This window comes from Streptomyces tanashiensis (assembly GCF_014648895.1).
Classification (GTDB): domain Bacteria; phylum Actinomycetota; class Actinomycetes; order Streptomycetales; family Streptomycetaceae; genus Streptomyces; species Streptomyces tanashiensis.
In genome coordinates this window covers 1-56289 of the sequence record NZ_BMRZ01000017.1, presented here as the reverse complement: position 1 = coordinate 56289, position 56289 = coordinate 1, and the positions used below count along the sequence as shown (strand labels likewise).

Below are 56289 nucleotides of genomic sequence, written 5' to 3'. Positions count from 1 at the left end.
CCCGGGACAGCAGGGAGCCGGTCCGGGGCGGGGCGGCCACGCCGTACGCCGTGCCGGGGGCGGTCGGGAGGGAGGTGTCGACGGCGACGTCGAGCTCCTCGGCCTCGTCCTCGACGGTCGCGCCGGCCGGGACGCCGGCGCGGAGCTGGCCCAAGTGGGCGCCCAGGTCGTCGAGTTGATGCACTGCGAGGTCGCACAGGGCGCGCTGCCACCGCTGCTGGGGGTCGTCCTCGTCGGCCGCGGCGTCCCGGCGTACGGCGTCCACCTCGCCGCGCAGGCGGCGGGTCTGTGTGATCAGCGCGTCCACCGCGCCCGGCTCCGGCGGCTGGGCGGGACGGTCCGCGAACAGAGGGGACGGCATGTCGTACTCCGATACAGGCGCGGCGCGGCCAGCTGTGGAAGGAGGCCGAAGACGACTGTTGCACAGCCCGGGACGGCCCGTAAGGGATTTGGCAACACTCGATCCGGTGGTGCTTATGGCATATGCCAAAGGCCCGGCGATTATCGGACAGGGCGCGACCCGTTACGGTGCTGGGGTGGTGAACGACGACGGAAACGGCACGGTGGGCGCGGGTGCGACGGTCACGGGCGGGGTGGTCGCGGGCGAGTCGGACGTGCGTACGGGTGGGGGCGCGGTGGCACCGGAGGTCCGTGCTCCCGGTGTTCCGGCGACGGGTGCGGGTGCGGGTGCGGCGGCCGTGCCCGCCGGCGCGGACAGGGCGCCCATGAGCGCGGTGGGCACCGCGGTCCTGCTCGCGGCGGCGCCCGCCGGCCGGGGCCGCGCGATGGACGCCGCCTCCGTGCTCCCGGCGCTCGCCGCCGTGCCGCCCGGCGTCCTCACCGGCACCCCGGCCGCCACGCTCGTCGAACTCGCCGATCCGCTCGACCCGCAGACCGTCCTCACCCGCCTCCGCGCGGCCGCCGCGAGCCCCGGCCCCCTGGTCGTCTGCCTCGCGGGCCAGCTCCACCTCGACCGCCGCCAGCAGCTGCCACACCTCGCGCTCGCCCGCACCACGCCGGCGACGCTCCGCTACACGGCGCTGCCCTGGCACTGGCTCGCCGGTGAACTCGCCGTACGGCAGCCCGGCACCACGACCGTCGTCGTGGACCTCGCGGCCGACCCGGACGTCTGGCAGCGCCTCACCGCCGCGCCGGGACTGCTGCACCTGGGTCCCGGCCCCCTCCTCCACGGGCGCGTGGTGCCCGCCCCGCGCAGGGGCGAGCCGACGACCCCGGAGTACCTGCGCGCGTGGGCCGAACTCCTGCGCTCCGGAGCCCGGTTGGCCCCGGCGGCGGCGCACGCGGAGGCCGCCGCACGGGCGATGACGGTGGCACCCGCGCCGCAACCGCTCTTCCTCGCACCCGTGCCCGTACCCTCACCGGCCACCGCGCCGACGCACGCCTCGGGACCCGTGCCCACTGCGACGCCGGTGCCCCCGCCGGTTCCGTCGCCGACGCCGGTGCCCGCGCCTCGTCCCACACCTGTGCCCGCCGTGACGCCCGCGTCGGCTGCGGGGGCCACGCCCACCACCGCGCCCGCGCCGAAGGCCGGGGCCGTGCCCGCGCCGGGATCCACGCCCGCTCCGGGAGCGGGGCCGGCCTCGGGACCCGTGACCGTGGCCCCTCCCGCGCCCTTGCCCCCGATGCCTCCCGCGTTCGTCCCCGCGACCCCTCCGGCACCCGCCCCCGCCGGTACGTCCGGGCCGGTGGCCGCCGAGGACCCGCACCCCACGATCCTCGCCGCCGCCAGGGCCGGACGGCACGGGGAAGCGGCGGCGGTGGCGGCGGCCTGGGAGCACGAGGCCCTGCGCCGCCACGGACACCGCTCGGCCGAGGCCGTGCACTGGACGGAGGTACGGGCGGACCTCGCCCGCCTCGCCGGCGAGCCGGCCCGCAGCTGCGAACTCTGGCTCGCCGCCGCCGAGGCCCGGCTCGGGCTGGGCCAGCGCCCGGACGACCCCGACGTCGAAGGGGCCGTCGACCGGGCCCACCACCAGTGGGAGCAGATCGGCGACACCGGCCGCGCCCGCACCCTCGGCCCCGTCCTGATCGCGCTGCGGCGGCGGGTCCCGGGACGCCGGCCCGGCGCACTGGCCGCGCTCACCCGCCGCATGGGCTGAAGGACCCGCGAAGGCGCGAGCGGCGGCCGACGGCCGCCCGCCGTCCGCGACCGTACGACCGTCCGGTGGACCGACCGCCCCGAGACCCCCGTCACCGAAAGGCCCGACACGTGACCTCGCTCGCCACCGCCCAGCGCTCGCTCGCCGATCCGTCCGTGCGGCACCCGCTGTGGCCGCCGCTCACCCGGGGTTGCCCCGTCACCTCCACCGAGGACGTCGCGTACCCCCTCGACATCGACTACGCCTACGAGCGGGTCCCCGCCGACCTGTTCGACCGCCCGGCCGCCCACGGCCTCGAACGGTGGGCCCCGTTGCTGCCGCCCCTCGCGGCGCCCGGCCTCGGCGAGGGCAACACGCCCCTGGTCGAACTCGCCGACGGAGTCTGGATCAAGGACGAGTCACGCAACCCCACCTGGAGCCACAAGGACCGGTTGAACCGGGTGGCCGTCAGCGCGGCCGTCGCCTCGGGGGCGCGGGGCATCGTCGTCTCCTCGTCCGGCAACCACGGCGCGGCGGCCGCCGCCTACGCGGCCCGTGCCGGGCTGCCGTGCGCCGTCTTCACCTCCCCGTTCGCCCCGCCCGCCGTCGCCTCCCACCTCCGGGCCTACGGGGCGACGGTGCTGACCGTCCCGTACGAGTCGGTACGACCCCTGATGCGCCGCATCGTCGACGAGCTCGGCTTCCAGAGCGTCAGCAGCGTGACGGACACCGCCCACACCGGGCACCCCTTCGGGCCCGAGGGCTACAAGACCCTGGCGTACGAGATCGCGCTCGGCCTCGGGCAGGCGCCGGCGGAGGTCCATCTGCCCACGGGATACGGCGAGTTGCTCTTCGGCGTGGCCAAGGGCTTCCAGGAGCTCGCACGGCTCGGCGTCACCGGGTCCGTCCCCCGTGTGTACGCGGCCGAGCCCGCCGCGGCCGGCGCCCTCACCGAGGCCCTCCGCACGGGCAAGCCGGTGGCCCGGGTCGCCGTCGGGCCGACGGCGGCGTACGCCATCGACTGCGAGATCAACAGCTACCGCGGCGTCCTCGCCGTCCGTACGACCGGGGGAGCCGCCCACGCGGTGACGGACAATCAGATGATGGCGGCACGGCAGGAGTTGGCCGCACAGGGCATCTGGTGCGAGACCTCGTCCGCCGCCGGGCTCGCCGGGCTCCGTGCCCGCGGGCCACGCGAGAGCGACGGTCCGGTGGTGTGCGTGGTCACCTCCAGCGGCTACAAGGACATCGCCACGGCGAAGGAGAGCTTCGCGCCGACGGCCCCGGACTGGGAGCCGATCAAGGCGACCCTGACGGCCCGCGAGTCCGAACGCCCCTGACGGCCCGCGAGTCCGAACGCCCCTGAGGTGACCGGACCCGGCGCCCGGCCGGCACCTCGGGCGTCGGGACAGGACCCGCTCCGAGGCGCAGGCGGAGGCCGACGGCCGCGGCTCAGCCGCCGGTCACGCCCTGGCCCGCCGCCGGGAGCACGACGCGGATGCCGAACTCGTACGTGCCCGTCGCCCGGGCGACGGCGACGAAGAGGTCGGCGAAGTGCTCCTGGCCCCGGGCCGTGGCGATGCCGCCGAGGTCGAGGACCGAGTCGTCGGGCCAGCCCAGGTCGGCGAGCAGACCGTGCACCACCTGCTTGGACTGCGCGTCCTCGCCGGAGAGGAACACGGTGCTCGGGCCCTCCAGGGAGTCCGGCGCGACCATCACGCCCCGGTCGATCGTGGAGAAGGTCTTCACGACGCGGGTCTCCGGGAACGCCTGCTGGATCTCCTCGCCGAGACTGACGACCGGGTGGGAGAGCGTCCCGTCCGCGAGGAAGCCGACGGCGACGTCGAGCAGGACCTTCCCGGCGAGCGCGGGGGCCCCGATCGTGCGGAGCAGGGCCACCGATGCCGTGCCCGGGGTGGCGTTCACCAGCACCTCGGCGTGTGCGGCGGCCGCCGCCGAGTCCTCGATCCGTGCACCCGCCGCGAGAAGCCCCTCCAGCTTCCCGAGCAGCTCCGGGTCCCCGGGCCGCCGCGACCCGATGACCACGTCGTGGCCGGCTCGCGCCCACGCCGACGCGAGTGCCTGTCCTACATGTCCTGTTCCGAGAATTCCGATCCGCATGCGGATCATCCTGGCCGGGCGGCAGCCGGGCCCGCGTCGGCCGCGGAGCCCAACCCTCGTCGGCCCATGGGCCTAGGACCCGACGACGACTGCCCCGCTTCTGAGACGATGGGGGTGTGACCGTCTCCCCGCACGCCGCCCCGACCCCGGTACTCCCCGCCGGCCCGCTCGTCACCGAGCGGCTCGTCCTGAGGCCCGTCCGGAGCGGTGACGTGCCGGCGGTGACGCGGCTGTGGACCGACCCGGAGGTACGGCGCCACCTCGGCGGTCCCGTGATCGAGTCGGTCGTCCGGATCCGGCAGCGGCGGATCGTCGGGGCCGCCGGTATCCACGCGGTGGTCCGCGCGGAGGACGGCGTGCTGCTCGGGCTGGTCACGGTGGAGGACGCCGGGCGGAACGGGGAGACGGAGGTCTCGTACCAGTTCCTGCCCGAGCACTGGGGCCGGGGATACGCGCGCGAGGCGGTGGGTGCGGCCGTGGCGCGGGCACTGGAGAGCGCGCCGAGCGTGGTCGCGGTCACCCAGGAGGCGAACCACCGGTCCCGTCGGCTCCTGGAGACCGTCGGCCTGGAGCACGCCGAGTCCTTCGTGGAGTGGGACGCCCACCAGGTGCTGTACCGCCGGCGTCGGTGACGGCGGCCCGTGTCAGGCCCGGCCGTCCCTCCCGCCGCCGGAGTCGATGAGGGCCCGTGTCAGGCCGGCCGGTCTCCCGCCGCCAGGGTCGCGACCGCCCGCTCCAGGCGGGCCGCGCGCGTCTTCGCGGTGCGCGCCTGCCAGAGGCTGAGGATCACCAGGTAGCGGTCGGTCCTGCCGAGGGCCTCGAAGGCCCGCGCCGCCGCGGGCTCCGCCGCCAGGGCCGCCGCCAGGTCGTCCGGCACGGTCGCGTCCTTCTGCGAGGGGTACGCGGCCTCCCACCGTCCGTCCGCCCGGGCCGCCCGCACCTCGGCGAGGCCCGGCTCCCGCATCCGTCCCGCCGCGGTCAGCGCCTCGACCTGGCGCACGTTGACCTGGGACCAGAGGCTGCGGGGCCGGCGCGGGGTGATCTTCTGGAGGTAGCTCCGCTCGTCGCGGGCCATGCGCTTGCCGGTGATCCAGCCGTACGCGAGGGTGCCGTCGAGGATCTCCTCCGCGCTGGGGGAGGCGAGGTCCGAGCCCTTGCGGCCAAGGAGCAGCCAGATGCCCGGGGTGTCCCCGTGGTGCTGTTCCAGCCAGGCCTCCAGCTCCTCCCCGCCGCTGAACGCCATGACCGCGAGCCCCTCGACCGTCTCCACCGCACACCTCTTCCCCGCCGCCGCGTGTCCAGCACTCCGTCCCCCGGGAACCTACCGTCGCCGACGGCCCGGACGGTTCCGCCCTCGTACGGCACGCCGCCACGTACGATCTGCGGATCGTCCGCCGGGACACCTACGCCAAGGAGCTCTGACCCATGTCCATCCTGGTGATCGGCGAGTGCGTCGCCGACATCGTGCGCGGTGCCGACGGCACCGAGCGGGTCCACCCGGGCGGCAGCCCCGCCAACGTCGCGTACGGCCTCGCCCGCCTCGGCCGGGACGTCACGCTGCTCACCCAGCTCGCCGACGACCCCACCGGGCGGCTGATCGCGGACCACCTGAAGGGCGCGGGCGTACGGGTCGAGGTCGGCGGCGTCCCCGACCGCACCCCGTCGGCGGTCGTCGGGCTCGACGCGCAGGGCCGGGCCGCGTACACCTTCGACATCGCCTGGACCCTGGAGGCCGGGGAGCCCCGGCCCGACCGGCCCGGCCATGTGCACATCGGCTCGATCGCCGCCGTCACCGCGCCCGGCGCGGCCACCGTCCTGGCCGAGGTGGAGCGGCTCCGGGACCGGGCCACGGTCAGCTACGACCCGAACGTGCGGCCAGGACTGATGGGGGAGCACGGCGAGGCCGTCGCCCGCGTCGAGCGCTGCGTCGCCCTGAGCGACCTTGTGAAGGCGAGCGACGAGGACCTGGCCTGGCTGTACCCCGGAGAGGAGCCGCAGGCGGTCGCGGCGCGCTGGCTGGCCCTCGGTCCGGCCGTCGTCCTGGTCACCCGGGGCGCGGCCGGCTCGCTCGCCTTCACCGGGCGGGTGACGGCCTTCGCGGAGGCGCCGGCGGTCACGGTCGTCGACACGGTCGGCGCGGGCGACTCCTTCATGTCCGCCGTCCTCGACCTCCTCGCCGGGCGGGGGCGGGAGACCCTCCCCGGGATCGGCGCCGAATACCTGGCACGGCTGCTGAGGAGGGCGGCCACGGCGGCGGCCGTCACCGTCTCCCGGGCCGGTGCCCAGCCGCCCGACCGGTCCGAACTGGACGCGGCCGAGGGGCGGTTCACCGTCAGGTGCGGGCGTGTGTCGTGATGTCCGAGGCGAACTGCTCGATCATCTCCGGCGTGACCGTCGGACGGCACTCGGCGATGGCCTCCAGGTAGTCCGCCGTGCTCGCGCCGGGCGCCGGGTCGTCCCCGCCGCGTCCGCCGACCGCGAGCAGGTCCCGCTCGAAGGAGGCCTGGGCGGCGATCCGGGCCGCGTGCTCGATGTCGGCGGGTGTGAACAGCTCGCTCGCGAGCACCAGTTCGTCGATGTCGACGTCCGGCCGCCCGTCGGTGTAGCGGGACCAGATCGCCGCCCGCGCCGCCTTGTCCGGCGTACCGATCGGGATGAGGTAGTCGAAGCGGCCGGGGCGCAGGAACGCCGGGTCGAGGGAGCGGATCGAGTTGGTCGCGCAGACGAGCAGCCGCTCGTCCCGCTCCCGGAAGCCCGGTATCAGCTTCAGGAGTTCGTTGGTCACCCCGTGCATGCCGCCCGGCTGGGCGGGCTCCGAGCGGACCGGGGCGATCTCCTCGACCTCGTCGATGAAGACGAGGACCCGCTCCAGCTCGGCGATCCGCGCGAACGCGGACCGCAGGGCGGCGGCGAGGTTCCCCTCGTCGGCGAGGCGGGAGGGCAGGATCTCCACGAAGGGCCAGCCGAGCCGGGAGGCGATGCCGCGCGCGAACGTGGTCTTGCCGGTGCCGGGCGGGCCGAACAGGCAGACCGCGCGCGGTGGCCGGACCCCGTGCCGGGTGGCCCGCTCGGGCTCGGCCAGGGGCAGGACCACCCGGCGCTCGATCAGGTCCTTCTCCCGCTCCATGCCGGCGACCTTGGCCCACAGGTCGCCCGGGAGCAGCCGGCCGCCCAGGTCGTCGAGGAGTCCGGCGGCGGGGCCGTGCAGCGGCTCGACCTTCTCGAAGTACGCGACGGCCGGCTGGCGCGTGTACCCGGCGTTCAGCAGGCCCTCGCCGACGAGCTCCTCCTCCGGCAGGACGTACGCGATGCGTCCGACGCGGGCGGCGACGAGCCGCCGCTCCAGCTCCACGAGCAGCGCGCTGGCGAGGCCGCGGCCCCGCCACGCCGAGGAGATCGCGATGCGCATGACCCAGGCGCGCTCGCCGGAGACGCAGGCGAGCGCCGCGCCGATGGGGACGCCCTGGTGGACGGCGACCACGGCCGGCTGACGGGTGGTGAGGGCGCCGATGCACTCGGCCAGGGAGAAGACGGACTCCTGCCCGAGCTCGGCGGTGGTGTCGATCAGATGGACGACGGCGGCGAGATCGCTCTCGCGGTAGTCGTGGATGTGCCAGTTCACCGGTGGTACCGCCCCTCGTTCGTGCTGTTGCGGCGAGGCTAGGCGGGGGTGTCGGGGCCGGTCGTGCGCCAACCTGCACAAGGCGGCGCGGGGAAACGCGCCGAACCGGCACTGGGCAGGAACGGGAGCGGCCCCCGGAGCAGTGCTCCGGGGGCCGCGTGTGCGAGTGGGTGCTTCAGCAGGCGGGGGACCGTCAGTAGGCCGGGGCCAGCTTCGGGTTCGGGCCGTGCGCGTTCTGCTGCTGCTCGCCCTCCGAGGCGAAGAAGACGATCAGGATGATGAAGCCGACGAGCGGGACCAGGCCGATGAGGATCCACCAGCCGGAACGGCCGGTGTCGTGCAGACGGCGGATCGCGACGCCCAGGTACGGCAGGAAGACGCCGAGCGCGTAGATCGTGCTGAGCAGCTGGGTGCCGACTGCCTGGTCGACGATGCTCAGGACGGTCAGGAAGATGAAGTTGAACAGGAAGAACATCCAGAATTCCTTGCGGCGCGCCCGGCCGTTGAACACCGCGTACTTCTTGAGAACGTCGAGGTACCAGTTCACTTTGTCCCCCCAAGGACTGGGTATGCGAGCGGGAGCCTGTCCCTGTGGAGCAAGCTTTACGCAGAACTTAGGTGGCTGAAACCACATGGGTCAATTCGTTACCGGGAGGTTGCCGTTCACATGCGGGACGCGTGAACGGCGGCACCTCCGGTGAGTGGAGGTGCCGCCGTTCCGGGAGAGGATCAACGGTGGTTCGGGGGGATCGGAAGGTCACGTCCTTCGCTTGGTCATCAGCAGTCCGCCGGCCGTGAGGGAGAACAGGCAGACGCACGCACCGGTGATCACGTTGCTGAGGATCATGCCCGTGTCGGGGTTCCGCGTGACGACCCACGGCGCGACGATGAGCCACGCGCCCAGGAGCAGGACGATGAAGTTCAGGTCCTGCGACCGCTCGGGGACCATCGACATGCACAGGCCGAGCACGGCAAGGGAGATGCCGACGATCAGGTTGGTGATGGCGAGTTCCGGTCGGGCGGCGGCGAAGTGGACCGTCCACGCGGAGATCGCGGTCCACACGCCTGCGAGGATCACGAGTTCCTCGACAGCCGCGACACCTCTGGTCTGGAGCATACGGGCATATCGGTCCCGCATTTCCGACGCGTCGGGGTGTCCCGCGATATCACCGTGACGGTGAGAGACGTCGGCCATGTGACTCGCCTCCTTCTGGCGTCCTGCGTGTCTGGCCTCACTGCGGCAATCATGCCGCTGCTTCATTGTGCGCTTATCTGGCCTTTATGTGTAGGTCTGTCCGGTAAGGGATGCGCACAGAAATAAAGCGGCCGATGTGCAGGGATCCACCAAAAGGACATTTCCGTTCAACAAAAATTCAATGCAAGGCTGGACCACTCTTCGTATCGGTATGCGCGGCGCCGCGCTCGGGTGCCCCGGGCCACCCCGGCGTAGCCTGGAAGAGGACTCGGGGATCGGTCGTTTCCCACCGCCGGGAGAGCGCGATGGCCGGCATCGTACGGAAGAGCTTCGACTCAGCGGACGAAACTCGTCCCTTCAAGGATGAAAAGGGCAGGCTCGACCTGCTCATCGGCGACGGCGGCTCGGTGGGCCGCGCCGTCTTCGAACCGGGCTGGAAGTGGTCCGAGCACGTCGGGCCCATCGCCGGCACCCCCAGCTGTCAGGCCTCGCACGTCGGGTACGTGGTCAGCGGCCGGATGCACGTCGTCATGGACGACGGTGAGACGGCCGAGTTCGGCGCCGGCGACTACATGGAGGTCAAGCCCGGCCACGACGCCTGGGTCCTCGGCGACGAACCCTGCGTGGCCCTCGACTGGAACGGCTTCACGAACTACGCCCTGCCGCCGTCCTCCTGACGTCCCTCCCCGCCCACCGCCCCGGGCGCGCCGCGAGCACCCGGGGCGGCCCCGGGTCACACCGCCGCGGGCTCCGACGGCGACGCCTTCGAGTCGCCGGACGCGATGCCGAACGCCGGGTCCGGCACCGACTCCGGCGCGAGCAGCACCGAGGAACGGCCGTCCACGCCGATCGGCACGTCGCCGTCGATGGTCACCCGGCGCAGCTTGCGCTCGTGGTCGTCGGAGTCGTCGACGCCGTAGTGCTGGGTGGCGCGGTTGTCCCAGATGGCGACGTCGCCGACCTGCCACTGCCAGCGCACGGTGTTCTCCGGGCGCTCGATGTGTCCCTGGAAGAGGTCGAGCAGGGCGCGGGAGTCGGTGCCCGTCAGGCCGCTGATCCGCTGGACGAAGTTGCCCAGGAGGAGGGTCCGCTCGCCGGTCTCCGGGTGGACCCGCACGACCGGGTGCTCGGTGAGGAACTTCGTCGAGGCGAAGACCTCGCGGAAGCGCACGAGCTGCTCCGGCAGGGCGCCGGGGCGCAGGGCCGCGTAGTCGTAGTCGTTGGAGTGCACCGCGCGCAGCCCGTCGGCCAGGGCGCGCAGCGGCTCGGGCAGCTTCTCGTACGCCGTCGCCGTGTTGGCCCACAGGGTGTTGCCGCCGTACGGAGGGATGACGACCGCGCGCAGGATCGAGAAGGCGGGGTAGGCCGGCACGAAGGTCACGTCGCTGTGCCACTGGTTGGCCCGGCCGCCGTAGTCGGAGTCGATCGGGAACGAGTAGCGGCCGTCGGCCGACGGCACGGTGGGATGGGCGACGGGCGTCCCGAGGAGCCGGCCGAAGGCCTCGTGCGCCTCCTCGTCCAGGTGGTCCTGGCCCCGGAAGAAGACGACCTTGTGCGCCAGGAGCGCGGCCCGGATCTCGGCGACGGTCTCGGCGGGGAGGTCGCCGCCGAGGCGGACGCCGGAGATGACGGCGCCGAGGCGGCCGCCGACCTTCTGGACGGTGACGGGGGTGGTCGCGGTCGACATGGCGGGTCCTTTCGGAGGTCCGGGGAGATCCCGGAGCAATTAATTTCGGAGCGGAAGCAATGAGGTGACGGGTGTCCGCAGGGCGGCACGAGCCGTAACCCGGAAGCCGGACGTCGGACGAGGAGGGGCCGCACCGGAGAGGCGTACGCGGCAACGACGCGTCCGTGCGGGAGGGGGTGTACGAGGGGGCGGTGGCACCGGCGGACCGGCCACCCGCGAGGGTCGCGAGGATCAGGCGCCGCAGACGGCGGAACAGGAGGAGGTCGCGAACATGTCCCGGAGACTCGCAGCGGCCGCCGCCGCACGTCAAGCGGCCGTCCGCACGCCGAACCACCGCTCGTGGTGGTTGAATCGGCGCCTGCCCGGCGCCGCCGGCCCACGTCCGCGCACCCCGCCGAACCGCCGTCGACCAGCGGAGATTCCCCCCGGCCCGGACGGCACGGGCGACAGCGAAGGGGTGCTCGACGGACCCGCCGGCGGCGGCGCCGGGATTTCACACCACCGCAACAGTGACCAGAGGGGCGACCATGACGACGACCATCCCGCACGGTTCCCGCAGGGCGGGCGACGGCCGCCGCGAGGCCAACGCCGCCACCGTGCTCAGGACCGTCCTGGACCACGGGCCGGTCTCCCGCGGCGACGTCGCACGGCTCTCCGGCCTCAGCCCCGCCGCCGTCTCGCGACAGGCCACCGACCTCACCCGGCTCGGCCTCCTGCGCGATCTGCCCGAACTCGCCGGGGGTGGGGGAGTGGGACGGCCCCAGATCCCCGTCGACCTGCACGTCGGAGCCGCCGGCGGGCCCGTCGCGGGCGGCGTCCATCTGGGCGTTCCCGGCTCGACCTTCGCCCTCGTCGACCTCCGGGGCCAGGTCCTGGCGCGCCGCGCCCACCCCCACGACGGCATCGCGCCGGACGCCCTGCCCGGCGCGATCGCCCGTGAACTCCGAGACTTCCTCGACACCCACGCGCGGGGGCGCCCCCTGCTCGGGGTCGGCGCCGCGGTCGGCGGCTGGGTGGACCCGGCCGAGGGCGTGGTGGTCCGGCACGACGCCCTCGGCTGGCGCCGCCGGCCGCTCGCCGCCGAACTCGCCCGCGGCCTCGGCGGACGGACCGTGCGCCTGGACAACCACGCCCGCTCCATCGCCCAGTCGGAGATCCTCTTCGGGCGGCCCGCCGCCCGCCGCAGCCTGGTCCACCTCTTCGTCGGCAACGTCGTCGACGCGGCCGTCGGCCTCGCCGGCGTCGTCCACCAGGGGCCCGGCGCGGCCGCCGGAGACGTGGCCCACCTGCCCGTACCGGACTCCACGGCGCCCTGCCCGTGCGGGCGTTCGGGCTGCCTGGAGGCCACGGCGTCGAACACCGCCCTCGGCGCGACGGCCGTCCGCCGGGGCATCGTGCCCGAGCCCGACACCTCCCTCGTGGTGGACGCGGCGGCGGCCGGTGACCGGCGCGCCGACCGGCTGCTGCGCGAACGCGCCCGCGCGGTCGGCCGCGCCGTCGCGCTCCTCCTCGACGTCCTCAACCCCGATCTGGTCGTCGTCACCGAGCAGTCCAGCGTCCTCGAACCGGACTATCTGGAGGAGATCCGCGGGGCCGCGATCGACCTCTCGCACGTCTGCGACGACCCCGAACGCATCGTCAGTCCACATGCCGGACCGGCCACACTGCCCGTGGCGGCGGGCACGGTGCTCCTGAATCCCCTGTTCAGAAGGCCCTTCGAGACGGCCGGCGAGCTGCTCCCCGCCCACAGCGGAAGCTGATGTCGTCTCAGAATGCGGTCAACGCCGGTTGACCGCTCCGCGAAGCCGCTGTCATATTGCTCCCGTGAATCCGGACATGCGCCTCATCTCCCGCAGGCACGTCGACCTCTGTCGACAGGCCAGCGCGGTCTGTGCCGTCCGCGCCTGATCCCGGCGCCGGTCGCCGCACCGGCCCCACCCTCCCCGCCCCGGCCCCGCCGCACGCGGGTCACCCGCCGTCTCCGCGCTGAGGCGTCCGTACGTCCGTAGGCCCTCCATCCGTACGGTCCCTCCGCCCGTACGGACACGCACCTCTGCGCCTCTGCGGACGTAGGTCGCTCCGTCCGTGCACCCCCGCGGTCCCGGCGTACCCACGCACCTCTCTCCGCGTACCTCCGCACGCCCTTGTGGCGGTGCGGGCCTCCCTCCGGGCCTTCTTCCTTCCGCAGCGGAACGAATCCGTGCGCCCTGCGGCCTCCCACCCTCTTCCACAGGCAGGCATCGATGACCGAGCTGTACTCCTCCACGCCCACCGCCCTCTCCCGGCGCACCACCCTGCGCGCCGCGGGCGGTGGCACCCTGCTGCTCGGGCTCGGCCTCGCGGGCTGCCGCTCGGCGGTCTCCGAGGCCGAGGCGCCCGCCGGCAAGGCGGCCGCGGAGCCGAGGCGCGGCGGCACCCTCACCGTCGCCGTCAACTCGGACTTCACCCCCAGCCTGCTCTTCGCCCAGAGCGGCCAGTCGCTCCAGCACCGGCTGATCTACAACACCCTCACCCGCTACGACGACGGGCTGAAGCCGCAGCCGGAGCTCGCCACCTCCTGGGAGTACGCCGAGGACGGCCGCAGCATCACGCTCAAGCTCCGTACCGGCGTGACCTACCACGACGGCCGGCCCTTCACCGCCGACGACGTGATCTTCGCGGTGAAGAACCTTCAGAACCCGCTGCGCGCAGCCCAGTTGAGAGCCACCGCGGCCGCCGTCACGGGCTTCGAGAAGCGCGGCGACCACGAGCTGGTCCTCAAGCTCGCCCACCCGGTGAACAACCTCTTCGACCTCTTCGAGTTCATGATCCTCACCGACCGGAACAGCGTCGAGGACGCCGTCACCGGCAAGAAGCTCATCGGCACCGGCCCCTTCGCGCTCACCCGGTGGAGCCCCGGGGCGGGCCTCTCCTTCACCCGCAACGAGAAGTACTGGCAGCCCGACCGCCCCTACCTGGACGCCGTCGAGTTCCGCGTCGTGCCCCAGGCCGACGCCCTGCTCTCCTCCCTCCGCACCGGCCAGTCCCAGCTCTCCTTCGGCGTCCCCGGCAAGAACCTCGCCGTCGTCGCCGCAACCCCCGAGCTGGCCATCAGCGAGTACACCACCGGAGGCGGCGCCTACTACCTCGGCGTCAACACCACCGTCGCCCCGCTGGACGACAAGACCGTCCGCCAGGCCCTCGCCCGGGCCGTCGACCGCGAACGCATCCTCAAGCAGGTCCTCGGCGGATACGGACTGGCCTCCGCCACTCCCTGGCCCAAGTCCTCGCCCGCCTTCACCGAGGCCGGCCGCACCCACTACACGTACGACCCGGGCAAGGCCCGCGAACTCCTCAAGTCCGCCGGCCACACCCGGCTCGACCTGCCGCTCCTCCACATCAACCTGCCCGGCGACACCGCCGTCGCCGAAGCGATCCAGTACGACCTGAAGCAGATCGGCGTCCACGTCACCCTCCAGCCCACCGACCCGGCCACCGCCCAGAAGAACCTCATCTCCCAGAAGATGCCCGGCCTGTGGACCATGAGCCACGGATTCGCCCAGGTGCAGCCCTCCACCCTCGCCGTCAGCGCCTATCCCTTCAACGAGGCCAAGAACACCTCCAGGTTCCGCTCCGCCGCCTACACCAAGGTCGTCCGCGAGGCCTGGACCACGCCCGAGACCGGCGCCCGCGCCAACGCGCTGCGGCAGCAGATCACCGACACCCTCCTCGACGAGGCGTTCATCATCGACCTCGTCATCCGCGGCTCCGTCCAGGTCTCCGCCAAGAAGCTGCACGGCGTCACCCTCAACAAGTTCGCCTACCTCAACCTCGACGACGCCTACCTGGCGGGCTGAGATGCGCGGCTACCTCCTGCGGAGACTCCCCTCCGCCCTCCTCGTCCTCCTCGCCGCCTCCTTCCTCGTCTTCGCCGTCCTCCGGCTCGTCCCGGGCGACCCCGCCGCGGTCCTCGCCGGACCCGACGCGAGCCCCGAGACCGAGGCCGCCATCCGGGCCCGCCTCGGCCTCGACGCACCCCTGCCCACCCAGTACGTACGGTGGCTCGGCGACCTCCTCACCGGCGACCTCGGACCGTCGTACGCGATCGGCGGCCGGACCGCCGACCTCATCGGCGACGGTCTGGGCGCCACCGTCGAACTCACCCTCGGGGCCCTGCTGTTCGTCGTCGTCCTGGGCGCGGCCTTCGGCATCCTCGGCGCGACCGCCCGCAACCGCTGGGTCCTCGGCACCGTCCGGGTCCTCACCACCGGCGCCCTCGCCGTGCCGCCCTTCGTCACCGGCGTCCTCCTCGTCCTCCTCTTCTCCGTCCTCCTCGGCGTGCTGCCCCCGGGCGGCCGCGTCCCCCTCCTCGCCGCACCCGACCTCGGCGTCCAGTACCTGCTGCTGCCCTCGCTCTGCCTCGCCCTGCCCAGCGCCGCCGTCCTCGGCCGCTACCTCAAGGACGGCATCGAACGCGCCCTCGCCGAGGACTACGTCCGCACCGCGACCGCCGCCGGCATCACACCCCGCCGCATCCTCCGGCGGCACGCCCTGCCGAACGCCCTCCCGCCCGTCGTCACCCTCCTCGGCATGCAGACCGGCCACCTCCTCGGCGGCGCCGTCCTCGTCGAGGCGATCTTCGCCTGGCCCGGCCTCGGACAACTCGCCGAACAGGCCCTGGTCCGCCGCGACTACCCCGTCGTCCGGGACCTCCTGCTCCTCCTCGTCACCGTCTTCGTCCTCGTCCAGCTGCTCACCGACCTCGTCCACGCCTGGCTCGACCCCCGGATCAGGTGGGAGTGACCGCCATGACCACGCACACGCCCCCCGCCCGTACGAAGCCGGCCGGGACCAGGACCGCCCCGCGCCGCCCCCGCCACGCCCACCGCGCCGCCCTCGCCACCGCTCGCGGCCGCACCGGTCTCGCCCTCGTCGGCGTCGTCGTCCTCGCGGGACTCCTCGCCCCGCTGCTCACCGGACACGGCCCCACCGACCAGAGCGGCCTGTCGCTCGCCGCACCCGGCACCCCGGGCCACCCGCTCGGCACCGACGACCTCGGCCGCGACCTCCTCGCCCGCCTCCTGTACGGCATCCGCGCGGACCTCGGCATCATCGCCGCCGCCGTACCCCTCGGCGCCGCCCTCGGCTGCCTCCTCGCCCTGGCCGCGGCCGCGCACCCGGTCCTCGACACCGTCGTCCAGCGGACCTTCGACCTGATCCTCGCCTTCCCCGGACTGATCCTCGCGCTCGCCGTGACCGCGATCCTCGGCCCCGGCCGGCTGCCCGTGATCCTCGTCATCGCCCTCGCCGAGATCCCCGTCTTCGGACGGCTCCTGCGCACCGGCATCCTCGTCCAGCGCGGCCGGGAGTACGTGACGGCCGCCCGCGTCGGCGGCACCTCCGGCGGCCGGATCCTCACCCGGCACATCCTGCCCAACACCGCCGACCCGCTCGTCGTCCAGATCGCCGTCTCCCTCACCGTCGCCGTCTTCGTCGAAGGCGCCATGAGCTTCCTCGGCGTCGGCGTCCGGCCCCCCGAACCCACCCTCGGCGCCGTGCTCAGCCAGTCCATGCCCTACCTCGCGCAGGCCCCGCACTTCGCCGCAGGACCGCTCGTGACCGTGACCGCGCTCGTCCTCGGCCTCTCCCTGGCCGCCGAGGCACTGAACCGGGAGATACGCCGATGACCACCCCACCGCTCCTCGAAGTCCGAGGTCTGGACGTGGAGTTCACCACCCCGGACGGCGGCACCCTGCACGCCGTCCGGGACGTCTCCTTCACGCTGCGGCGGGGCGAGACCCTCGCCGTCGTCGGGGAGTCCGGCTCCGGGAAGTCGACCACCGCGCTCGCCCTGCTCCGGATGCTTCCCGGCACCGGACGGATCAGCGGCGGCACCGTACGCCTCGACGGCGAGGACCTCGCCACGGCGGGGGAGGACCGGCTGCGGGCCGTCCGCGGCGCCCGGATCGGCATGGTCTTCCAGGACCCGATGACGGCCCTCAACCCCGTCCTCACCGTCGGCCGCCACCTCGACGAGGTGCTCCGCGCGCACGGCGGGACCGACAAGCGGGCCCGCCGGGCCCGCGCCGTCGAACTCCTGCGTCTCGTCGGCATCCCCGACCCCGAGCGCCGCCTCGACGACCATCCCCACCAGTTCTCCGGCGGCCAGCGCCAGCGCGTCCTCATCGCCATGGCCCTCGCGGGGGAACCCGACGTCCTCCTCGCCGACGAACCCACCACCGCCCTCGACGCCACCGTCCAGGACCAGATCCTCACCCTCCTCGGAGAGCTCACCCGCACCACCGGCACCGCGCTCGTGCTCATCACCCACAACATGGGCGTCGTCGCCCGCTCCTGCGCACGCGTCCTCGTCCTGTACGGCGGCACCGTCGTGGAGGACGGACCCACCGCCGAGGTCCTCACCCGCCCGCGCCACCCCTACACCGCCGGCCTCCTCGCCGCGGTGCCCCGGCTCTCCGCCCCCTCCGGCACCCGCCTCACCGGCATCCCCGGCACCCCGCCCGACCTGAGCCTCCCGCTCACCGGCTGCGCCTTCGCCGCCCGCTGCGCCCTCGCCGAGGACCGCTGCCACACCGCCGCACCCCCGCTCGCCGACGCCGGCGGCACCGTCCGCGCCGCCTGCTTCCCCGCCGCCGAACGGGCCGCACGTGCCGCGCTCGCCGGACCCGACGAGGACACCGAACCCCCGGCGGCGCCCCCGGTGCCCGCCCGCATCGACCGGCCCGCACCGGGCCGCGTCGTCCTCACCGCCGAGTCGCTGAGCAAGACGTACGGCAGCCGCCGGCGCCGCTTCACCGCCCTCGACGGCGTCTCCCTCACCCTCGCGGCGGGGGAGACCCTCGGCATCGTCGGCGAGTCCGGCTCCGGCAAGTCCACCCTCGCCCGGGTCCTCGCCCACGCCCACCCCGCCGACGGCGGCCGCATCCTCCTCGACGGCCGGGACGTCACCCGCCCAGGGCGCGCCGAGCTGCACGCCGTACGCCGCCGGGTCCAGATGGTCTTCCAGGACCCCTACGCCTCCCTCAACCCCCGCATGACCGTCGGCGAGATCGTCGCCGAACCGCTGCGCGCCTTCGCGATCGGCGCCCCCGGGGAGCGGGCCGACCGCGTCGCGGAACTCCTCCGCCTCGTCGGCCTCGACCCGGCCGCCGCCGACCGGCACCCGCGCTCCTTCTCCGGCGGCCAGCGCCAGCGCATCGGCATCGCACGCGCCCTCGCCCCCGAACCGGACGTCCTCATCTGCGACGAACCCGTCTCGGCCCTCGACGTCTCCGTCCAGGCCCAGATCGTCGGCCTGCTCACCGACCTCCAGCGCGACCTCGGCCTCGCCCTCGTCTTCATCGCCCACGACCTGGCCGTCGTCCGCCAGGTCAGCCACCGCATCGCCGTCATGCACGACGGCCGGATCGTGGAGACCGGTGGCGCCGACGAGCTGTGCGAGCACCCCCGCGACCCGTACACACGGGCGCTGCTCGCCGCAGCGCCCGAACCCGTGCCCGTACGCCGCGTGCCCGAGGCGGTGTCCGCATGAGCGCGTGCTGCACCCCGGGCCGCGGCCGCACGGGCTGCGCCGGCCACACGGCCGCCCCGGAGCTCCTCCCGCTGCCGACCGTCCGCACCGCTCCGCCCGCCCACCCCATGGTGGAGCTGCCGGGCGGTACCTTCCGGATGGGCGACGCGTTCGGCGAGGGATACCGCGCCGACCGCGAGGGGCCCGTGCGGGACGTCACCGTCGCCCCCTTCGCGATCGACGCGACCGCCGTCACCAACGCCCGGTTCGCCGCGTTCGTCGAGGCCACCGGGCACCGCACCGACGCCGAACGCTTCGGCTCCTCCTTCGTCTTCCACCTCCTCCTTCACCCCGCCGCCGAACCCCATGTCCTCGGACAGGTCCCGCAGGCCCCCTGGTGGCTCGGCGTCTCCGGGGCCGCCTGGCACAGCCCGGAGGGCCCCGGCTCCGGCCTCGAAGCACGCGCCGACCACCCCGTCGTCCACATCTCGCACGACGACGCCCTCGCCTACTGCGCCTGGGCCGGCCTCAGGCTCCCCACCGAGGCCGAGTGGGAGTACGCGTCTCGCGGCGGCCTCGACGGCGCCCGCTATCCCTGGGGCGACGAACTCACCCCCGCGGGACGCGAGAGGTGCAACACCTGGATCGGCGACTTCCCGCACCGCTCCGAACGGCCCGGCGGACGCATCGGCACCGTCCCCGTCACGGCGTACCGGCCCAACGGATTCGGCCTGTACAACACCTCGGGCAACGTCTGGGAGTGGTGCGCCGACCCCTGGGACCGGGACGGCCGCGAACGCGTCATCCGCGGCGGCTCGTACCTCTGCCACGCCTCCTACTGCAACCGCTACCGGGTCGCCGCCCGCTCCCACAACACCCCCGACTCCTCCACCGGCCACGGCGGCTTCCGCTGCGCCCGCGACCTCACCCCGGAAGGACCCGCCCCCGCATGAGCACCGCTCCCCGACGCGACCCCTACGAGGGCTTCGCCGGCCGCGTCGGCCGCACCTTCGCCGAGTCCGAACCCGCCTGGCCCACCCGTACCGCCCCGCCCGCCCAGGCCCCCAACATCGTCGTCGTCCTCGTCGACGACATGGGGTTCAGCGACATCGGCCCCTTCGGCTCCGAGATCCCCACCCCCGTCCTCGACGGACTGGCCGAGGCCGGCGTGCGGCTCGGCAACTACCACACCATGCCGCTCTGCTCCCCGGCCCGCGCGGCCCTGCTCACCGGCCTCAACCCGCACCGCGTCGGCTACGCCATGGTCGCCAACTCCGACCCCGGGTTCCCCGGATACGGCATGGAGGTCGCCGAGGACATCCCCACCCTCGCCGAACTCCTCCACGACGCCGGCTACGCCACCTACGCCGTCGGGAAGTGGCACCTGGTCCGCGACTCCGCCTCCAACGCCGCCGACCACCGCGGCAACTGGCCGCTCCAGAAGGGCTTCGACCAGTACTACGGCGTCCTGGAGGGCCTCACCAGCCTCTTCCACCCGCACCAGCTCGTCCGGGACAACAGCCCGCTCGACATCGACGAGTTCCCCGACGACTACTACTACACGGACGACATCACCGACCAGGCGATCTCCATGGTGAAGTCGCTGCGCGCCCACGACCCCGACAAGCCCTTCTTCCTCTACCTCGCGCACAACGCCGTCCACGGACCCCTCCAGGCCAAGGCCGAGGACATCGCCCGCCACCGGGGCCGCTACGACGAGGGCTGGGACGCCCTGCGCGAGCGCCGCTTCGCCGCCCAGCTCGCCGCAGGACTCTTCCCGCCCGGCACCGAACTGCCCGAGCGCAACAGCGAGGCCGGACTCGACGTCCCCGCCTGGGACTCACTGACGGAGGATCAGCAGCGCCTCTACGCCCGCTACATGGAGGTGTACGCGGCCCTCGTCGACAACATCGACCAGAACCTCGGCCGCCTCACCGACACCCTCGCCGCACTCGGTGAACTCGACAACACGATCGTCGTCTTCACCTCCGACAACGGCGGCACGGGCGAGGGCGGACTCGAAGGGACCCGCTCCTACTTCAGCCGCTTCGTCTACCACCCCCGCCTCCCCGGCGACTGGAACCCCGACGTCGACCGCGACCCCGCACTCATCGGCGGCCCCCGCAGCCTCGTCCACTACCCCCGGGGCTGGGGCATGGCCTCCAACACCCCCTTCCGCCTCTACAAGGGGCACACCTACGCGGGCGGCGTCCGCGTCCCCTTCGTCCTCTCCTGGCCCGACGGCGTGAGGGACGGCCGGCTCGCCACGGGGCACCGCGCCCAGTACCAGTACGTCACCGACATCACGCCCACCCTCCTCGAACTCGCCGGCCTCACCCGCCCCGAGGCCCGCCGGGGCGTCCCGCTCCAGGAACCCGACGGAACCAGCTTCGCCGCCGTCCTCGCCGACCCCTCCCACGACTCCACCCACCCCGAGCAGTACTGCGAGATGACCGGCAACCGGAGCCACTACCGCGACGGCCGCAAACTCGTCACCCTGCACCGGCCCGGAACCCCCTACGACGACTCCGAATGGGCCCTGTACGACATCCGGACCGACCCCACCGAGATCCACGACCTCGCCGCCGGGAACCCCGGACTCGTGAAGGAGCTCGCGGCCGCCTGGGAGGAGGCCGCCCGGCTCAACGGCGTCTTCCCGCTCCCCGACCACAGCGGCGCCCTCGCCCGCCGCAACCCCGCGGAGGAGCGGTTCTCCCGTCCCCTGACCCTGCTCCCCGGCACTCCGGAACTGGAGCGCTACCGCTCCTCCCGGCTCGTCTCGCTCCGCTCCTTCGAGATCGCCGTGGCCGTCGAGGAGACCGGCGACGGCGTCCTCGTCTCCCACGGCGACCAGGGCGGCGGCTACAGCCTGTACGTCGAGAACGGCCGGCTGGCCTTCGCGTACAACGAGTACGGAGACCTCCACGAGACCGACGCGGGCCCGCTCGCCGCCGGCCCCCACGAGATCCTCCTGACCGCGACGGCCGAGGAGGGACTCCGCTGGCGGTTCGCCGTCACCGTCGACGGCGAGCACCGGGCCGCGCCGGAGAGCGTCCACCAGCTCATCGGGATGGCCCCCTTCCAGGGCGTCAGCGTCGGTGTCGACCGCAAGTCCCCGGTCTCCTGGCCCCTCTACGAACGCCACCGCTCCTTCCGCTTCACCGGCCGCCTCCGCTCGGTCACCTACCGGCCCGGCGCCCTCGGCCCCGACGCCCCGGAGACGGTCGCGACCGCCCTGAAGCAGGCCGCAGCGGCCTTCGAGTAGCGGCCGCTGCCGGAAGGCGGGGCCTACGCGCCGCGCGTCTGCTGGATCAGGACCTCCGTGGCGCGTTCCAGGAGGGAGCAGAGCGCGGCGTGCTCGGCGGGGGTGAACGCCTCGGTGAGGGCCCGCTCCAGGATGATCACCTCCTGGTAGGCGCGGTCGAGGAGCGCCCGGCCCGCCTCCGTGAGCGTGGCGATCTGCACCTTGGCGTGCACGGGGGACGCCTCGCGGAGGATCAGGTCCTTGGTCTCCATGTTGGCCAGGACGCTGCTCATGCTCTGCTGGGTGACGCCGCAGGACCGGGCCAACTGGGCGCCGGACATACCGCCTTCGCGCGCGAGGGCCAGCAGCACGGTGTACTGCGTCATGGTCAGCCCGTAGGCGCGCAGTACGGCCTCGTGATGTCCCATCAGGGCCTGCTCGGACCGTCGGATCCGGGTGCACAGGTCGCTGTCGATCGGTGCTTCCACCGCGTCCCCACTCCTCTTGTAGCAGGTTCATGGGTTGACTCAGGAACCTTATATACCTACCGTTCTCGACTGTAAGGATACTGAGTCAACCCAGGGGGCTGTCATCATGAAGGCTGTCGTCCTCGACGCCGACGACCACTACCGCGTCGCCGAACGCGACGAACCCGTCCCCGGCCCGGGCCAGGTGGCGATCCGCGTGGCCTACGCCGGGATCCAGTGGGGCGACGCCATGGTCCGGGCCGGCCACTTCCCCGTACCGCGTCCCTTCGTCCCCGGCTTCGAGGCGTCGGGGCACATCGTCGCCGTCGGCGAGGGTGTCGACCCCCGCCGGGTCGGCGAGGCCGTCACCGCCCTCACCACCTCGGGCGCCTGCGCCGAAGTGGTCCTGGCGCCCGCCGCGCTCGCCCTCGACATCGGCGACCTGCCGCTGCGGACCGCCGCGGGCCTCGGCTGGGGCGCGCCGACCGCCTACGACCTGATCAACACCGTCGCGCGGGTGCTGCCCGGCGAGAACGTGCTGATCCACGCCGCCGCGGGCTCCGTCGGCACCCTCGCCGCCCAGTTCGCCCGCCTCGCCGGCGCCCGCCGCGTCGTCGGCGTGGTCGGCACCGCCGAAAGGGCCGCCTACGCCGGGCAGTTCGGGTACGACCGGCTCCTGCTCCGTGAGGAGTTCCCGGCCGGCCTGGACGAGGAGCGGCCCGACGTCGTCCTCGACCCGGTCGGCGGCCCCACCCGCACCGCCGGCCTCGAACGGCTCGCCGCGCACGGCCGCCTGGTGGCGTACGGCAGCCTCGCCCCGCACGAACCCGTCCTCGCCGACGCGAACGACCTCCTCGGCCGTGGCGCGTCGCTCCTCACCTACAACAGCAACCTGCTCGCCCGCACCGACCCCGAGCGGCTCGCCGACAGCGCCCGCCGCGCACTCGGGCACATCGCGGACGGCGCGGTCCGCCTCGACATCACCGCCGAGTACGCCCTCGGGGACCTGGACCTCGCCGTGCGGCACCTCGCCGAGGGCGTGACCCACGGCAAGAGCGTGCTCCGCGTCGCCTGAGCGGGATCATCACCCGAAGGCGTCCGTGACGCAGTCGGCGGCGCACCGCCCGTGCTCGAACCGGCGGCGGAGCGCCGCCGCCGCGTGCCGCCGCTCCACTCCGGTGTAGCCGTACCGTTCCTCGGTCATGCGCCGCACCGCCTCGACGGTGACGATCGCCGGCTCGCCCTCGCCGGCGGAGCCGCGGGCCGCCGCGATCACGTGATCGGCGGCCCGCTGGAGGTCCCGGGCGTACTCCCGCTGGGCGACGGAGCGCGCCCGCGACGCGGCGAACGGCCTCACCGCGCGGCCCTTCCAGACCACCCCGGCGGTCACGAGACCCACCCCGAGCAGGGCGACGAGCACCCCCACCACGGCATCGGGATCCCACCTCATCGCCGGCCGCCTTCCCCCTGGACCCGCGGGTCTGTCACGAGCTTCCGAGTCTAGGGGCCGGGCTGCCGCCGCCCAGAGGATTGACACGTGTAAGTAGGCGATGACAGGCTCATTCTCCGGCCCCGTGAGCCCGCGCAGAAGGAGCAGCACCCCATGAGCACCATCGTCACCACCGCCCGAGGACCCGTGCGCGGCGAGCGCCGTGCGGACGGCAGTCTGCGGTTCCTGGGCATCCCGTACGCGCAGCCGCCGGTGGGTGAGCTGCGGTTCGCCGCGCCGGTGGAGCCGGAGGCGTGGTCGGAGCCGCTGGACGCCACCGCGTACGGGCCGACGGCTCAGCGTCGCCCCTTCGCGGAGGTCACCACGATCCCGGAGCCGTCGATCCCGGGTGAGGGGGTGCTGAACCTGAACGTGTTCACGCCCGACGTCGCTCCGGGGGCGGGACTGCCGGTGCTGGTCTGGATCCACGGCGGCGGGTACGTGGCGGGTTCGGCGGCGAGTCCGTGGTACGACGGGTCCGCGTTCAACCGGGACGGTGTCGTCCTGGTCTCGGTCGGCTACCGGCTCGGGATCGAGGGGTTCCTGCACCTGGAGGGCGCTCCGGACAACCGGGGTGTGCGGGACTGGATCGCGGCCCTGGAGTGGGTGCGGGACAACATCGAAGCGTTCGGCGGTGATCCGGCGAAGGTCACGATCGCCGGTCAGTCGGCGGGTGGTGGTGCGGTGCAGACCCTGCTCGCGGTTCCGTCGGCGAAGGGCCTGTTCCGGGGCGCGCTCTCCGTCTCCGGTGCCGTCATGCGGCCCGACGGCCCCGAGGTGGCCCGCGCCGCGGCCCGCCTCCTCACCTCCCGCACGGGCGTCCCGGCCACCGTCGCCGCCCTACGCGACCTGACGGACGACGAGCTCCTCGACCTCCAGGACCGCATGTCCGAGCCGGGCCCGGACCGCGAGGGCCTGCCGCCGATGCTGGCCCTCGCCCCCTTCGCCGACGGCGAGCTGATCCCCGTACCCGTCCTGGACGCCCTGACGACGGGCGAGGCGGGAGCCGGCGTACCGCTGATGCTCGGCTTCACCGAGGACGAGTTCTCGATGTTCCCCGCGCCCGGCCCCGACGGCCCGCCGCTGCCCGTCCTCCTCGCCGGGCTCGGCCTGGACCCCGCCCGGGCGGACGCCTTCGCCGAGGCGTACGCGGCGGCCGGCGAGGAGCGGTACTTCGGCCAGGCGCTGACGGACACCGTCTTCCGCGCCCCCAACCTCGCCGTCGCGGACGCCCGCGCCGCTCTCGGACGTCCCACCTGGTTCTACGAGTTCCGCTGGCCTTCGCCCGCCCTCGGCCTCGCCTTCCACTGCCTGGACCTGCCCTTCGCCTTCGACGTCCTGGACGCCGAAGGGGTCGCGGCCGTCGCCGGGGACGAGCCGCCGCGGGCACTCGCCGACGCGATGCACCGGGCATGGGTCGCCTTCGTCACCGACCAGGACCCGGGCGCCGACTGGCCGCGCTACACCGCGGAGGAGCGCGCCACGAAGATCTGGGACGCGGAGCCCCGGATCGCCGCCGACCCCGTGAACCGGGTCCGCGCACTCTGGCTCGACTGAGCGGGGCGGCCGCCCCGGGACCGTGTCACACGTTCTTCACGCGCCGTGCATGGTTCCCCGGGGCGGGTGCGCCGATGATCGACCGACAGCCGAATCCCGTACCAGGGACCGCTGTTCGGACGACGTCCGCCACCCGCACCCGCCGCCTGCCGGCCACCACGGCCACCACCGCAGGGCAGCTCGCACCCGGCGCGCGGCTCACCACCACGTGGCAGGTCACCCCGCCGCCACCGGCCCCGTCCCGGTGGACCTCGACGTCCGGGGCGTCCGCGTCCTGCGCCTGGAGGTCTCGGACGCCAACGCCAAGACCTCCTTCGACCACACGTCCTGGGCCCTGGCCCACGTCACGGTCGGGTAGCTCCGGCCCGGGGAGTTCCTAGTCGCCGGTCGTGCCGTCGAGGAGCTCGCGCAGGATGTCGAGATGGCCGTTGTGGCGGGCCGTCTCCTCGGTGAGGTGGAGGAGGATCCAGCGCAGGTCGACGTGGACGCCGCTGCGGACGGTCCGCCGGGCCTTGTCGTCCAGGCTGCTGCCGGCGACCAGTTCGCGGTGGCGGGCGCTCTCCTCGGCGTACTCGTCGAGCAGCTGGGAGAGCGGGAAGTCGACGGCGACGCGCATCTCGCGGTCGGGGTCGTCCTCCGTCCAGGGGCCCAGGTCCTCCTCGCCGAGGAAGACCACCCGGAACCAGTAGTACTCGACCCAGCGGAGGTGGTTGATCAGTCCGCTCAGGGTCATCAGCGGCGAGCCCGGCAGGAGCGCCTTGCGGGCGTTCTCCGCGGAGACGCCCTCGCACTTGGCGCGGGCGGTGTCACGGGCGTAGTCGAGGAACGAGGTGAGCTGCGTGCGCTCGTCCCACGCGGGCGGTGTGTCGTCGATTCTGGTCATCGCGCGAAGCCTCCCCGATCACCGTGGCCGATGTCGAGGGAATTACGGCGGCCCCGGCAGAACGGCGCCTAGCATCGGTCCGGCCCACCGCACCCGCCACGGACGGATCGGATCCCAGATGACCGAGGACTTCGCCGGCCTCTCCACCCCGCTGATCGCCGACGCCTGTGTGCGGCTCGGGGAACCGCTGCGCGCCGCGCCCGCCGGGATCCTGCCCGTCGTCGCCGGGCAGCGCGTCGCCGGGCGGGTGCTGCCCGCACGCCACTACGGGAGCGTGGACGTCTTCCTGGAGGCCTTCGCGCACGCCGCACCCGGGGACGTCCTCGTCGTCGACAACGCGGGCCGCCGCGACGAGGCCTGCGTCGGCGACCTCGCCGTCCTGGAGGCGGAGGCCGCCGGCGTCGCCGGGCTCGTCGTCTGGGGGCTGCACCGTGACACCCCGGACCTGGTCGAGATCGGCCTGCCCGTCTTCTCGTACGGACGGTACGCGCCCGGCCCCGTGCGCCTCGACGACCGGGACCCGGACGCGCTGACGGCCGCGCGGTGCGGCGACCACGAGGTGACCGCCGCCGACATGGTCTTCGGGGACGACGACGGCGTGGTCTTCGTGGCGGCCGCACGCGCGGACGCCGTCCTGGAAGCCGCCCGGGCCCTCTTCCGCACCGAGCGGGAACAGGCCCGCCGGATCAGGGCGGGGGAGACCCTGCGCGCGCAGACCCGGTTCGACGCGTACCTCGCGGGCCGCGCCGAGGACCCCTCGTACACCTTCCGCCGGCACCTGCGCCGGATCGGCGGCGCGATCGAGGAGTGACCCGGGCACCCGGGGCGGCGGGTCAGCCCTCGAAGCCGACCGTGCCGTCCGGCAGGATCGCCTCCACGCGTGCGCCGTGCTCCACGGTCCGGCTGACCGTGCAGAACTTCTCGTGCGTCAGGCGCACGCCCCGGGCGAAGACCTCCGCCGCCTTCGGGTTGTTGTCCGGCAGGTCGAACTCGTAGCTCACCCGGATCCGGCCCACCCGGCCGTCGTCCTCGGGACCCGACACCGACTCCACCACGATCCGCAGGTCGTCGTGGTCCACCGCCCGTGCCGTCCGGTCGATGACGAGGCCGCCACAGCCGCCCATCGCCGCCAGCAGCAACTCGACCGGGGTGAACGAGGGCTGCGCGTCCGCGTCGTCGGCGGCGGCCATCCGGACCTCCGCGCCCCGGTCGTTGCGGGCGGTCCAGTTCCGGTACCCGGTGCGGACGGTCTCGATCCGGTAGTCGGCCATGGCGGCGAAGCTCCTTCGTTCACGTGCGTGTGCTCGTACGGTACGCGCCGGGGCGGCGGGACCCGGGACTCAGACGCCCCGCGACGCGCCCGCGTGGGCACGGACGACCGAGCCCCAGGCCTCGGACACCGCCCCCCAGACCGCGCGGAGTTCCGGCTCCGCCTCCCGTACCGACCCCACCGCGGCCTCCCGGTCGACGCCCGCCGCGCGGAGGTGCTCGGCGTCGCCGACCGCCCACGACGCGACCGTCTCGCCGCCCGCCTCGGGGTGGAACTGCAGGGCCCAGCCCACGCTCCCGACCCGGAACGCCTGGTACGGGCAGTCGTCGCCGGACAGCAGCGGCACGGCGCCGGCCGGGAGGCGGTCCACCTCGTCCCAGTGCCACTGCGCCGCGGGGGCGCCCTCCGGCACCCCGCCGAGCACCGGGTCGCCCTCGGCGGCCGGCAGCCTGCGCAGCGGTACGGCACCGACCTCGGGCCCCTGGACCCGCCGCGCCACCGAACCGCCCAGCGCGTGGGCGACGATCTGCCCGCCCAGGCATATCCCGAGCAGCGGCACCTCCCCGGCCACGGCCTCGCGGACGAGCGTACGGACCCCGGGGAGCCAGGGCGCGGACTCGTCGTCCTCGCAGTTCACGGACCCGCCGAGGACGATCAGCCCCGCGTGGCCGCCGAGGCTCTCCGGGAGCGCCTCGCCCTCCCACGCGCGGATCACGTCGAGGCGGAGCCCGGTCCCCGCCAGGTGCTCGCCGACGAGGCCGGGCCCGGCGTCCTCCTCGTGCTGCACCACGAGGACGGCGGGTGCCCCGCACGCCACCCCTGTCTCCTTCGTCTCCGTCGTCACGGTCGCCCCGCCTCCACGTCCAGCCCCGGGAACGCCAGGCGCGTTCGCTCCCCCCGAGGATCTCCGAAGCGGAGCCGGTGCGGGAGCCCTCGGGGACCCGTGCGTGATCACATCTGAGTAGCGCGGTACCGGAGGCTGAGTACGTCGACCGATACGGCGGCCGCCGCCCGCTGATGGACTGGGGTCATGACCTTCGACGCCCGACGCGCACGCCGCCTCCAGCACGTCACCGCCACCGGCACGGCCCTCGTGGTGGCCCTCGGCCCGCTGGTCGTCGGCGCGCTGCTCGCCAGGTCGGTCGGGGGCGACCCGATGGTCTCCGTCAACGCGATGATCGCGGGCGGCGGCCAGCGCGCCCGGATCTCCCGGGCCCAGCTCCGCTCGGGCGCCCGCCTCCGCCCCGTCGCGCGCCTCCGCGGCCGTGCCTCGGACATGCGACCCGGCCCCGCGCGACCCGGCTCAGCCGCGCGGCCTGCGCGCCAGCAGGAAGGCCTGCGGCGTGCGCTCCGCGGGGTCCGGCTCCCTCACCAGGCGAGCCGACTCGACGAGACCCGCCGCGGACAGAAGTCCCGCGAGACGGTCGGGTGACCAGCGGTACACGTCGAGGGTGACCTCGTGTCCGTACGCCCGCTCCAGGCGTACCCGCTCGTCCCCCACCTTGAAAGCGATCAGCGCGTGTCCGCCGGGCGCGAGGACCCGGTGGAACTCGGCGAAGCAGGCGGAGAGTTCGTCCTCCGGCATGTGCACCGTCGAGTACCAGGAGAGGACCCCGCCGAGCGAGCCGTCGGACAGGGCGAGCGCGGTCATCGAACCGACCTCGAAGCGCAGGCCCGGGTAGGTGTCCCGGGCGACCGCGACCATCCCGGGCGACAGGTCGACGCCGAAGGCCTCGGCACCGAGGTCCCGCAGATGGGAGGTCACCCGGCCCGTCCCGCACCCGAGGTCGCCGATCGTGCGCGGCCCGCCCGCCGCCTCCACCTTCTCCACGAAGCCGGCGATCATCGCCCGGTCCAGCGGCGTCGTCGCCAACTGGTCCGCGAGCAGCCTCTCGTAGTCGACGGCGACGGTGTCGTAGGAGCGGCGGGTGGCCGCGGTGTGCGCGGCTTCGGCCGGGCGGTGGGCGGGTGCGCCGTGTTCGGCTTCGGTCGGGTGGTGGGCGGCGGTGACGTGCGCGGCTTCGGTCATGGCGGGACCCTATGACGACGCTGGGACGGACCCCCACGGCGTCGCCGCCACGGCGTCCGCGTGAGACGTCCCCCACAAGACGTCCACGTCGAACGGCTCCCCGCCGTCCCGCGTATGCGCGATGATCGTCGCCACTGAGAATACTCGGCAGTAGCGGGCCGGGTCCATGGCGAAAGGGCACACCGAATGGCGAGGCGGCACCCCGTGCGGGACGACCACCACACGAGCGGCACCGGGGACGGCGGCGCGGCCCGGGGGAGCGAACCCGGCATCGGACGCCGCCGGTTCCTCGGGTACGTGCTCGCCGCGCCCACCCTGACCGTCGCCGCCCAGCTCGGCGTCGAGGCCCTCGCCCCGCGTCAGGCCGCCGCGGCGGCACCCGCGCTGATCCCCTCACTGCCCGGCCCGGCCGAACTGCTCGACCTCAACGAGCTGCTCACGCTCGCGGCCCTGCCCACGAGCGGCCTCATCACCATCCGGATCGACACCGACGGCACGGCCCACTTCGCCCTGCCCCGCGCCGAGGTCGGCCAGGGCGTCACCACCTCCAGCGCCATGATCGTCGCGGAGGAACTCGACCTGCCCCTGGACAAGGTGAAGGTCACCCTCGCCGACGCCCGCCCCGAGCTGCTCTTCAACCAGCTCACCGGCGGCTCCAACACCACCTACTCCACCTACACCCCGATCCGGGTCGCCGCCGCCCTCGCCCGGGGCCGCCTGCTCCACGCCGCCTCCCTCGTCCTCGGCGCCGCCGTCGAGACCCTCACCACGAAGGCCGGCGCCGTCGTCTCCCCGGCCGGCGCGCTCCTCGGCTACGGAGAACTGGCCGTGAAGGCCGCCGCCCTCGCCGACGCGGCGGTGGAGGTCACGCTCAAGGACCCGGACCGCTTCCGCGTCATCGGCACCGCCCAGCGCCGGGTGGACGCCCTCGAAGCGGTCACCGGGCGCAAGAAGTTCGCCATGGACCTCCAGGTGCCGGACGCGCTGCCCACCATGGTCTGCCGCCCGCCCACCATCAACGGCACCGTCCGCTCCGTGGCCAACCTCGCCGAGGTGCGGGCCATGCCCGGCATCACCGACGTCGTCACCGTCTCCACCGGCGTCGCCGTCCGCGGCCGCACCTTCGGCCAGTGCGTCGACGCCGTCCGCGCCCTCCGCGTCGACTGGGGGCCCGGCACCGCCGAGGGCGCCTCCGACGCCACGGTCCTGGAGAAGCTCCGCCGCGCCGAACTCCCCCTCGTGGTCCCGGCGCTGCCGCTCCTCACCAAGGCCGTCGACGCCCGCTTCACCTTCCACTTCGCCAGCAACGCCGCCCTGGAGACCAACTGCGCGATCGCCGATGTGCGTCAGGACTCCGCGGAGATCTGGGCCTCGCTCAAGGCACCGATCGTCGCCCAGGAGCAGATCGCCCTCAAGCTCGGACTGCCGCCCACCGCCGTCCGCGTCCATGTGACCGAGGGCGGCGGCTCCTTCGGCCGCAAGCTGTTCTCCGACGCCGCCCACGAGGCCGCCGAGATCTCGAAGGCGCTCGGCAAGCCCGTGAAGCTGATGTGGCACCGCACCGACGACTTCCGCCAGGGCCGTACGCACCCGATGTCCACCTCCCGGGTCCGGGCCACGTACTCGCTCGGCGAGGTCCTCACGTACGAGCAGCGCCACACCTCCGTCGCCACCGACTTCGGGCACGGCATCGGCGAGGTCCTGACGGCGGAGGCGGCCCGGCTCCCGGTCGCCGACGCCGCCTTCTCCCAGACGATGTTCCAGCTCACCCAGATCAGCCCGTACCACCTCGGCGTCACCACCCAGCTCCTCGCCGAGACCGACAAGGGCTTCAACACCGGCTCCATGCGGAACATCTACTCGCCCAACGTCCGCTGCGCCCAGGAGCTCGTCATGGACGAACTGGCCAGGCGGATGGGCCAGGACGGGTACGCGATGCGCCGCCGCCTCCTCAAGGACGCGCGGGCCCGGGCCGTCCTCGACAAGGTCGCCGAGGCGGGGGAGTGGGGCCGGAGCATGGCGGCCGGCACGGCGCAGGGCATCGCCGTCCACACCGAGTACCACTCGGCCGTCGCGATCCTCGCCGAGATCGACTGCCGGCCCGAGACCACCGGGCGGAAGGTCCCCAACGCGTACACCGGGCCGCGCGTGACCAAGGTGGTCTGCGCCGTCGACGTCGGCCTCGCGGTCAACCCGCGCGGCCTGGAGGCCCAGATGATGGGCGGCATCGCCGACGGCATCGCCATCACCCTGACCTCGGGACTCCACCTGCGCGACGGGCACTTCCTCGAAGGCAGCTGGGACCAGTACTTCTACACCCGGCAGTGGAACACCCCGCCCGAGCTCCAGATCATCGTGATGCCCCCGAGCGGCGACAAGCCGGGCGGCGCGGGGGAGCTGGCGGTCGCCGGCGCCATGGCGGCCGTCGCCTGTGCCTACGGGCGGGCCACCGGCACGATGCCGACCGTCTTCCCCGTCAACCACGCCGAGCCGCTCGCCTTCACCCCCCTGCCGACCGTCCCGCCCGTCCCGGCCTCGCCCACCGACGGCCGCGACCGCACCATCTGAGACCTGGAGCCCCCGTGCCGCAGCACACCTTCATCCTGAACGGCAAGGCCGTCACCGCCGACGTCGAGGGCGACGTCCGGCTCCTCTGGGTCCTCCGGGACGTCCTCGGCGTCACCGGCCCCAAGTACGGCTGCGGGGTCGGCGTCTGCCGGGCCTGTACGAGCCACCTGAACGGCAAGGCGTTCACCCCCTGCGCCGTGCGCGTCGACGACGTGGCCCCCACCGACGAGATCACCACCATCGAGGGACTCCCGGACACCGTCGGCGCCGAACTCCACCCGATGCAGGAGGCCTGGCTCGACCTCGACGTCGCCCAGTGCGGCTTCTGCCAGCCGGGCCAGATCATGGCGGCCGTGGCCACCGTCCGCCGGGCGCGCGAGGCCGGACACGAGGTGACCGAGGCCGACCTCGACACCATCCGCAACATCTGCCGGTGCGGCACCTACCACCGCATCCGGCAGGCCGTCCTGGAGGGTGCCCGCCGCATGGAGTGAGGGGGGTGCGCACCACGCAGCGCGTCGCCGAGGAATTCTCCACCGAGACCTGCCGCAGGACGGAGGGGCCGCCGTCCGGGCTGGACGTGCCCGAGCGCGAGCGGTCGGCCGGGCTGTTCGGCCGGGTCGTCCGGGGCGACGGGGTGCCCGTCGTCCTCGTCGACCCGGCCCGACTCGTACGCCTCTGTCCGGTCCCGTACCGCCCCGCGGGGTCAGGGCGCCGACTGCAGCAGGGCGAGCGTGGACTCCAGCTCCTGCCGGGTCAGCCGGGCGGCCTCCTCCGGGTCGCCCTCCTCCACCGCCCGGACCACGTCGGCGTGGGCGTCCTCGCCGTGCCGGAGGTCGGTGCCCCGCAGCCCGAGCAGGTCGAGCAGCTCGATCAGGCCCTCGCGGAGCACCGGCGCGAACTCCCCGAACAGATCGGTCAGGACGGGGTTGCGCGCCGCCGCCACGACCGCCGCGTGCAGGGCGATGTCGGCGTCGACGAAGCCCGCGTCGTCGAGCGCGGCCGCCGCGCGCCGCCCGGCCAGCGCCTCCCGCATCGCCGTCACGTCCTCCTCGGTCCGGCGCTGCGCCGCCAGGCGCGCCGCCTCCACCTCGACCAGCATCCGCACCTCGTAGACGTCCGTCACCGCGGCCCTGCGCAGCCGGGCCGGCCAGTCCTCCGTCGGGCGGGTCGCGATCACGAAGACGCCCGCGCCCTGCCGGGGCTGGACGAGCCCCGCACCCGCCAGGGCCCGCAGCGCCTCGCGGACCGTGGAGCGCCCCACGCCCAGCTCCTTGGCGAGCGTCGTCTCCCCGGGGAGTTTCGTGCCGACCGGCCAGTGACCCCGGACGATCTGTTCGCGCAGCCGCTCGGCGGCCTGTTCGACCAGGGGGCTGGGACGCAGGGCACCGAGCGTCATGGGGTCACCTGTTTCTCTGAGGGGCCGGAGTCTCTCCGCCGCTCCGGATCGTGGGCGCGCTCTCCGGATCACGGGAACGCTGCCGAGGAATCTACCCGAACTTGTCTGAGGAGTACTTGTCTGAGGAGCTGAGGAGTGGTTACGGTACCGGCCATGATCCGCAATCCCCAGCGGCCCGGTCCCATGCCGCACCACCGCTACCGCCCCTTCCAGGACCGCGTCCACGTCCCCGAATTCGCCCGCGACTGGCCCGCCGCCCGTCTGGAGCGCGCCCCGCTCTGGGTCCCCGTCGACCTCCGCGACGGCAACCAGGCCCTCGCCGAGCCCATGGACACCGACCGCAAGCACCGCTTCTTCGACCTGCTCGTCCGCACCGGCTTCAAGGAGATCGAGGTCGGCTACCCCTCCGCCAGCCGCGCCGACTTCGACTTCGTCCGCCATCTCGCCGGACTCGTCGCCGGCGGGGCCGTCCCCGAGGACGTCACCCCGGTCGTCTTCACCCCGGCCCGCCCCGAACTGATCGAGCGCACCTTCGAGGCCCTGGACGGCCTGCCCCGCGCCGTCGTCCACCTCTACATCGCGACCTCGCCGGTCTGGCGCGACACCGTCCTCGGCCGCGACCGCGCCGAGGTCCGGCGCACCGTCCACGAGGCCGCCACGCTCATGGCGCGGCTCGCCGAGGCCCGCCCCGGCGCCGACATCCGCTTCCAGTTCTCCCCGGAGACCTTCAACCTCACCGAGCCGGACTACGTCCTGGAGCTGTGCGACGGCCTCACCGCGCTCTGGGACGCGAGCCCCGACCGGCCGGTCACCCACAACATGCCCGCGACCGTCGAGATCTCCACCCCCAACGTGTACGCCGACCAGATCGAGTACATGCACCGCCACCTGGCCCGCCGCGACTCCGTCATCCTCTCCGTCCATCCCCACAACGACCGCGGTACGGGCGTCGCCTGCGCCGAGCTCGCCGTCCTCGCCGGCGCCCAGCGCGTCGAGGGCTGCCTCTTCGGCAACGGCGAACGCACCGGAAACGTCGACCTGGTGACCCTCGCCCTCAACCTCTTCGCCCAGGGCGTCGACCCCATGCTCGACCTCTCCGACATCGACGCCGTCCGCGACGTCGTCGAGTACTGCAACCGCATCCCCGTGCACCCCCGTCACCCCTACGCGGGAGACCTCGTCCACACCGCCTTCTCCGGCACCCACCAGGACGCCATCAGCAAGGGCCTCGCCCGGCACGCCAAGGACGCCGCCGAGGCCGGGATCCCGCCGGAGCTGGCCCCCTGGAACGTGCCCTACCTGCCCCTCGACCCCGCCGACCTCGGCCGTGGCTACGAAGCCGTCATCCGCGTCAACTCCCAGTCCGGCAAGGGCGGCGTCGCCCATCTGCTCCGCACGCACCACGGCCTCGACCTGCCGGAGCGGATGCGCCCGGACGTCTCGCGGACCGTCCAGGCGGCGACCGACGACAGCGGCGGCGAGGCCACCCCCGAGGACCTCCGCGCGCTCTTCCACGCGGCGTACCTGGAACCCGGCCGGGGCGCCGGACCCGTCGCCCTGGAGTCCTGGAGCACGGACCGCGACGCGGCGGGCGGCCACCGCTTCACCTGCGTGCTGCGCGTCGGCGACCGCACCGCACCGGCGGAGGGCCGGGGCAACGGGCCGCTCTCCGCCCTGGCCGACGCCCTCGCGCGGGCCGAAGTCCCCGTCGACGTGCTCGACTTCACCGAGCACGCCGTCACCACCGGCAGCGCGGGCGAGGCCGCCGCCTACGCCGAGTGCAGGGTGGGGGACCGCACCGCCTGGGGCGCCGGCCTGGACACCTCCGTCCTCACCGCCTCCGTGCAGGCCGTCCTCTCCGCCGTGAACCGGACGTACACGGCGTGAACCGGGCCCCGCACCCCGCCCTGCCCCCGCACCCCGCCGTTCCCCCGCTTCAGGCCGCGCCCGCACACGCTGCCGGGGCGCACCCCGCCGGGCCGCCCCCACCCTCCGCCGGGCCGCCCGTGCTCCACGCCGAGGACGTCACCGTCGTCCGGGAGGGGAACCCGCTCCTGAGCGACATCACGATCACGGTCCGGACCGGGGAGCACTGGGCGCTCCTCGGAGCCAACGGCGCCGGGAAGACCACCCTCCTCGGCCTGCTCGGCGCCCAGACCCATCCGACCCGCGGCCGGGTGGAGGTCCTCGGCCGCCGGCTCGGCCGGGTGGACCTCCGTGAACTGCGCACCGCCATCGGCCACGTCACGCCCCGCCACCCGCTGCGCTCCGCCCTCGCCGTCCGCGACGTCGTCCTCACCGGAGCCGTCGGCTCCGTCGAACGGCCGCCCCGGTGGACACCCACCCCCGCGCAGGAGGCGCGGGCGGACCGGCTGATCGCCACCCTCGGGCTCGCCGGGCGGCACACCGCCCGCTGGACCACCCTCTCGCAGGGCGAGCGCGGCCGGGCCCTGATCGCCCGCGCCCTCATGCCCGAGCCGCGGCTCCTGCTGCTCGACGAGCCCGCCACCGGACTCGACCTGCCCGGCCGCGAGCAGCTCCTCGACGCCCTGGACACGCTCGGCGCCGAACACCCGGATCTGGCCACGGTCCTGGTCACCCATCACCTGGAGGAGCTGCCCTCCGGCACCACCCACGCCCTGCTGCTCCGCGAGGGCCGGGCCCTGGCCCGGGGGCCCGTCGACCACGTGCTCACCGGGGAGCTGCTCGGCGCCTGCTTCGGCCTGCCGCTCGCCGTGGAGCGGCACGGCGGCCGGTACGCCGTACGGACCGTCCGGAGCCCGGCCCCGCGAGCCCGGCATGATCCGAAACAGGCCCTGAGGGAGGGTGCGGGCTAGGCAGGCGACCCCGCCGCCAACTTCTCCCGTACCACGTCGAGATACTCCGCCACCGCGTCCCGGTTCCGGGTCAGACAGCGGATCCGGTCGGTCATCCGGTCCCGCTCGTTCTCCAGGGTCTCCAGCATCTCCGGGGTCGCGTCGGGGAAGTGGATCATCCGCGGCTTGTTCAGACACGGCAGGATCTGCTTGATGATCCGGGTCGGCAGACCGGCGTCGAGCAGGCCCCGGATCTGCATCACCCGGTCCACGTTCGACGCGTCGTAGACGCGGTAGCCGTTCGGCAGCCGGTCCGCGACGATGAGCCCCTGCTCCTCGTAGTAGCGCAGCAGTCTGCGCGGTGTTCCGGTGCGCTCGGACAGCTCGCCGATCCGCATGGGAAGCCCCCTCCAGGGAATCGCTTGACCCTCACATCAATGTGAGGGTTCGAGCATACGGACATGACCCACGACACGACAGTGGCGGCCGGTCCCGCCACGCCCGCACACCCCGAACCCCGCCCCGCCTCCGGCCGGCTGCCCCTCCCGGCGCTCCTCGCCCTCGCCACCGCCGTCTTCGTCACCAGCCTCACCGAGACCCTCCCCGCCGGGGTTCTGCCGGCCATGAGTGCCGACCTCGGCGTCGGCGAGGCCGCCATGGGCCAGTCGGTCACCGGCTACGCCCTCGGCACGGCCCTCACCGCCGTCCCCCTCGCCGCGCGCACCGCGGGCTGGCGCCGCAAGCGCCTCCTGCTCACCTCGATGGCGGGATTCGCCGCCGCCAACACGGTCACCGCGGTCTCCTCCTCGTACGCCCTCACCATGGGCGCCCGGTTCCTCGCCGGGGTCGCCGCGGGCGTCGCCTGGGCCCTGCTGGCCGGCTACGCCCGCCGGCTCGCCCCGGCGCACCTCCAGGGCCGTGCCGTGGCCGTCGCGATGACCGGCATCCCGCTCGCGCTCTCCCTGGGCGTACCGGCCGGCACGTTCCTCGGTGAAGCGGTCGGGTGGCGGGCGGCGTTCACCGCCATGACCGTGATCGCCGTCGTGCTCCTCGGCTGGATCGCCCTCGTCGTCCCCGACCTGCCGGGCGAACCGCGCGGCGGGCGCGCCCCGGTCGCCCGCACGCTGCGGGTCCCGGGCGTCCTGCCGGTCCTCGCGGTCACCTTCACCCTCGTGCTGGCGCACACCGTGCTCTACACCTACGTCGCCGCCTACCTAGACCACCGCGGTCTCGCCGGCTCCACCGGACTCGTCCTGCTGGTCTTCGGCGCCGCCTCGCTCGCCGGGATCTGGTTCACGGGCCGTCACATCGACCGCAGGCTCCGGGCGCTGACCCTGGCCGGAGCGATCCTCTTCGCCGTGGCCGCCGCCGCCTTCGCCGTGCCCGCGGCGAACACCGCCCTGGTCCTCGTGGCCGCGGCGCTCTGGGGATTCGGCTGGGGCGGCGCGCCCACCCTCCTGCAGACGGCCGTCGCGGAGGCGGGCGGGGACGACGCCGACACCGCGCAGACGATGCTGGTCAGCCTCTGGAACGCGGCCATGGCGGCGGGCGGTGTCGCCGGCGGCCTGCTCCTCGACCGGCTCGGCGCCGGCGCCCTGCCCTGGAGCGTCCTCGCCCTGCTCGTCCCGGTGGTGGCCGTCGTGACCGGCGCCCGCGCCCACGGATTCCCGGCCCGCGGGTGAGGCCGGCTCGTCCCTCCGCACGCACCGAGGCCCCCACCGCGCGCGGTGGGGGCCTCCGTACGTTCCGGACGCGTGCTGCGGGGTGTCAGACGGCCGGCGGTACCCGGGACGGGCGGCCCGAGCCGCGCGTCAGGACGTAGCCGCCGATGCCCGCGAGCGCCGCCAGGACACCGCCCGCCAGGGTCCAGATCCAGCGGTCGGACCACCAGCCGGAGGACCAGCCGTCCTCCGGGGCCGCCGCCTCGACGGCGGTGGTCCGGCCCGCGTCCGCGTCCGCCTCGGCCTGGTCGGCGGTGGTCGCCCCCGGGACGAGCGGCGCCGCGAGCGAGCCGTCCGTGGCGTAGGCGCCGCCCTTGTCGAGGACGTCGGCACCGATCCGGGCGGTGAACGGCTGCCCGAGGTCCTCGTCGGGCAGGCCCGTGACGGTCAGCCGCACGTAGTAGCTGCCCGGCAGCGGGTCGTTCGCCCAGGCGTCGGCCGAGGCCCGGACCGGGCGCAGCACACAGGCCAGCTCCACGGTCGCGGCGTCCTCGGCCGCCGTACGGGACTGCATCCCGTACATGCAGGGCTGGCGCCGCCGCAGCCCGTCGTACACGTCGACCCGCCAGGTCGCGGGCCCGTGCCGCAGGGCCGCGTCCGGGAGGGTGACCGTGGCCTTCACGGTCGGCCGCTCCCCGGTGTCCGCCGGGAACACCCAGTACAGGTAGTCACCCGTGGCGGCCTGCGCGGTGGCCTGCTGCCCCGGGAGGAAGCGAGCGGCGGTACGGAAGGTGGTGCCCGCCTCCGTGGGACCGGCCTGGTCCGAGGGGGAGGCCGAGGCGCTGGGCGAGTCGGCCAGGGCGGCCGGGGCCGCGAGACCGAGCAGGGCGGCGCCCGCGAGCGCGGCCGTGGCGAGCATGCGTGCGGTACGCATCAGTTGGTCCTCCAGACAGCGACGCGCCAGCGGGACAGCCAGCCCCAGAGCAGACCGGCCAGGAAGCCGGCGAGCACCAGCACGCCGAGCAGCCACCAGCCGCGGCCCAGACCGAAGGAGGCGACGTCCGAGGCGGTCGAGGGGCCGTCGACGACGTCCACCGTCAGCTCGACGGGCATGCCCGGCGTCGTCTTGACCGACGGGGGAGCGGAGAAGGAGTTGCTGACCTGGAGGCAGACCGTCTCGGCCGCCGGCTTCGCGTCCCCGGGCCCGTCGTCGAGGTCCGGCTTCGGGTAGCGCAGTCCGGTCGAGATCACGTCCGTGCGTCCGTCGCCCGCCTCGGAGCCGCGGACGATCTCCCGGCCGTGGAGGGTGACGGCGCGCAGCAGCACCCCGTAGTCGTTGTTGACGGCGCGGTCGGCCGACACGCTGACGGAGGCGCGCAGTTCCTGGCCGGGCAGCAGGTCCACCCGGTACCAGCGGTGCTCGCCGAAGGACTCGCGGTCCGTGTACAGGCCGGGCTTCAGCTGCGGCGCCTTGTCGCAGCGCACCGCGCCCTGCGTGGCCACGGGGGTGACGACCGGGTCGGCCGCGCGGTCGACCAGCTGCCGGACGCGGCGGGAGAGTTCGTCGGTGCGGTGGACCGAGGTGTACGTGCCTCCGGTCGCCTCCGCGATGCAGGTGAGCTGCTGCCGGGTCTTGGCGTCCGGCACCAGGCCCAGGGTGTCGATGACGAGGTGGATGCCCTTGGCCGCGATCTCCCGTGCCACCTGGCACGGGTCGAGCGGGGCGCAGGTGTCCTCGCCGTCGGTGATGAGCACGATCCGCTTGGTCGCCCCGTCCTCGCCGAGGTCGTCGGCCGCGCCGAGCAGTGCCGGACCGATCGGGGTCCAGCCGGTCGGGGCCAGTGTGGCCACCGCGGTCTTGGCCTCGGTGCGGTCGAGCGGGCCCACCGGGTAGAGCTGCCGGGTGTCCTTGCAGCCCTGCTTGCGGTCCTGCCCCGGGTAGTCGGCGCCGAGCGTGCGGATGCCGAGCCGCACCTCCTCGGGCACCGCGTCCAGGACCTCGTTGAAGGCCTGCTTGGCGGCGGCCATGCGGGACTTGCCGTCGATGTCCTTGGCCCGCATGGAGCCGCTGACGTCGAGGACCAGCTCGACCTTGGGGGATTCCTTCGCCGCGGGCTCGTCGGCGGCCGCGCCCGTCGGCAGGAGCGCGACGCTCAGGGCGGCGAGCAGCGCGCAGGCCCCGGTCGCCAGCCGTTTTCTCGTGATCATCGCCGGATCGTATTGATGATCGTGCGACAAACCAAAACGGGGGTGGGTGCCGAGGCCTGAGGGCCGGTCGGAACGGGGTCGCCGTGGCCGGTCCCGCCCGCTCATGCCCCCTGGCTGTTGACGAAGCCGATGAGGCAGGCACCCCACCAGCCGGTCTGGCTGACGGTCGCGGCAAGGCCCGAGAGGACCAGCAGCCGGCGCGGGACGGTGCCGTCGCGGTGGGTCTCCAGGAGCTGGCCGAGCCGGTGGGCCCAGAGGCCGTTGAGGGTGACGGCGACGACGAGGCCCAGCTTGACCAGGGTCAGCGGGGAGTGGAGGTCGGGGCGGAGGAAGAGCCCGGAGACGACGAGCCCGCCCAGGCCGACCCAGATCGGCGTCTGGAGGGCGACGGCCGTGTCGAGGACGCCGGCCAGGGGCCGCTTCCCGGTCAGCCAGAGCACGGCGAACCAGTCGACGGCCAGCACCGAGCCCAGCCCGACGACGAGGAAGGCGACGTGCAGGAAACGGGCCACGGTCAGGAGGGAGGCGTCGGCGTGGACGTGTCCCGCGGTCCAGCTGGCCGCCGCTATGACCGTGGTGGCGGCGAGCCCGAGAGCGGTGAGGAGCCAGGAAGGAGTGAGCTCCTGCGCGGTTCTGGACATGCGGTGATCTTCCCGACGTATGGACGGCGTAAATTAGGTAAGGCGAAGCTAAGTGCCGCCCGTGTGCACGTCAAGCCGGTGTGGCGCACGTCCCAGCCCTCGGAAGGGCCACCGCCCCCGGCGATGGCCCGGGGGCGGTGGGATCAGCGGTGCTCGGGTTCGGGGAAGTCCGGCTTGCGGCCCGCGCCCCAGGCCGAGCGAGGCTGAACCGCGGCAGTCCTCTGCGCGATCACATCGGAGTGCCCCTGGCCTTGCCTCGTGCGCGCCGCTGAGACTGCACGGCTCGCGTCCTCGACCGGTTGTGCGCTGTCGTGCCAACCCCTGGGCGCAGGAGGTCAACTCGGTCGGTCGGGTCGCTCGTAGCTTGAAGAAGTGCCACGTCGCGGACGCGGTGGGCACGCTACCCATGGCTTCGAAAGGACCCCTCATGTTCGACATCGACAAGGTGCAGGCCGCTCCGAGCAAGGACCTGCTCACGCCCGACAACGCGGTCATGCTCTTCGTGGACCACCAGCCGCAGATGTTCTTCGGCACCGGCAGCGGCGACCGCGCCGCGATCATCAACAGCACCGTGGGTCTCGCCAAGGCGGCCAAGGCGTTCGACGTTCCGGCCGTCCTGACCACGGTCGCCGCCGAGTCCTTCTCGGGCCCCCTGCTGCCGCAGCTCGCCGAGGTGTTCCCCAAGAACGAGATCATCGACCGCACGACCATGAACGCCTGGGAGGACGAGGCGCTCGTCGCGGCGGTCAAGGCGACCGGTCGTAAGAAGATCGTCCTGTCGGGTCTGTGGACCGAGGTCTGCCTGGTGCTGCCCGCGCTCTCGGCGCTCGAGCAGGGCTACGAGGTGTACGTCGTCACCGATGCCTCCGGTGGTGTCAGCCCGGCCGCCCACGAGCACGCGCTGCAGCGCATGATCGCCGCCGGTGCCGTCCCGGTGACCTGGGTCCAGGTCCTTCTGGAGCTGCAGCGCGACTGGGCGCGCCAGGAGACGTACGGCGACGTCATGGAGATCGTCAAGGCCCACGCGGGCGCGTACGGCCTGGGCGTCGTGTACGCGCAGTCGGTCATCGGCGCGCACGCGGCCGGCTGACCCCTGTGGACACCGGCATTCTGATCCTGCGTCTGCTGGTGGGACTGCTCGTCGCCGGCCATGGTGTGCAGAAGGTCAGCTCGCACCTGGGCGGCAAGGGACTCGAGGGCGGCACCGCGGAGTTCCGCGCCGACGGCTTCCGAGGCGGTGTCCTCACCGCTCTGGCGGCGGGTGGTGGTCAGATCGGCTCCGGCCTGCTGCTCGCCGCCGGCCTCCTGACCCCGCTCGCCGCGACCGGCGCCATCGGCGTCATGACCGTCGCCCTCACCGTGAAGTGGCGCCACGGCCTCTGGGTGCAGAACGACGGGTACGAGTACCCGCTCGTCCTCATCGGCACCGCCGCCGCCCTCGCCGCCACAGGGCCCGGCGCCTGGTCCCTCGACGCGGTCCTCGGCCTCACGCCGTACCCGCTGTGGTGGGCCGCCCTCGCCCTCGTGGCCGGTCTCGGCAGCGGCCTCCTCACCCGGCTCGTCCTGCACCGGACTCCCTCCGCCCCTGCGATCGCCGAGCGCTGAGCGCGCGCCGCACAGACCGGGTCCGGTCGCTCGTGCACCCCCGACCGGGCGGCCGGGCCCTTCCCACCCCTTCCCCATCAGGAGCACTCGATGGACACCCTCACGACCCCGCACGGCGGCGGCCAGCCGCTGCTGCACCAGAAGGGCGCCGAGACCCAGGCGTTCGGCACGCTCAAGCAGCTGCCGATCGGCCTCGGCCACGACACCCGCATGTACGCCTGCCAGCGGCTCAACCGCGTCCTCGCCGACACGCAGATCCTCCACTCCCTCTACAAGAAGCACCACTGGCTCATGCGCGGGGCGACCTTCTACTCGCTCCACCTGATGCTCGACAAGCACGCGGAGGCCCAACTGGCCATCGTGGACGCGCTGGCCGAGCGGATCCAGAGCCTCGGCGGCGTCGCCGTCGGCGACCCGCGCCACGTAGCGGAGCTGACGGCGATCCCCCGTCCGCCGGACGGCGTGGAGCCGGTGCCCGTCATGCTTTCGCGGCTCCTCGACGCGCACGAGCGGATCCTGATCGACACCCGCGATGCCGCCGCCCGGCTCTCCCAGGAGGGCGACGAGGGCAGCGCCGACCTGCTCGTCTCCGACGTCATCCGCACCGGCGAGGCGCAGGTGTGGTTCCTGGCCGAGCACCTCGTGGACACCCCTCTGGTGCACGGCTGATGGACACGTACGACGTCGTCGTGGTCGGCGGCGGACCGGCCGGCGAGGTCGTCGCCGGCCGCGCCGTCGGCGCAGGGCTGACCGCCGTCGTCGTCGAGGCCGAGGCGGTCGGCGGCGAGTGCTCCTACCGCGCGTGCGTGCCGAGCAAGGCCCTGCTGCGGCCCGGCGCCGCTCGGGCGGAGGCCCGCTCGGTCGACGGGGCCCGGCAGGCGGTCACGACGGCACTCGACCCGGCGCGCGTCCTGGCCCGCCGAGACCGCTTCACCGGGCGGGGCGACGACACCGGCCAGGCCGACTGGCTCGACGGTGCGGGCGTCGCGCTCGTACGGGGGCACGGGCGGCTCGCCGGCGAGCGCCGGGTGGAGGTGACCGGGGCCGACGGCACGGTCCGCACCCTGGGGGCCCGGCGCGCGGTCGTGGTCTGCACCGGCACGGAGCCCGCGCTCCCACCGGTCGAAGGGCTCGACCGGATCGGCGTCTGGACCAACCGGCAGGCCACCACCGCCGACGCGGTGCCCGCACGGCTCGTCGTCATCGGCGGGGGAGTGGTGGCCTGCGAGATGGCCACCGCGTGGCGCTCGCTCGGCGCCTCCGTCACGCTCCTCGTCCGCGACCAGGCCCTGCTCACCGGCTGGGAGCCGTGCGCCGGCGAAGAGGTCACCCGGGGGCTGGGCGATCTGGGCGTCACGATCCGCTTCGGGGTGTCGGCCGTCCGGGTCGCCCGTGACGGGACCACTCGTACCGTGACCGTGGAGACCGACGACGGCACCGTCCTGGTCTGCGACGAGGTCCTCGCCGCCGTGGGCCGTCGCCCGCGCACGGCCGACCTCGGCCTGCAGACCGTCGGACTGCCCGTCGGCGACTGGCTTCCGGTCGACGACACCTGTCGGGTCACCGCGGTCGAGGGCGACTGGCTCTACGCCGTCGGCGACGTGAACCACCGTGCGCCGCTGACCCACATGGCCAAGTACCAGGCCCGCGCCTGCGCGGCGGCGATCGCCGAGCGAGCCGCGGGGCGCCCGGCCGTCACCGGAGGCCGGCAGCCGTGGAGCGCGGAAGCCGACCACGTCGCCGTCCCGCAGGCCGTCTTCACCCGTCCCGAGGTCGCGAGCGTCGGTCTCACGGAACGCGCCGCACGCGAAGCGGGCCTCGCGGTACGCGCGGTGGAGTACCGCATCGACGACGTCGCAGGTGCCGCACTCCACGCGGACGACTACCGCGGCCTCGCGAAGCTCGTCGTCGACGAGACCCGAGGGGTCGTCGTCGGCTGCACGCTCACCGGTCCGATGGCGACCGAACTCATCCACACGGCCACCGTGGCCATCGTGGGTGAGGTCCCTCTGGAGCGCCTGTGGCACGCCGTGCCCGCCTTCCCGACGGTGAGCGAGGTCTGGCTCCGGCTCCTGGAGGCGTACGGCCTCTGAGGCCTGCTCCCCTTCTCCCGACCCGGGTCCCGTCCGCCCGGCCGGCGCACCCCCCGCTCGACCGAGCACACCCCCACGCTTCCCCACCCGACAAGGAAGACACCCACCCATGCAGCTCACGAGGCGCACCCTCGCCCTCGCCCTGCCCGCCACGCTGGCCGCCCTGATCGGCGCCGCACCGGCGAGCCACCCGGCCGCGGCCGACACCGACCGGCACGACCCCAAGCCGACGATCGTCCTGGTCCACGGAGCGTTCGCGGACGCCTCCAGCTGGAGCGGCACGATCCGGCGGCTGCAGCACGCCGGCTACCCCGTCCTGGCGCCCGCCAACCCGCTGCGCGGTCTCGCCGCGGACACCGCCTACCTGCGCGGCGTGCTGGCCGCCGTCGACGGGCCCGTCGTCCTGGTCGGCCACTCCTACGGCGGCGCCGTCATCAGCGGCGCCGCAGTGGGCAACAGCCGTGTGAAGGCCCTCGTCTACATCGCCGCGTTCACCCCGGACAAGGGGGAGAGCGCGGCCGGTCTCGCCGCCAAGTTCCCGGGCTCCACCCTCGGCGACACCGTGAACCCGCGGTCGTACCCGCTGCCAGGCGGTGGCACCGGCACCGAACTCGTCATCGAACGAGCCAGGTTCCACGGACAGTTCGCCGCCGACGTACCCGCCGCCGAAGCGGCGGTCATGGCCGCGACCCAGCGCCCGGTCGCCACCGCCGCGCTGGAGGAGAAGGCCGGCGAGGCGGCCTGGAGGACGATCCCGTCCTGGGCGCTGATCGCCACCGCGGACAAGAACATCCCGGCCGCCGCCGAACGGTGGATGGCCCGGCGTGCCGGTTCGCACATCACCGAAGTGGACGCGTCCCATGCAGTGGCGGTCTCCCGCCCGGCCGTGGTCACCCACGTGATCCTCGCCGCCGTGCGGGCGACCCGCTGACGCTCCGACCCGCGTACATCCCCTGAAGGAGAGCTCCTCATGAAGAACCGTCCGGTCCTCGAACCCGCCGCCCAGGCCTTCGCCGACGCCACCGCCCAGCCGCCGTACCTCTACCAGATTCCCGTCGCCGAAGGACGTAAGGCCGTGGACGACGTCCAGAACGGTGAGGGCGTCGCCCTGCCGGACGTCGACGAGGAGTGGATCACCGTCCACGGCGGCCCGACCGGCGACGTCCGCGCCCGGATCGTCCGCCCCCGCGGCGCCACCGGCCCGCTCCCCGTCCTCCTCTACATCCACGGCGCGGGCTGGGTCTTCGGCAACGCCCACACCCACGACCGGCTCGTCCGCGAACTCGCCGTCGGCACCGGGGCGGCCGTGGTCTTCCCCGAGTACGACCTGTCGCCCGAGGCGCGGTACCCCGTCGCGATCGAGCAGAACTACAGCGTCGCCCAGTGGGTCGCCCGCGAGGGGCACCACAAGGACCTCGACGGCACCCGGATCGCCGTGGCCGGCGACTCCGTCGGCGGCAACATGACCGCCGCCCTCACCCTCATGGCCAAGCAGCGCGGCGACGTCACGCTCGTCCAGCAGGTCCTCTTCTACCCGGTCACGGACGCGAGCTTCGACACCGACTCCTACCACCAGTTCGCCGAGGGCTACTTCCTGCGCCGCGACGCCATGAAGTGGTTCTGGGACCAGTACACGACCGAGGATGCGGAGCGCGCGCAGATCACGGCCTCGCCGCTGCGCGCCACCGCCGAACAGCTCACCGGCCTGCCGCCCGCCCTCGTCATCACCGCGGAGGCCGACGTCCTGCGCGACGAGGGCGAGGCGTACGCGGCGAAGCTGCGGGCCGCGGGCGTCCCCGTCACCGCCCTGCGCGTCCAGGGCGTCATCCACGACTTCGTGATGCTGAACGCGCTGCGCGAGACGCACGGCGCCGAGCTCGCCATCGGCGTCGCCGTCGACATCCTGCGCAAGGCCCTCGCATGACCGGGCCCTCCATGAGCATGCCGGTCGCGGGCCTCGTTCCCGCGCCGCGGCGGGAACACGAGCACGCCGACCTCCTCGTCCGTAACGCCAAGGTCTTCACCGGTGACTCCGACCGCCCCGAGGCCCGTGCCGTTGCGATCCGCGACGGCCGGATCGCGGCCCTCGGCGACGACCACGACCTCGCCCACCTCGTCGGGCCGGGGACCAGGGTCGTCGACGCGCTGGGCCGACGGGTGATCCCGGGCCTGAACGACTCGCACCTGCACGTCATCCGGGGCGGCCTCAACTACGTCCTGGAGCTGTGCTGGGACGGTGTACGAAGCCTCCGCCACGCCCTCGCGATGCTGCGCGAGCAGGTCGGCCGCACACCGAAGGGGCAGTGGATCCGGGTGGTGGGCGGCTGGACCGCCGAGCAGTTCGCCGAGCGCCGGATGCCGACCGTCGCCGAGCTGAACGCCGCCGCCCCCGACACTCCGGTGTTCGTCCTGCACCTGTACCAGTCGGCCCTGATGAACCGGGCCGCGGTCAAGGCGGCCGGGTTCACCCGGGATACCCCCGACCCCCGAGGCGGGCAGATCGTCCGGGGCCGGGACGGCGAACCCAACGGCGTCCTTCTCGCCGCGCCGAGCGCTCTCGTCCTGTACTCGACGCTGGCCAAGGCGCCGGCCCTCGACGAGGCCGACAAGCGGACCTCGACGCGGCACTTCCTGCGCGAGCTGAACCGCTTCGGACTGACGTCCGCGGTCGACGCCGCCGGCGGCTTCCAGAACTTCCCCGACAACTACGCGACGGTCACCGACCTCGCCAGGTCGGGGGAGCTGACCCTCCGGATCGCCTACCACCTCTTCCCGCAGACGGCCGGGCAGGAACTCGCCGACCTGAAGCGCTGGACCGAGATGGTCAAGCCCGGGGACGGGGACGAGTGGCTCCGGCTGAACGGCGCGGGTGAGAACCTGACCTGGGCCGCCGCCGACTTCGAGAACTTCTCCGAGCCCCGGCCCGAGCTCGCCGCGGGCTACGAGACCGAGTTCGAGAGCGCCGTACGGCTCCTGCTCGAGAACGGCTGGGGTTTCCGCCTCCACGCGACCTACGACGAGACGATCCGCCGCGACCTGGCCGTCTTCGAGAAGCTCGCGTCGGAAGGGCTCTTCCCCGGAGGCAACCGCTGGCTCTTCGACCACGCCGAGACCGTCTCGGCAGGCAGCCTCGACCGGATCGCTGCCCTCGGCGGCGCCGTCTCCGTCCAGAACCGCATGTCCTTCCAGGGCACGGCCTTCCGCGACCGGTACGGCGCCGAGGCCGCCGCCCACACCCCGCCGGTCCGGGCCATGCTCGACCGCGGCCTGACGGTCGCCGCCGGCACCGACGCCACCCGCGTCTCCTCGTACAACCCGTGGGTCGCGCTCCACTGGCTGGTCACCGGACGCACCGTCGGCGGCACCGCGCTCCGTCCGGCGGGGAACCTGCTCGACCGGGAGACCGCCCTCGGCCTCTACACCCGGGGCGGAGCGCAGCTCACCGGCGAGCAGGACGTCAAGGGAACCCTGCGGGAAGGCTCGTACGGTGACCTCGCGATCCTGTCCGACGACTACCTCACCGTGCCCGAGGACGTCATCCCCGACATCGAGTCCCTCCTCACCGTCGTCGGCGGCCGCATCGTCTACGCGACGGCCGAGTACGAGGGTCTCGACGAGGCTGTGCCGCCGGTGACCCCCGAGTGGAGTCCCGTGGCCCACTTCGGCGGCTACCAGAGCGGTGCCCGTCAGGCCTCGCTCGTGGCCGAGGCCGTCGCCGAGTCCGAGCAGCACCGCCGGTGGCGCGTCGCGCGCGGCTCCGTCCCCGACACACAGCCGTCGTTCGTCGACCCCTGCTTCGAACACTGAAAGAGACCACACGATGAGTACAGCCGCCCCGGTCGCCGACGGAGACGACGCCCCGGACGCCCCGCCCGGACGCCGTTTCGAGCCGGACCTCCGGTCGATGACACGGATCAACCTGCGCCCCATCGCCTCACCCATGCCGCTCGGCTTCTTCACGATCGCCATCGCGTCCGTGATGACGGGATGCCTCCAGCTCGGGATCCTCGGGGAGGAGGCCCGGGCCGCCGTCGCCTACACCGTGCTGCCCGCCTTCGTCCTCCAACTCCTGGTCAGCTTCCTGGCCTTCGGCGCCCGTGACGTGATCGCGGCGACCCTGATGGCGGTGTTCGCCGGCAGCTGGTTGCCCTACTCGCTCATCATGCTCAGCGGCGCGGCCGACGGCCTGAAGGTCCTCGGCGTCTTCAACCTGGCACTCCTCTGCTTCGGAGCGCTGATGACCGCCGTGACCGGGCCCAAGCGGGCGCTGTGGCTCGTCCTCGCGGTGTCCCTGCCCCGCTGGGCGGCCACCGGCCTCGCGGGCGTCACCGGCGCCGAATGGCTGACGCGCACGTCCGGGGCGCTCGGCCTGCTGGTGGCGGTCGTCGCGATGTACACGGCGTTCGCCCTGATGCTCGAGGACATGCGCAGCGAGCAGGTCCTGCCCATCGGCCGCAGCGGCCCCGCCCACCTCGCCGTCGAAGGCGACCTCGCCGTCCAGCTCCGCAACCTGGAACGCCAGGCGGGCGTCCGCCGCACCCTCTGACCGCAGCCACCGCCCCCGTCACACACGACCGCACAGGAGCACCCATGGAACCCCGAGTGACCGACCGGCCCGAGAAGTCCCGGTACGAGATCCTCGCCGGCGACGACGGCACCGAGACCGCGGGCTTCGCCGAGTACCACCTCTCGGACGGCGAGATCGCCTTCATCCACACCGAGACCGATCCCCGGTTCGCCGGCCGCGGCCTGGGCGGCCTGCTCGCCCGCGGCGCCCTCGACGACGCCCGGGTCCGCGGGCTGCGCGTCCTGCCGTACTGCCCCTTCATCCGGGGCTGGATCGGCAAGCACCCCGAGTACGCCGACCTGGTGCCCGAGGCGCGCCGCCCCCGCTTCGGCCTGTGAACCACCCCACCCCCGCCTTCCCCGTCCATACTCCGAGGAGTTCCTTCATGGCGCGACACGCCCGCCCCACCGTCGTCCTGGTCCACGGCGCCTTCGCCGACGCCTCCGGCTTCGCCCGCGTCATCCCCGAGCTGACCGCCGCCGGCCTGGAGGTGATAGCCCCGGCGGTGCCCAACCGCAGCCTCGTCGACGACGCCGCGTACATCGCCTCCGTGGTCCGTGCCGTCGAAGGCCCCGTGATCCTGGTGGGGCACTCCTACGGCGGCGCCGTCATCACCCTCGCCGGTACGGAGGACAACGTCCGCGCCCTGGTGTACCTCGCGGCATACGCGCTCGAGGAGGGCGAGAGCCTGGGCGAACTGCAGGGCCGCTTCCCCGACTCCGGTCTCGCCGACGCGCTCGTCCACACCCCGTTCCCGGTGGCCGGCTCCAGCGAGACCGGCACCGACGTCTCGGTGGCGATCGACCGGTTCCCCGCCCTGTTCGCGGCTGACGTCGACCCCGACCTCGCCGCGGTGCTCGCCGTCTCCCAGCGCCCCCTGGCCGCGCGGGCCTTCTCGGAGGCGGCGCCGGTCGCGGCGTGGAAGACCAAGCCCTCGTGGGGCCTGGTGGCCTCCGCCGACCGCACGATCAACCCCGACGTGGAGCGTTTCGGCTACCGGCGGGCCGGCATGACCACCGTCGAGGTCGACTCCTCGCACCTGGTCATGCTGGCCCAGCCCAAGGCCGTGGCGGAGCTGATCATGGACGCGGCCCGGTCCACGGGGCACTGATCCCACCCCGATCCGACGCTTGAACATCGAACGATTGGTCTCTGTCGTTCGAACGCTGTAGCTTTCCGAAACGCCCGCCGAGAACATGCGGCGGGCGATCGGAGGAAGCACACCCATGAGGTTCGGCGCGAGGCTCGCGCTCGCCGTCATCACCCTCGCCGTCACCGCCACCGCCTGCGCCACCCCGCAGGACGGCGGTTCGCGCTCGCACACCACCGCGGACTGCGCACCGTACGCCCGGTACGGCAAGCACCCCGGCACCGAGGTCACCGTCTACGCGGAGAACCGGGACCGGGAGGCCGATCTGTTCGAAGAGACCTGGGCGGACTTCGCGGACTGCACGGGAATCGACGTCCAGTACGAGGGGGACGGGGAGTTCGAGGCGCAGATCCAGGTCCGGGTCGACGGCGGGCACGCGCCCGACCTCGCCTTCTTCCCCCAGCCCGGTCTTCTGGAGCGCTTCGCGCGGACAGGGAGACTGAAGCCCGTGAGCGCCGGGGTCGCGGCCCTCGCCAAGCAGGGCTGGTCGGCGGACTGGAACAGCTACGCGACCGTGGACGGCACCCTCTACGGCACGCCACTCGTCGCGAACGTGAAGTCGTTCGTCTGGTACTCCCCGAAGTTCTTCCGCGACCGGGGCCTGAGCGTTCCCCGCACATGGACCGAGCTGACGGCCGTGACCGAGAAGGTCGCGTCGTCGGGCGTCAGGCCGTGGTGCGCGGGCATCGAGTCCGCCGAGGCCACCGGCTGGCCCGTGACGGACTGGATCGAGGACGTCCTGCTCCGCCAGCAGGGCGCGCACGTCTACGACCAGTGGGTCGCCCACGAGATCCCGTTCGACGACCCCCGTGTGATCAAGGCCATGGACACCGTGGGGTCCATCCTCAAGAACGACCGGTACGCCAACGGCGGTTTCGGTCCGGCCCGGTCGATGGCATCGATCTCCTTCCAGGAGGCCGGCACACCGGTCCTCTCCGGCGACTGCGCGATGCACCGCCAGGCCTCGTTCTACGCCGACATGTGGCCGAAGGGCACCGAGATCGGACCGGACAAGGACGTCTACGCCTTCCTCCTGCCAGGGGCCGACCCGGCAAGCCGCCCTGTACTGGGCGGCGGGGTCTTCACCGCGGCGTTCGCCGACCGTCCCGAGGTGCGGGCGTTCCAGGAGTACCTGGCCTCCGCGGACTTCGCGAACGCGCGGATGAAGAAGGGCCCGTTCGTCTCGGCGCACAGGGGCGTGGATCCGGAGAACGCCGCGACCCCCGTCGACCGGCTCTCGATCCAGCTGCTCCAGGACCCCCGGACACAGTTCAGGTTCGACGGTTCGGACCTGATGCCGGCGTCGGTCGGCGCCGGGACGTTCTGGAAGGGGGCCGTCGACTGGATCGGCGGCGCGAGCACCCGGCAGGTCGCCGAGTCCGTCGAACGGTCCTGGCCGAGCCACTGATGTCGTTCGACGCCGTCGCCCAGCAGCCCAAGCTGCTGTACCTGTTCCAGGGTGTCGCCGCCTTCGCGGCGGTGGTCGCCCTGATCCTGCTCGCACTGCACCGGGGGCCGGTGCGGAGGAGGGCCGCGGCCCTGATCCTGCTGGCCCCCGCGCTGCTGCTGCTCGCGGTCGGTCTCGTCCTGCCCGGTCTGCGCACTCTGGCGCTGTCGTTCACCGACGGCGGGGGCGGCACATGGGCCGGCCTCGACAACTACGTGTGGATGTTCACCGACCACCGGGCGCTGGTGGCGCTGCGCAACACCCTGGCGTGGGTGGTCCTCGTGCCGCCGGCGTCGACCGCGGTCGGTCTGCTCTACGCGGCGGCCGTCGCACGGTCGCGGTTCAGAGCGTTCGCGCTGTCCCTCGTCCTGACGCCGATGGCGATCTCCTTCGTCGGCGCGGGTGTCGTCTGGAAGTTCGTCTACGCCTACCGTCCCGCGGAAGCCGGGCAGATCGGGCTGCTGAACCAGTTCGTCGTCGCGCTCGGCGGCGAACCGAGGCAGTGGCTCGTGGACTCCCCCTGGAACGTCCTGTTCCTCATCGTGGCGATGGTGTGGACGCAGGCGGGCTTCGCGGCCGTCCTGCTGGCCGCCGCGATCAGGGCCGTACCCGCGGAGCTGACCGAGGCCGCCCGGCTCGACGGCGCGTCCCCCCGGCAGATCTTCCGGCGGATCACCCTGCCGTCGATCAGGCCCACGCTGCTCGTCGTGCTCCTCGCCCAGGGGATCGGCACCTTCAAGGCCTTCGACATCGTCAAGACCACGACCGGCGGACAGTTCGACACGGGCGTCCTCGCCCACGAGATGTACGACCAGGCCTTCCGCTACGGCGAGACGGGCCGCGGCGCGGCGCTCGCCGTGCTCCTCTTCCTCCTCGTCACCCCCTTCGTGGCCCACCAGGTCCGGGCGCAGCGGAGGACGGGGTGAACGGCGTCCGGGAGCGTCTGACCTCCCGCGCCTTCACAGGGGTCGCCGTGGTGATCGCGGTCCTCTGGACGACGCCGACCCTCGGTGTCCTGCTCTCCTCGTTCCGTCCCGAGGACGAGATCAGGACGACGGGCTGGTGGACCCTGTTCGGTACGCCGCACCTCACGCTCGACAACTACGGCGATGTGCTCTCCGGCGGCGGGAACGGGGCGGGGCGGCTCGCGGAGTACTTCGTCAACTCCGTCGTCATCACCGTTCCCTCGGTGCTGTTCCCGCTCGTCCTGGCCTTCCTCGCGGCGTACGCCCTGGCCTGGATCGACTTCAGGGGGCGCGACGCGCTCGTCGTCGGCATCTTCGCGCTCCAGGCCGTGCCGCTCCAGATGGCACTCGTCCCGCTCCTGAAGCTCTTCTCCCAGGGCTGGCTGTTCCTGCCCGCGTGGCACCTCACCGGTCCCGCGCGGTTCGGCCAGGTCTGGTTCGCCCACACGGCCTTCGCGCTGCCGTTCGCGGTGTTCCTCCTGCACAACTTCCTGGCCGGGCTGCCCCGGGACCTGATCGAGGCCGCCCGCGTCGACGGCGCGTCGCACGGGACGCTGCTGCTCCGGATCGTCCTGCCGCAGGCCCGCCCGGCGCTGGTCGGCTTCGCCGTCATCCAGTTCATCTGGGTGTGGAACGACCTCCTCGTGGCCCTGACACTGTCGGGCGGAACGGCCGAGACCGCGCCCATGACGGTCCGACTGGCGAGCATGGCCGGGACCTACGGCAACGAGTGGCAGCGACTCACCGCGGGAGCCTTCGTGGCGGCGCTCGTCCCGCTGCTCGTCTTCTTCTCCCTCCGGCGGCACTTCGCACGGGGACTGCTCGCCGGATCGGTCAAGGGATGAGCCCCGACCGGCCCGAGGAAGAGGGCACGGCGACGGAGCTGAGCAGGCCCGGGCTGCGGGGCCGCGAAGCCGAACTGGATCGGCTGCGCGCCCTGGCCGAGACGGTGCGCGGCGGCGAGGGAGGAGCGATCGCGCTCCTCCTGGGCGAGCCCGGGATCGGGAAGACCGCGCTGCTCCAGGAGGCCGTCTCGCGTGCGCGGGCCCACGGATTCCTCGTCAGCCATGGACGGGCCGAGGAACTGCACGAACTGGCGCCGCTCGCCTCGCTGGCCTCCGGCCTCCTGCACGGTGACCCGCCGCTGCTCTCCGGCACGGACCTCGCGGACCTCGCCGGCCACCACGACCAGCGCATCTGGCTCGTCGAACGGCTCGCCCAGCTGATCGAGGAGCGCTCGGCGGGCAGGCCCGTACTGATCGCGGTCGACGACGTCCAATGGGCCGACCCGCTCAGCCGGTTCGCCCTGAGCGTCCTGCCGGCACGGCTGCTCAGCTCCCCGGTCCTCTGGCTGCTCACGAGCAGGGAGGACCCGGAGCTCTACGGGCAGGGGCCGCTGACGACGACCCTCCCTCTGCGGCCGCTGTCCGAGACGGCCCTGGCCGAACTGGCACGGGACGTCCTCGGCGGGGACGTGCCGGCGCGGGTCGGGGAGCTTCTCGACGGGGCGGGCGGCAACCCCTTCCTCGCGGCCGAGATGCTCTCGGGCATCACGGCGACGGGCGCGGACGGGCCGGAGCCGCCCGAGCGGCTGGTCCTCGGCGTGCGCGGCCGACTGGCCGACCTCCGGCCGGACACCCTGCACTTCCTGCGGATCGGCTCGGTCCTCGGCCGCGCGTTCTCGCTCGCCGACGCCGCCGCCCTGTGCGGCCGTTCCGCCTCCGGACTCAGCGCCGAAGTGGACGAGGCGATCGCGGCCGCCCTCCTCCACGACGACGGCGAACGCCTCCTGTTCCGCCACGACCTGCTCCGCCAGGCGGTGTACGCCGACCTCGCCCCCTCCGTACGCCGGGCACTGCACCGGGAGGCCGCGAGCCGTCTCGTCGCGGCGGGCCGGAGCTCCGCCGACGCGGTCCCGCATCTGCTGAAGAGCGCCGAACCCGGCGACATGGAGGCGATCGGACTGCTCGGCACAGCCGCCGAGGACGTGATCGCCGTGATGCCCGACCTCGCCGCCGATCTGGCCGTACGGGCCCTGGAACTCGTACCGCCCCGTGCTCCCATGGCGTACGACGTGGGAACACGGGCCATCGTCGCGCTGACCCGCGCGGGCCGGTACACGCAGGCACGGGACACCGGCGACGCGCTGCTCGCCCGACAACCGCCCCTGGACGTCTTCGCCCGGCTGCAGTGCGTACTCGGCGACACGCTGTGGCACCTCGACGACGTCCACGAGCTGACCCGCCGCACGACGACGGCGCTGGCAGCCGTCACCGACCCGGCGATCCGGGCCCGGCTGACCGCCCGGCAGGCCCTGGCCCGGTCCCGCGGGAGCGACCTCGGGGCCGCTCGCGAGACCGGCGAACGGGCGCTCGCCGAGGCGGAGCGGGCCGGTGACCGGGAGGCCCGCGTCCTCGCTCTGTGGGGTCTCGGCGAGATCGCGCTCAACGCGGGCGACTGCGCCGCCGCCCTCGAACACCACACGGCACTGAGCGTCTTCGACTCGGCCTTCCTCCCCGAGGAGGCCGTCGCCCTGATCCACATGGACGACTTCGACGCCGTACGGCGACTGCTCCGGACGGCGGGCGACGTCCCCCTGCGCCCCGCCATGCTCATCTGGACCCAGGGAACCCTGAACATGGGGCTCGGCCGACTCGACGACGCGGACGCCGACTTCGTCACCGCCGAGCGTCTCGAAGCGGACCTCCATGTGCCCGGCAACCTGGTCAACCTCCGCGTCAACCGCGGCCTCCTCGCGATGCTGCGCGGCGACCGCGACGCCGTGCGCGAACACCTGGACGTCGTGCGGGCGACCGTGGCCGACCGGCCGAACACGGGCAACCACGCCACGCACCGGTTCTTCGAGGCCGTCGTCGCCGACGCCGACGGCGACCACGCGGCAGCGGCGGAACTCGTCCGGTCCGTGCAGCGGGACCACCCCTTCCGCCGGTGGCGGCTCCTGCGCCCGCATGTCGTCCAGGCCGTGCACATCGCCCTGCGCGGCGGGGACCGGAAGCTGGCCGAGGACCTCGCGGCCCAGGCCGCCGAACACGCCGTGCGCAACCCCACCGTGCCGACCGCCCGGGGGACGGCCGCCCACGCGACCGCCCTCGTGAACGCCGACCACGAACTTCTGGAGCGGGCGGTGGGCATCCTCCTCACCGGCCCCCGGCCCCTGGCCCTCGCCGCCGCGTCCGCCGACCTCGGGCGCGCACTGCTGACCTCGGGCGACGCCGCCGCGACACCTGCCCTGACCAGGGCACACGACCTCTACGTCCAGGCCGGGGCCGACGCCGAGGCCGACCGGGTCCGGGCCGATCTGGAACGGGCCACACGCCGCCCGGGCAAGCGTGCCGGACGCCTCAGGCCGCGCACCGACCAGGGCTGGGACGCGCTCACGGCCTCGGAACGCAAGGTGGCCCGGCTCATCGCCGCGGGCCACACCAACCGCTCGGCAGCGGAGGCCCTCGTCGTCTCCCCGCACACGGTCAACACCCATCTCGCGTCGATCTTCCGCAAGCTCGCGGTGCGCTCCCGGGTCCACCTGGCCCGGATCGTCCTCGCGGAGGACGACGCCGGAACGGTCACCGGCGACTGATCGACCTCTGCACCCCCGTGCAAGGTGTGGTGCGCGGGACGACAACGCGAGGTGCGGGACCGGTCCTAGCGTGACGGGCACACCCCGCCGCTCCGACGCGCGGACCCGTCCACCCGAAACGAGGGAACCCCCATGCCGTACATCACCGTGGGCCAGGAGAACACCACCCCCATCGAGCTGTACTTCGAGGACCAGGGCGCCGGGCAGCCCGTGGTCCTCATCCACGGCTTCCCGCTCGACGGCCACTCCTGGGAGCGCCAGAGCGCCGCGCTGCTCGGCGCCGGCTACCGCGTGATCACGTACGACCGCCGCGGCTTCGGGCAGTCCTCGCAGCCGACCACCGGCTACGACTACGACACCTTCGCCGCCGACCTGAACACGGTGATGGAGACCCTCGA

General features: G+C 73.7%; 55 protein-coding genes (1 of these 55 only partly in view). 37 read left to right on the top strand and 18 right to left on the bottom strand.

Annotated features, from left to right (window positions below; translation table 11 throughout):
• Positions 1–361, bottom strand: the beginning of a protein-coding gene (locus tag IE237_RS33210) for a PP2C family protein-serine/threonine phosphatase (protein WP_189805875.1). Its footprint begins 1121 nt before the window's first position; 361 of the gene's 1482 nt are visible here — the first part of the coding sequence; it begins with the start codon at positions 359–361; the stop codon falls past the left edge of the window.
• 175 nt (positions 362–536) lie between these two features.
• Here IE237_RS33210 and IE237_RS33205 point away from each other — a divergent pair, with 175 nt between their 5' ends.
• Together IE237_RS33205 and IE237_RS33200 are read left to right on the top strand one after the other, a co-directional pair.
• On the top strand, positions 537–2120 hold the full coding sequence (locus IE237_RS33205; protein WP_440862301.1) for a hypothetical protein: 1584 nt from the start codon (positions 537–539) through the stop codon (positions 2118–2120).
• Positions 2121–2230: 110 nt separating this feature from the next.
• Positions 2231–3439, top strand: coding sequence for a threonine synthase (locus IE237_RS33200; RefSeq protein WP_189805874.1), 1209 nt, complete (start codon positions 2231–2233; stop codon positions 3437–3439).
• 112 nt (positions 3440–3551) lie between these two features.
• On the opposite strand, the gene IE237_RS33195 is transcribed toward IE237_RS33200, so the two are convergent.
• Positions 3552–4220, bottom strand: coding sequence for an NADPH-dependent F420 reductase (locus IE237_RS33195; RefSeq protein ID WP_189805873.1), 669 nt, complete (start codon positions 4218–4220; stop codon positions 3552–3554).
• Positions 4221–4336: 116 nt separating this feature from the next.
• Here IE237_RS33195 and IE237_RS33190 point away from each other — a divergent pair, with 116 nt between their 5' ends.
• Positions 4337–4852, top strand: a complete 516-nt coding sequence (locus tag IE237_RS33190) for a GNAT family N-acetyltransferase (protein WP_189805872.1) — start codon at positions 4337–4339, stop codon at positions 4850–4852.
• Positions 4853–4911: 59 nt separating this feature from the next.
• On the opposite strand, the gene IE237_RS33185 is transcribed toward IE237_RS33190, so the two are convergent.
• Positions 4912–5463, bottom strand: a complete 552-nt coding sequence (locus IE237_RS33185) for a YdeI/OmpD-associated family protein (protein ID WP_189805974.1) — start codon at positions 5461–5463, stop codon at positions 4912–4914.
• Between the two features lie 182 nt (positions 5464–5645).
• Here IE237_RS33185 and IE237_RS33180 point away from each other — a divergent pair, with 182 nt between their 5' ends.
• A complete protein-coding gene (locus IE237_RS33180; protein ID WP_189805871.1) occupies positions 5646–6575 on the top strand; it encodes a carbohydrate kinase family protein in 930 nt (309 codons plus the stop codon).
• Here the strand turns inward: IE237_RS33180 and IE237_RS33175 are convergent.
• The 3 genes from IE237_RS33175 to IE237_RS33165 all read right to left on the bottom strand — a co-directional run bounded on the left by IE237_RS33175 (position 6553) and on the right by IE237_RS33165 (position 8959).
• Positions 6553–7842, bottom strand: a complete 1290-nt coding sequence (locus tag IE237_RS33175) for an ATP-binding protein (RefSeq protein WP_189805870.1) — start codon at positions 7840–7842, stop codon at positions 6553–6555. The genes IE237_RS33180 and IE237_RS33175 overlap by 23 nt on opposite strands.
• Before the next feature lie 193 nt (positions 7843–8035).
• Positions 8036–8389 carry a DUF805 domain-containing protein gene (locus IE237_RS33170; RefSeq protein WP_189805869.1) on the bottom strand — a complete coding sequence of 118 codons (354 nt, stop codon included), beginning with the start codon at positions 8387–8389 and terminating at the stop codon, positions 8036–8038.
• A 210-nt stretch (positions 8390–8599) separates the two neighbouring features.
• Complete coding sequence (locus IE237_RS33165; RefSeq protein WP_229843246.1) at positions 8600–8959, bottom strand: SPW repeat protein; 360 nt, start codon at positions 8957–8959, stop codon at positions 8600–8602.
• Between the two features lie 383 nt (positions 8960–9342).
• Here IE237_RS33165 and IE237_RS33160 point away from each other — a divergent pair, with 383 nt between their 5' ends.
• On the top strand, positions 9343–9714 hold the full coding sequence (locus tag IE237_RS33160) for a cupin domain-containing protein (protein ID WP_189805867.1): 372 nt from the start codon (positions 9343–9345) through the stop codon (positions 9712–9714).
• A 56-nt stretch (positions 9715–9770) separates the two neighbouring features.
• Here IE237_RS33160 and IE237_RS33155 read toward each other — a convergent pair whose 3' ends face one another.
• Entirely contained in the window at positions 9771–10724 is a 954-nt protein-coding gene (locus IE237_RS33155) for a TauD/TfdA dioxygenase family protein (RefSeq protein WP_189805866.1), read from the bottom strand.
• Positions 10725–11251: 527 nt separating this feature from the next.
• Here IE237_RS33155 and IE237_RS33150 point away from each other — a divergent pair.
• The 8 genes from IE237_RS33150 (at position 11252) to IE237_RS33120 (ending at position 21499) form a co-directional block, all read left to right on the top strand.
• Positions 11252–12484 (top strand): ROK family transcriptional regulator, encoded by a 1233-nt coding sequence (locus tag IE237_RS33150; protein WP_189805865.1) that lies wholly within the window; start codon positions 11252–11254, stop codon positions 12482–12484.
• Between the two features lie 76 nt (positions 12485–12560).
• On the top strand, positions 12561–12632 hold the full coding sequence (locus IE237_RS41655; RefSeq protein WP_313896399.1) for a putative leader peptide: 72 nt from the start codon (positions 12561–12563) through the stop codon (positions 12630–12632).
• Positions 12633–12967: 335 nt separating this feature from the next.
• The gene (locus IE237_RS33145; protein ID WP_189805864.1) at positions 12968–14560 is read left to right on the top strand and encodes an ABC transporter substrate-binding protein; all 1593 of its coding nucleotides are present in this window, start codon (positions 12968–12970) and stop codon (positions 14558–14560) included.
• Position 14561: 1 nt separating this feature from the next.
• Positions 14562–15506, top strand: coding sequence for an ABC transporter permease (locus IE237_RS33140; RefSeq protein ID WP_189805863.1), 945 nt, complete (start codon positions 14562–14564; stop codon positions 15504–15506).
• A gap of 5 nt (positions 15507–15511) precedes the next feature.
• Complete coding sequence (locus IE237_RS33135; RefSeq protein ID WP_189805862.1) at positions 15512–16390, top strand: ABC transporter permease; 879 nt, start codon at positions 15512–15514, stop codon at positions 16388–16390.
• Positions 16387–18255, top strand: coding sequence for an ABC transporter ATP-binding protein (locus tag IE237_RS33130; protein WP_189805861.1), 1869 nt, complete (start codon positions 16387–16389; stop codon positions 18253–18255). Before IE237_RS33135 ends, IE237_RS33130 begins: the two co-directional genes overlap by 4 nt.
• On the top strand, positions 18252–19187 hold the full coding sequence (locus IE237_RS33125) for a formylglycine-generating enzyme family protein (RefSeq protein WP_370468325.1): 936 nt from the start codon (positions 18252–18254) through the stop codon (positions 19185–19187). The genes IE237_RS33130 and IE237_RS33125 overlap by 4 nt, the downstream gene beginning before the upstream one ends.
• Complete coding sequence (locus tag IE237_RS33120) at positions 19184–21499, top strand: arylsulfatase (protein ID WP_189805860.1); 2316 nt, start codon at positions 19184–19186, stop codon at positions 21497–21499. The genes IE237_RS33125 and IE237_RS33120 overlap by 4 nt, the downstream gene beginning before the upstream one ends.
• A gap of 23 nt (positions 21500–21522) precedes the next feature.
• Here IE237_RS33120 and IE237_RS33115 read toward each other — a convergent pair whose 3' ends face one another.
• Positions 21523–21966 carry a MarR family winged helix-turn-helix transcriptional regulator gene (locus IE237_RS33115; protein WP_229843241.1) on the bottom strand — a complete coding sequence of 148 codons (444 nt, stop codon included), beginning with the start codon at positions 21964–21966 and terminating at the stop codon, positions 21523–21525.
• Positions 21967–22072: 106 nt separating this feature from the next.
• On the opposite strand from IE237_RS33115, the gene IE237_RS33110 reads away from it, so the two are divergent.
• Positions 22073–23020 carry a quinone oxidoreductase family protein gene (locus IE237_RS33110; RefSeq protein ID WP_189805859.1) on the top strand — a complete coding sequence of 316 codons (948 nt, stop codon included), beginning with the start codon at positions 22073–22075 and terminating at the stop codon, positions 23018–23020.
• 9 nt (positions 23021–23029) lie between these two features.
• Here IE237_RS33110 and IE237_RS33105 read toward each other — a convergent pair whose 3' ends face one another.
• Positions 23030–23395: a hypothetical protein gene (locus IE237_RS33105; RefSeq protein WP_189805858.1), complete on the bottom strand. Its 366-nt coding sequence runs from the start codon at positions 23393–23395 to the stop codon at positions 23030–23032.
• A 153-nt stretch (positions 23396–23548) separates the two neighbouring features.
• Between IE237_RS33105 and IE237_RS33100 the strand changes: the two genes are divergently transcribed.
• Together IE237_RS33100 and IE237_RS41030 are read left to right on the top strand one after the other, a co-directional pair.
• Positions 23549–24991, top strand: a complete 1443-nt coding sequence (locus tag IE237_RS33100) for a carboxylesterase/lipase family protein (protein ID WP_189805857.1) — start codon at positions 23549–23551, stop codon at positions 24989–24991.
• A gap of 208 nt (positions 24992–25199) precedes the next feature.
• Positions 25200–25349: an NPCBM/NEW2 domain-containing protein gene (locus tag IE237_RS41030; RefSeq protein WP_229843238.1), complete on the top strand. Its 150-nt coding sequence runs from the start codon at positions 25200–25202 to the stop codon at positions 25347–25349.
• Between the two features lie 18 nt (positions 25350–25367).
• On the opposite strand, the gene IE237_RS33090 is transcribed toward IE237_RS41030, so the two are convergent.
• Positions 25368–25874: a DinB family protein gene (locus tag IE237_RS33090; RefSeq protein WP_189805855.1), complete on the bottom strand. Its 507-nt coding sequence runs from the start codon at positions 25872–25874 to the stop codon at positions 25368–25370.
• Between the two features lie 118 nt (positions 25875–25992).
• Between IE237_RS33090 and IE237_RS33085 the strand changes: the two genes are divergently transcribed.
• Positions 25993–26685 carry an RraA family protein gene (locus IE237_RS33085; RefSeq protein WP_189805854.1) on the top strand — a complete coding sequence of 231 codons (693 nt, stop codon included), beginning with the start codon at positions 25993–25995 and terminating at the stop codon, positions 26683–26685.
• 22 nt (positions 26686–26707) lie between these two features.
• On the opposite strand, the gene IE237_RS33080 is transcribed toward IE237_RS33085, so the two are convergent.
• The 3 genes from IE237_RS33080 to IE237_RS33070 form a co-directional block, all read right to left on the bottom strand.
• Positions 26708–27145, bottom strand: a complete 438-nt coding sequence (locus IE237_RS33080) for an OsmC family protein (protein ID WP_189805853.1) — start codon at positions 27143–27145, stop codon at positions 26708–26710.
• A 69-nt stretch (positions 27146–27214) separates the two neighbouring features.
• A complete protein-coding gene (locus IE237_RS33075) occupies positions 27215–27988 on the bottom strand; it encodes a type 1 glutamine amidotransferase (RefSeq protein WP_189805852.1) in 774 nt (257 codons plus the stop codon).
• A gap of 459 nt (positions 27989–28447) precedes the next feature.
• Positions 28448–29173 carry a class I SAM-dependent DNA methyltransferase gene (locus IE237_RS33070; RefSeq protein WP_189805851.1) on the bottom strand — a complete coding sequence of 242 codons (726 nt, stop codon included), beginning with the start codon at positions 29171–29173 and terminating at the stop codon, positions 28448–28450.
• A 186-nt stretch (positions 29174–29359) separates the two neighbouring features.
• On the opposite strand from IE237_RS33070, the gene IE237_RS33065 reads away from it, so the two are divergent.
• Positions 29360–31741 carry a molybdopterin cofactor-binding domain-containing protein gene (locus IE237_RS33065; RefSeq protein ID WP_229843200.1) on the top strand — a complete coding sequence of 794 codons (2382 nt, stop codon included), beginning with the start codon at positions 29360–29362 and terminating at the stop codon, positions 31739–31741.
• A 14-nt stretch (positions 31742–31755) separates the two neighbouring features.
• The gene (locus IE237_RS33060) at positions 31756–32235 is read left to right on the top strand and encodes a (2Fe-2S)-binding protein (protein WP_189805850.1); all 480 of its coding nucleotides are present in this window, start codon (positions 31756–31758) and stop codon (positions 32233–32235) included.
• A 212-nt stretch (positions 32236–32447) separates the two neighbouring features.
• Here IE237_RS33060 and IE237_RS33055 read toward each other — a convergent pair whose 3' ends face one another.
• Positions 32448–33140 carry a FadR/GntR family transcriptional regulator gene (locus tag IE237_RS33055; RefSeq protein WP_189805849.1) on the bottom strand — a complete coding sequence of 231 codons (693 nt, stop codon included), beginning with the start codon at positions 33138–33140 and terminating at the stop codon, positions 32448–32450.
• Between the two features lie 153 nt (positions 33141–33293).
• On the opposite strand from IE237_RS33055, the gene leuA reads away from it, so the two are divergent.
• Both leuA and IE237_RS33045 read left to right on the top strand, forming a co-directional pair.
• Complete coding sequence (leuA, locus tag IE237_RS33050) at positions 33294–35027, top strand: 2-isopropylmalate synthase (protein WP_189805848.1); 1734 nt, start codon at positions 33294–33296, stop codon at positions 35025–35027.
• Between the two features lie 119 nt (positions 35028–35146).
• The gene (locus tag IE237_RS33045) at positions 35147–35977 is read left to right on the top strand and encodes an ABC transporter ATP-binding protein (RefSeq protein WP_189805847.1); all 831 of its coding nucleotides are present in this window, start codon (positions 35147–35149) and stop codon (positions 35975–35977) included.
• Here the strand turns inward: IE237_RS33045 and IE237_RS33040 are convergent.
• Positions 35974–36354 carry a MerR family transcriptional regulator gene (locus IE237_RS33040; protein ID WP_189805846.1) on the bottom strand — a complete coding sequence of 127 codons (381 nt, stop codon included), beginning with the start codon at positions 36352–36354 and terminating at the stop codon, positions 35974–35976. The genes IE237_RS33045 and IE237_RS33040 overlap by 4 nt on opposite strands.
• A gap of 63 nt (positions 36355–36417) precedes the next feature.
• On the opposite strand from IE237_RS33040, the gene IE237_RS33035 reads away from it, so the two are divergent.
• The gene (locus tag IE237_RS33035; RefSeq protein WP_189805845.1) at positions 36418–37638 is read left to right on the top strand and encodes an MFS transporter; all 1221 of its coding nucleotides are present in this window, start codon (positions 36418–36420) and stop codon (positions 37636–37638) included.
• An 85-nt stretch (positions 37639–37723) separates the two neighbouring features.
• On the opposite strand, the gene IE237_RS33030 is transcribed toward IE237_RS33035, so the two are convergent.
• The 3 genes from IE237_RS33030 to IE237_RS33020 form a co-directional block, all read right to left on the bottom strand.
• Complete coding sequence (locus IE237_RS33030; RefSeq protein ID WP_189805844.1) at positions 37724–38551, bottom strand: hypothetical protein; 828 nt, start codon at positions 38549–38551, stop codon at positions 37724–37726.
• The gene (locus tag IE237_RS33025) at positions 38551–39825 is read right to left on the bottom strand and encodes a VWA domain-containing protein (protein WP_189805843.1); all 1275 of its coding nucleotides are present in this window, start codon (positions 39823–39825) and stop codon (positions 38551–38553) included. The genes IE237_RS33030 and IE237_RS33025 overlap by 1 nt, the downstream gene beginning before the upstream one ends.
• A 101-nt stretch (positions 39826–39926) precedes the next feature.
• The gene (locus IE237_RS33020) at positions 39927–40466 is read right to left on the bottom strand and encodes a hypothetical protein (RefSeq protein ID WP_189805842.1); all 540 of its coding nucleotides are present in this window, start codon (positions 40464–40466) and stop codon (positions 39927–39929) included.
• 427 nt (positions 40467–40893) lie between these two features.
• On the opposite strand from IE237_RS33020, the gene IE237_RS33015 reads away from it, so the two are divergent.
• From IE237_RS33015 to IE237_RS32945, 15 genes are all read left to right on the top strand, one after another.
• Complete coding sequence (locus tag IE237_RS33015; RefSeq protein ID WP_189805841.1) at positions 40894–41556, top strand: hydrolase; 663 nt, start codon at positions 40894–40896, stop codon at positions 41554–41556.
• Between the two features lie 5 nt (positions 41557–41561).
• Positions 41562–42071, top strand: a complete 510-nt coding sequence (locus IE237_RS33010) for a DoxX family membrane protein (protein ID WP_189805840.1) — start codon at positions 41562–41564, stop codon at positions 42069–42071.
• 90 nt (positions 42072–42161) lie between these two features.
• Positions 42162–42740: a Dps family protein gene (locus IE237_RS33005; protein ID WP_189805839.1), complete on the top strand. Its 579-nt coding sequence runs from the start codon at positions 42162–42164 to the stop codon at positions 42738–42740.
• On the top strand, positions 42740–44164 hold the full coding sequence (locus IE237_RS33000; RefSeq protein ID WP_189805838.1) for a dihydrolipoyl dehydrogenase family protein: 1425 nt from the start codon (positions 42740–42742) through the stop codon (positions 44162–44164). The genes IE237_RS33005 and IE237_RS33000 overlap by 1 nt, the downstream gene beginning before the upstream one ends.
• Before the next feature lie 109 nt (positions 44165–44273).
• Complete coding sequence (locus IE237_RS32995; RefSeq protein WP_189805837.1) at positions 44274–45095, top strand: alpha/beta fold hydrolase; 822 nt, start codon at positions 44274–44276, stop codon at positions 45093–45095.
• A 39-nt stretch (positions 45096–45134) separates the two neighbouring features.
• A complete protein-coding gene (locus IE237_RS32990) occupies positions 45135–46088 on the top strand; it encodes an alpha/beta hydrolase (protein ID WP_189805836.1) in 954 nt (317 codons plus the stop codon).
• Between the two features lie 17 nt (positions 46089–46105).
• A complete protein-coding gene (locus IE237_RS32985) occupies positions 46106–47971 on the top strand; it encodes an amidohydrolase (RefSeq protein ID WP_370468329.1) in 1866 nt (621 codons plus the stop codon).
• Between the two features lie 13 nt (positions 47972–47984).
• Positions 47985–48710, top strand: a complete 726-nt coding sequence (locus IE237_RS32980; protein WP_189805834.1) for a GPR1/FUN34/YaaH family transporter — start codon at positions 47985–47987, stop codon at positions 48708–48710.
• A gap of 44 nt (positions 48711–48754) precedes the next feature.
• On the top strand, positions 48755–49069 hold the full coding sequence (locus IE237_RS32975; protein ID WP_189805833.1) for a GNAT family N-acetyltransferase: 315 nt from the start codon (positions 48755–48757) through the stop codon (positions 49067–49069).
• A 47-nt stretch (positions 49070–49116) separates the two neighbouring features.
• Positions 49117–49842 (top strand): alpha/beta fold hydrolase, encoded by a 726-nt coding sequence (locus IE237_RS32970; RefSeq protein ID WP_189805832.1) that lies wholly within the window; start codon positions 49117–49119, stop codon positions 49840–49842.
• A gap of 115 nt (positions 49843–49957) precedes the next feature.
• The gene (locus tag IE237_RS32965) at positions 49958–51289 is read left to right on the top strand and encodes an ABC transporter substrate-binding protein (protein ID WP_189805831.1); all 1332 of its coding nucleotides are present in this window, start codon (positions 49958–49960) and stop codon (positions 51287–51289) included.
• Positions 51289–52254 (top strand): carbohydrate ABC transporter permease, encoded by a 966-nt coding sequence (locus IE237_RS32960; RefSeq protein ID WP_189805830.1) that lies wholly within the window; start codon positions 51289–51291, stop codon positions 52252–52254. The genes IE237_RS32965 and IE237_RS32960 overlap by 1 nt, the downstream gene beginning before the upstream one ends.
• Positions 52251–53138 carry a carbohydrate ABC transporter permease gene (locus tag IE237_RS32955; protein WP_189805829.1) on the top strand — a complete coding sequence of 296 codons (888 nt, stop codon included), beginning with the start codon at positions 52251–52253 and terminating at the stop codon, positions 53136–53138. Before IE237_RS32960 ends, IE237_RS32955 begins: the two co-directional genes overlap by 4 nt.
• A complete protein-coding gene (locus tag IE237_RS32950) occupies positions 53135–55891 on the top strand; it encodes an ATP-binding protein (RefSeq protein WP_189805828.1) in 2757 nt (918 codons plus the stop codon). Before IE237_RS32955 ends, IE237_RS32950 begins: the two co-directional genes overlap by 4 nt.
• A gap of 132 nt (positions 55892–56023) precedes the next feature.
• On the top strand, positions 56024–56289 hold a 266-nt coding region (locus tag IE237_RS32945; protein WP_189805827.1), incomplete at its 3' end, for an alpha/beta fold hydrolase.

Bases quoted from the DNA above. Each gene is read 5' to 3' on its own strand.
- IE237_RS33110 (WP_189805859.1), top strand. From the start codon at position 22,073: ATGAAGGCTGTCGTCCTCGACGCCGACGACCACTACCGCGTCGCCGAA.
- IE237_RS33025 (WP_189805843.1), bottom strand. From the start codon at position 39,825: ATGATCACGAGAAAACGGCTGGCGACCGGGGCCTGCGCGCTGCTCGCC.
- IE237_RS33195 (WP_189805873.1), bottom strand. From the start codon at position 4,220: ATGCGGATCGGAATTCTCGGAACAGGACATGTAGGACAGGCACTCGCG.
- IE237_RS33145 (WP_189805864.1), top strand. From the start codon at position 12,968: ATGACCGAGCTGTACTCCTCCACGCCCACCGCCCTCTCCCGGCGCACC.
- IE237_RS33055 (WP_189805849.1), bottom strand. From the start codon at position 33,140: ATGACGCTCGGTGCCCTGCGTCCCAGCCCCCTGGTCGAACAGGCCGCC.
- IE237_RS32965 (WP_189805831.1), top strand. From the start codon at position 49,958: ATGAGGTTCGGCGCGAGGCTCGCGCTCGCCGTCATCACCCTCGCCGTC.
- IE237_RS32970 (WP_189805832.1), top strand. From the start codon at position 49,117: ATGGCGCGACACGCCCGCCCCACCGTCGTCCTGGTCCACGGCGCCTTC.
- IE237_RS33185 (WP_189805974.1), bottom strand. From the start codon at position 5,463: ATGGCGTTCAGCGGCGGGGAGGAGCTGGAGGCCTGGCTGGAACAGCAC.
- IE237_RS33065 (WP_229843200.1), top strand. From the start codon at position 29,360: ATGGCGAGGCGGCACCCCGTGCGGGACGACCACCACACGAGCGGCACC.
- IE237_RS33140 (WP_189805863.1), top strand. From the start codon at position 14,562: ATGCGCGGCTACCTCCTGCGGAGACTCCCCTCCGCCCTCCTCGTCCTC.
- IE237_RS33090 (WP_189805855.1), bottom strand. From the start codon at position 25,874: ATGACCAGAATCGACGACACACCGCCCGCGTGGGACGAGCGCACGCAG.
- IE237_RS33150 (WP_189805865.1), top strand. From the start codon at position 11,252: ATGACGACGACCATCCCGCACGGTTCCCGCAGGGCGGGCGACGGCCGC.
- IE237_RS33015 (WP_189805841.1), top strand. From the start codon at position 40,894: ATGTTCGACATCGACAAGGTGCAGGCCGCTCCGAGCAAGGACCTGCTC.
- IE237_RS32995 (WP_189805837.1), top strand. From the start codon at position 44,274: ATGCAGCTCACGAGGCGCACCCTCGCCCTCGCCCTGCCCGCCACGCTG.
- IE237_RS33160 (WP_189805867.1), top strand. From the start codon at position 9,343: ATGGCCGGCATCGTACGGAAGAGCTTCGACTCAGCGGACGAAACTCGT.
- leuA (WP_189805848.1), top strand. From the start codon at position 33,294: ATGATCCGCAATCCCCAGCGGCCCGGTCCCATGCCGCACCACCGCTAC.
- IE237_RS32990 (WP_189805836.1), top strand. From the start codon at position 45,135: ATGAAGAACCGTCCGGTCCTCGAACCCGCCGCCCAGGCCTTCGCCGAC.
- IE237_RS33020 (WP_189805842.1), bottom strand. From the start codon at position 40,466: ATGTCCAGAACCGCGCAGGAGCTCACTCCTTCCTGGCTCCTCACCGCT.
- IE237_RS33105 (WP_189805858.1), bottom strand. From the start codon at position 23,395: ATGAGGTGGGATCCCGATGCCGTGGTGGGGGTGCTCGTCGCCCTGCTC.
- IE237_RS33005 (WP_189805839.1), top strand. From the start codon at position 42,162: ATGGACACCCTCACGACCCCGCACGGCGGCGGCCAGCCGCTGCTGCAC.
- IE237_RS32985 (WP_370468329.1), top strand. From the start codon at position 46,106: ATGCCGGTCGCGGGCCTCGTTCCCGCGCCGCGGCGGGAACACGAGCAC.
- IE237_RS33085 (WP_189805854.1), top strand. From the start codon at position 25,993: ATGACCGAGGACTTCGCCGGCCTCTCCACCCCGCTGATCGCCGACGCC.
- IE237_RS33125 (WP_370468325.1), top strand. From the start codon at position 18,252: ATGAGCGCGTGCTGCACCCCGGGCCGCGGCCGCACGGGCTGCGCCGGC.
- IE237_RS33130 (WP_189805861.1), top strand. From the start codon at position 16,387: ATGACCACCCCACCGCTCCTCGAAGTCCGAGGTCTGGACGTGGAGTTC.
- IE237_RS33100 (WP_189805857.1), top strand. From the start codon at position 23,549: ATGAGCACCATCGTCACCACCGCCCGAGGACCCGTGCGCGGCGAGCGC.
- IE237_RS32975 (WP_189805833.1), top strand. From the start codon at position 48,755: ATGGAACCCCGAGTGACCGACCGGCCCGAGAAGTCCCGGTACGAGATC.
- IE237_RS33030 (WP_189805844.1), bottom strand. From the start codon at position 38,551: ATGCGTACCGCACGCATGCTCGCCACGGCCGCGCTCGCGGGCGCCGCC.
- IE237_RS33070 (WP_189805851.1), bottom strand. From the start codon at position 29,173: ATGACCGAAGCCGCGCACGTCACCGCCGCCCACCACCCGACCGAAGCC.
- IE237_RS32980 (WP_189805834.1), top strand. From the start codon at position 47,985: ATGAGTACAGCCGCCCCGGTCGCCGACGGAGACGACGCCCCGGACGCC.
- IE237_RS32960 (WP_189805830.1), top strand. From the start codon at position 51,289: ATGTCGTTCGACGCCGTCGCCCAGCAGCCCAAGCTGCTGTACCTGTTC.
- IE237_RS33165 (WP_229843246.1), bottom strand. From the start codon at position 8,959: ATGCTCCAGACCAGAGGTGTCGCGGCTGTCGAGGAACTCGTGATCCTC.
- IE237_RS33040 (WP_189805846.1), bottom strand. From the start codon at position 36,354: ATGCGGATCGGCGAGCTGTCCGAGCGCACCGGAACACCGCGCAGACTG.
- IE237_RS33120 (WP_189805860.1), top strand. From the start codon at position 19,184: ATGAGCACCGCTCCCCGACGCGACCCCTACGAGGGCTTCGCCGGCCGC.
- IE237_RS33035 (WP_189805845.1), top strand. From the start codon at position 36,418: ATGACCCACGACACGACAGTGGCGGCCGGTCCCGCCACGCCCGCACAC.
- IE237_RS33080 (WP_189805853.1), bottom strand. From the start codon at position 27,145: ATGGCCGACTACCGGATCGAGACCGTCCGCACCGGGTACCGGAACTGG.
- IE237_RS33135 (WP_189805862.1), top strand. From the start codon at position 15,512: ATGACCACGCACACGCCCCCCGCCCGTACGAAGCCGGCCGGGACCAGG.
- IE237_RS33155 (WP_189805866.1), bottom strand. From the start codon at position 10,724: ATGTCGACCGCGACCACCCCCGTCACCGTCCAGAAGGTCGGCGGCCGC.
- IE237_RS33000 (WP_189805838.1), top strand. From the start codon at position 42,740: ATGGACACGTACGACGTCGTCGTGGTCGGCGGCGGACCGGCCGGCGAG.
- IE237_RS32950 (WP_189805828.1), top strand. From the start codon at position 53,135: ATGAGCCCCGACCGGCCCGAGGAAGAGGGCACGGCGACGGAGCTGAGC.
- IE237_RS33180 (WP_189805871.1), top strand. From the start codon at position 5,646: ATGTCCATCCTGGTGATCGGCGAGTGCGTCGCCGACATCGTGCGCGGT.